Here is a 56,573-nt window from a genome sequence, read left to right on the forward strand (position 1 = left end):
GCCAGTCCGCCAGAGGCAATCTTCCGCGTCATCCGGGAAGCCTTGTTGCTGCACTTCAGGGAGGTAGGGATTGAGCCTGAAAAGGCCGATGCAGCATGAATGTTCCAACCCTTTCCAACCACCTTCCGACCGCCTTCCGACTGCCTAGCCTCACACCCCCCTTATACCCCCTGTGCGTTGGAAGGGGTCGCACGCACTTGGAAGGTGCGGCGACTCCAACGATTAGGACTGATGTGAATTGATGCCCGGACTGAGGGCGGACCAGTACGCGCGCGCACGCGAGGAAAACTTTTAGGAGGACGGCTCAATTTTGAGCCGACTAAATCCTGGCAGCGATTGCGCACGGTCAGCTATCGCCGGAGCGCGCTGATCCTCTCGACCAGCGGTGCGACGCTTTGACTCAGTAAAGCGAGGGAAATTGACGGCCATGTGTGCATAGAGTGTGCATCAAATGGAAATCGACAGAAAGAAAAGTAATATCAGTGCATTGTACGTGATTAAAGATTACGGGGTCTAGCAATCTGATTACAATCGGCGCACACTCGCCTCAACTGATTTGGAGGTGAACCGTTGTCCCAGTTTTCCAACACTCGAGCTGCTGATGCTCAGGCGGCTAAGACCGCCAACGCAAACCTGCAATCGCTGCTCAACGCGATTGCAAACTCGCCGACCGCCTGGGCTCGCCACCCCGAGATCGAAAGCTTCGAGGCGCTTCAGTGGCTGCTGAAGAACACTCAGCTGACGGTCTCGTGGAACGGCACCGCGATCACCACAGCGCAGTTGGGGTCGTGACATGGGTGATTCCATCAACCGCCAACCGACGCCGCCGCAGGACAAGAACCGCGACATCGAGAGCTACATCAACCGCGGACAGCCTGCCCCCCAGCCCAAACTAGACCGCGATATCTCCAGGCAGATCGAGCGGGAAAGCAAGCGCAATGGCTGACCTGAGCTTCCGATACGCCCGCGCCGACCTGCTGCGATCTGCCGCCGAGCGGCGAGGAGTGTCGGTCACCGCCTTCCTGCGGTCGATTGCTGACGCAGCGCTGGCCGCTGATGGCTTTCCGGTAGCTGAGACGCAGTATGCGCTGGTGGTTGACGGCGAGGTGCTGATGCACGGCGATCACCCAGTGATGAGCTACCGGCCGGCCGCTGATGACCGCGGGGAGTGGCTTCCCATTGAGAACGAGGACTCCAGCCCGTTCGATCCAGCCCAGCACTGGCGGCTGAAGCCGTTGCCGCTGCGCGTCGATGGTGAGCGGGTGGTGCGGACCTATCCGGTGGTCTCGAAGTCGCAGGAGCACGCATGAGCGGCGTTGCCTGGTGGTCCCAGTCGGCGGGCACGAATGCCCTGCAAGACCCAACGGTCAACTGGCAAGAAGGTCAGGCCCCCTCATCTGTGAACGACAGTGCTCGCGCCATGATGGCGAGCACGGCGAAGTGGCGAGATGACATTGCCGGCGCGATCGTTACGGCTGGGACTTCGACGGCATACACGGTCTCAAGCAATCAGGGGTTTGACAATCTGACCCGGCTTGCTGGTCAGTTGATCGCCTTTACTCCGCACGCGACGCAGACGGGGACATGCACTCTGAATGTTGATGGGCTTGGCACCAAGCCGTTGCGCTCGGCGCCGAGCGTGGAGCTGCCGGCGGGGACGCTCGTGCAGGGAACACCGTATATCGCGCTCTACAACAACACTGACGGTGCATTCTATCTGCAGGGTCTGTTTGGCAATCCGTACAATATTCCGCTTGGCGGCGGTATGGATTACTGGTTTCCAACCACCCCCAACAGCTCGTTTGTGTTTCCGGTTGGGCAGGCGATCTCGCGGACGACTTACGCGGCATTCTTCGCCGCCGCTGGCACGACCTATGGGACGGGCGATGGCACGACGACGTTCAATCTGCCCGACCTGCGCGGACGGGTGGCTGCTGGCGTTGACAACATGGGTGGCGTTGCGGCTGGTCGCCTGACTTCCACCTATTTCGGCGTTCCACAGTTGGGTCTCGCCAGCGGCTCTGATTCTCGATCGCTCTCAACCGCTAACCTGCCGCCCTACACGCCTTCCGGCTCGGTCACCCCGGCGGGTATCGTTGTGGCCGCCGGATCTACTGCAACAAATTTCACCCCGGCGGGAAGCGGCCCAGCGCTCTACGACACGACAAAATATGCCGCTGCATCTGCGTTCTTCACCGGTGCGGCGCAGGGTGGTTCAAGTCAGGCATTCGGCATCGCGCAGCCGACGATCTGCTGTAACTACATTCTGAGGATCATCTGATGGCCGATCGGTTTCTGGAATCCGATGAGGATTGGCGCAACTTCCTGGACTATCTCCAGGCACGCACGCCGCTCCGCATGCTCAACGGGGTCGAAGCCCGAGAAGTCTTTCGCGAGATTGCGCTGCTTGGATATCGGATCCTCAAGCCTGGTCGGCATCCATCCGGCCTGGATACCACTGCGGAAGCGATCACCACTGTTCGGCCGCGGATGGTGGTCGGCACAGGCCGAACGGGCCGGCAAGAGCCGGTTGTTGAGGCTCCGTATGAAATCGCCAAGTCGTCGCTTCCTGAAATCATGGCCTCCAACGGTAAGAAACGCTGATGTCTGATCTTGAAGCTTCGCGCGATGACAATGGGCAACTTGCGCCTTCGACCGATGGGCTTTTCGGACAGGAGGCCGAATTGGTCGATGCCGGCTATGTGCCGATGCCGGATCCTGAAAAGCAAAAGCAGGATGACGTCGATCTCGACGTTAGCGATGGGGCCGAGGTTCTGACCGGGATCCGGGAGGACGAGGCCCCGATCGAGGAGGTCGCCTATCACGATACGGACGGAAAGCGACTAAACGCCGACATCAACGAAGGCCCCGTTGAGGCCGTCACCGCCGAGCAGGCTGCGGTGGCGCTGACCGCCTATCGAGAGGCCAAGGACGACAATACTGCCCAGTCCATCTCAAAGAGTTTCGCGGATGAGGTTGACGCGCTGCGCGGTGATGCCGTCAGGCAAGGTCTCGATCCGAAGGCAACCGGCATCGAGGTTTCCCCGACCGCGGAAGTACCGGCTGGGGAGGTGGCTAAAGTTGATGCCGATCCGCCAGCGCCTGGCACGGAAGGCATTGATCCTGAGGTGCAGAAGGCGCTGAAGATCCCGGCGGTCAAGGAAGCCCTGGAGCGCGAGTTTGCGCAAGCCGACCAGGTGAAGGCGCAGTTTGGCGAAACCTTGAATGCGGCGCAGCGGCTGGCTCAGGCGACGCTGCTAGAGCTGGCGCCCGGCTTGGCGCATTTGCAGCCGCATGAGATCGAACCGGCGTTGCACCACTTGGCGCAGACCGACCCAGCCCGTGCGCAGGCGATTGCGTCCACCCTCGATCGGGCGCAGCGCATCGAGTTCGCGCAGCAGCAACGTGCCGCCGTCGAGCAGCAAGCCCGACAGCAGCAGTTCGAGGCTCAGCGTCAGCAGCTCAGCCTGCAGGCCGATGAAGCTTTGGGGCCGATGTCGCGGGTCGAAAAGATGCAATTGGCTGATGAGCTTGTCGATTATGTCGGAAAACACGGTGTGAGCCGAGAACAGCTGGTGCAGGAGATGAGCACCAATCTCGCGCTCAACCATCCGGCATTTCAGAAGATGGCGGCCGATGCGATCCGATATCAGCGCATGATGAATGCTCCGAAGGCAGTCGCGAAGCACGATCTTCCGCCTGTTCAGCGTCCTGGCGTCGCGCAGCGATCCAGCCGATCCGAGGTCAGCGCCACCGATATCGAACGTCGCTTCAGCTCGGCGACCGGCGACAAGCAGATCAGGCTCGCCGCGGCCCTTACCGAAGCCCGGCGCAGTGCGAGGAACGGACAATGAGCAACGACTATGATGAGCGCTCTTTCGAGGAGCGCATGCAATCCAATTTCAAGAGCCGCACTGGCGTCGATTGGTCTCCCCAGGCCACTATCGATAACTTTGTGCTCTTCGGGCCTGAACAACGCGCTGATGCGCTGGATCAGATTGACCTGGAAATCTCCAAGACCGATGTCGACGACAATCCGAATGCGCTTGCGACCGCAGCCCAACGGCTGCATCTGAGGCGGGAATTGCAATCGCTGCATCATAAGATGTTGCAGGTCCGGCGATGAGCGTTCCCAGTCCCGTCCAAGCGGCCCTCGCGCGGCAATATCTGGAAGCGCACAATATGTTCGGCCGGTGGGCGACCGTTCGCAAGTTGCCAGTGCTGCCGACATTGCCAGCCCATCTCGCGGATTTCGTCAGCAACTCCTTTCCGGCAGCGAAGCTGGAGGAATTGATCCTGGCGACCGAGGAAGTCTCGCGTCTCCACACTGGTAACGGTCTCGCCGATCCGGTCACGGGGCAGGTTGCCTCTGCATTCCAGGCCATCGCTCCGATCGCGCCGCCGCGGTCCTGGCCGACCGAACACAAGGCGAGCTTTTTGCAGCTGCCATATGGCTTGCAGAAGTATGTCGCAGCCCATGAGGGCAGGCGCGAGAAGGAAATGCGCCGCGCGCAGAGCGAAGCAGCGGCAGTCCGACAAAAACTGAGGGAAGCGGAAAAGATCGATGGCGATAAGCAAAACGTTGCAGCTTGAGGAACGGATACAAGCCATCCGCGCCGAGATCGATGCATTCATTGATGCGAGAGCGGAAGCTGTGGCTAAGACATGCCCAGGCGTGCCTTTGGCAGTGATCCGCAATTCGATCGCTCGCATGGGCTGCCAGTGTTCGACCTATCTTGAATTGAACGCGTCGGAGTTGGCAAAATGACGACCTGGCTTGATGCGATGATGCAGCGAGCTACCGAGTCGTTGCGCGATCATCCGGAGGTGCCTGCTCGACCGCGTGCTATTCCGGCGCAGCCCAAGCCGGAAATCAAACATTGCTGGATGCAGACCCGCCAGCCGGACTACGAGCGTGGCGACGAGGGCAACGTCGAGCCCATCTACTACTCCGTTTCGGATGGCGTGCTGACCATGCATGACGAGAGCGGGAAGCCTAGCGGGAGGCGAACTCTGGTCGATGGAGAGGATCCCCGCTTCGCTGCCATACGCCTGAGACGGGAAGCATTGCAAAGAGAGAATTCCGGATCAGACTTCAATCGGCCGCTGAACTACCCGGGGCCAAGCGTTGCCTGGTGATAGATGAAAAAGCGCGAACAATGGACCGGCTGGTCGAGGCTCGCCTTAGCGGCAACCTATGTTGCCAGCTTCGGAACGTGGATGCGATCTCACGAATAGGCCTAAGAATTGCCAATCGGCCGGACATAGATATTTAGAGCATCAAGGTAATCGTATCCCTGCTTTGTAACCTGAAATATTTGCCGCTTAACTCCTTGGGCTTTGATGAGTTTGTGGCCCTCAAGCTCCTCGATCGCAAAATCATATGCTGCGGTAGTTCTGTGGTCTGCTCCTCCAACTTGCTTTGTGCCTGCCTGGAAGATTTTGCCGCCTATAGCACTCACCACAAGAACTTGGCCGTGGCCTTGAGCGGCTGCCGATAGGATCTCGATAGCTTCTGCAGACAATTCGGGCATTGTCGGCGCAAAATTTGCCGTACCCAGCAATAGAGGATCTGGTGATGAGCTCGCTTTGCTGGCTAGCGTTGGATTCGATGTAAGCTGTATCTGTAGCTGATGTCTGAACTTGTCTTTGAAATCGAGCGGATCCTCATAATCCCAGGTAATGCCCTGTCCCTGGCACCACTTCTTAAAGCTCTTCAGCCGCTCGTATTCGGTGTGATCGATGCTATCCTGCACGACAGGCTGTCGCGAGAAGAAAACCATCGCGGGTTTTCCAGCCTTAAGGTGTTCCTTGATCTCTTCAACCGTTCCGCTCTCAGCTTCCCCTGTGGGCGTTCCGAGGCGTGTCCAAAATATTCCGACCAATAAGTCGCAGAACTTCAGCACCCGATCGTTGATTTGCGCCTGGGCTCTACCGCTGAGGTCGGACGTGGAGTGCGTTTCCCATCGCACCGGTAGCAAGACGCGATTGGTGGTCTGCGCGTAGATCGCGTTCAAAAGGTAGATCACTTCCGTCGCTGCGTTGCGCTCGGCACTGACGTCACTGGGTGACGCAATCATGATCTGAATTACGTTTGCTTGGTATGCCATTCAAGCCTCCGAGTTCGGAAACAGGAGCCGCTCTACGTTGGCCCGGGCGGCGGCTTGTTTTGAAATTGGATATTGCACTTCTTCGCTATCGAAGCCTGCTCAATCGCGACCATCTGTCCCTTCATCTGACCGAGCTCGGCCGCGGTTTGTTTGTCTCCGCCGACGAGGAACGCCGCGGGCCAGAAGACGATGACGGCTGCTGTCGTCGCGATCGTGTCCTTTGTTCGCTGGCTGTCTTGGGCACCGGAAAGCGCCGCCGCACGCGCGGACACGCCCTGCGCCTCGAGCGCGAGCTGTTGGCACGTGTAGGACTGATAGATGACAGGTGAAACATAGTTCGGCGTGATGTCTGCTGCCGACGACGCGCAACCGCCCAGCACGGCGGCGATCGCCACCATTCCCAAATTTCTCATCAAAAAGCCTCCCCAGCCGCTCGCTACTAAGCGCAACCACTGGTGGAGGACAAGCCCGTAGGTCTCCGGATAGCCGAAAGTAGTGGTCCGCGAGTCGGGTGAAGCAGCGCGGCTGACCCAAGCAGCGAGTTTTATTTCAGTTGCCGACCATCTGATCGCCGCGACTCAGGAGCGGCATACCGCGGGGGCTCGACATGGAGCTGAAGCGATGCCGGCAACTCCTCCTGGACTGTCAGACGAGAAAGCTGCGCGAATGTTGGCTGCGCTGCGCGAGGGAAAGACACTCCGACTGTTCGGAGTGCGAAAAGTCCGGCTTGAGGCATACTTTGCAGCTCACCCAGAATACGCGCATGAGGCCCGCCCGTTGATCGCCGCTAATGCTAAAGCCGCGCAATTCCAAAAGGGAATCCACCGGGATAAGACCCATTGCAAGTATGGGCACCCACTGTTTGGTCCAACGGTGTACGTTCGGCGCAACGGAAAGCGCCAATGTTTGGTCTGTGCCAAGCGACGCGACAGCGCTCCTCCGCCTCCGAGTTCGGAACAGTTGCAGCAAGTCACGGCGGCATTAAATGCCGGCAAGCCGCTTCGCCTCATCTGCTTTGGTATGGAGGGGCCCAAGCGGACGGTGCGGCCGATCGTGTCACACATAAAGCTCATCGCTTATCGGAGGCAAAACCCCGAATTCGAGAGGTTTGTTCGATCAGCGATCGCCGGCAACAATAGCAAAGCGCAACTTCAACGCTGGAATTCGGAGCGATCTCGAACTGACCAAATCAGGGCTGAGAACAACGACTATCACAAGATCAAGGAGATGATCCCGCGTCATCTGCCTGACGATATTAGGGACGACATCGCGCAGGCGGTCTTCCTATCCCTGTTTGAAGGAACCATTCAGCGCAATCAGGTGAAGAACCGAGTTCGACAGTTCGTCCAAGATCACAACCGCATGTTCCCGACGAAGTTCGCGAAGTTCGGTGACAGCCCGTTGCTTTCGCTTGACGAGGTAATGTTTGACGACGGGAGCACCACCAGGGGCGACAATGTCAGCCGCGGGCTTTGGGACTAGTTGACCGTCGGAGCGAGGCCTGTGGCCTTTGCGGCTTCATCAATTAAGCGTTGCCCTAGCTGACGGGCGTGCTCGGGCGCGATAGAAAGGGCAAACTCCGTCTCTGCTCCGGGATCGAAAATCAGTCCGACTTGGTTTTGGTCGGTTGTGCCCACTTGCATCGTCTCTGCCCGGAGAAATCGAACCTGATTCCATGTTCCGGGGACATTCACATGGGCGCCTTCTTTTTGCGTCGCGGCAATCCGGCGCCTCGCCTCGCTCGCGATGGTGGGAAAAATTGCGGCCGCGGGTACCGCAACCATAACATCCCGGCGAAGACTATCGCGGCCAATGAACACAACGCACAAAGCGCCGTCTATCATTTGCCAGTTTTGACCCACCACCTTGACGATCTTCGACATCGTAAGCATCCAGCCTAGAGCGACGGCGCAGTGTGCAGCTGCACTGTGGAATGGCAAGTGCCGTGCTGAAGGCGTCCCCAAGAGGGGAATTGTTTTTTAACCAAATCAGTGGTGCAGTGTCCGTGGGTGTGAGAACCCGGACCGAAATAGGCTGGCGATCGATTGGCGTCGATTGCTGCCGAAAGCGCGGTGAGCCTTGGCGGGCTCGCTAGGCGCTACTGGAGCGCCTTGGCGGGCGCGCCGTTCTGGCTTTATGCCGGGGGCGCTGCGCCATGTCCAGAGGGGAAACCCTTAAAAGCGTTGCGACCTGTCTTTCGGCAGGTTCTCACCCCCCGGCTGCCCAGTCTGTCACTGGGCGCGGCTGTGAGAAGCCAAACCGAAAGACTACCCACATGCAAACCCTACTAGAACGGCCAGCGGATTCCGCTGGTGCGATTTTGTCCGGCCTCGCTATCCAACAGCGGGAAACGACTCTCCAGCGCCTCCGCAGACTCAGGAAAGAGGCATCCGCCGAAATCGAGCGGCTGATCGCCTTCCTCGATGCCAGCGACGAATACGTGATGACCGAGCGGGAGTGGGACGATTGCGACCGCGAGGACTGCTTTGAGGACGACGAGCCCTACTTGGGGAGCCTCGATGGCCACCACAGCCAAGAGCGCTGGGCTTCCGGGGGCAGCGACGACCTCGAGCAGGACCTCGCCGAGTCTGGGATCGCCGATCTCGACGGGCTCCTGGAGCAGGTCGGCACCCAGGACTGGCAGCAAGGGGCGATGGCATGAAGATCCAGCCCTGGCATCGGCGGCAGGCCATCAACGTCGCCGCGGCGCTCCCCGAGAATGACGAGGATGCGCTGATCGTGCTCAAGCTCGCTGGGGAGCTGGTGACAAACTTCCTCGCCGAACCGGAGGAGGCTAAGCGGCCGGCGACGATCGTTCTGATCGGGGGCAACGAATGCGCCTGATCGGTTTATTGGTGACGCGATATCGGCTCAGGCTGGCGCGCTGGTCGATCCTGCTCGCTCGCAAGCTGGCGACGATCGGCAGCGGCATGCTGTTCTGATCGTCCCAGAAAATTACGCCGCCGGGCCCGAAATGGTTTGTCCCGGCGGCGCTTGTCTAACTCTGGGACGCTAAAATCCCCAGCTTCAAACGTACTGCACCGTGTATGCCACAGGCTCATGCCCGGCGGCGCATTGACTTGGGTCAAGATCACCGATGGGCCCGCGTGATCTTCGGTCCTAGATGAGTACGCGCTTCGACTGGATCACCATTGCTGGTTTCGCAGCGATTGCGCTGAGCGTGTTGGCGCTCTTCGTCTTGCTCACCTAATCCCCGCCTTTCGGCGACGCCGAAGGCCTTTTAGGGTCTGCGGGAGTTCGGTGACGAGCACGGTGAGCACCCACGCAAGCCCGACGCCAAGCAGGCTGGCCAGATACCCATTGGGCGTCCAGTGCCAGCGTATATTCGACGCGACCACCGCGAAGATCACGAGCGATTGGAACACGAGCCACATGGCGACATCCTATCCCGGATCGCCGAAGCTGTTGACCTTGGCGATCAGCGCGATCGCCGCGGCAATCAGGATCAGCATCGCCAGCGCAACCGTTCCCAGCACCACGAGGGCTATCGTCATTGCCGCACCTACTGTGTGCAGGGTGTGTGCAGGACGATCTTTTGATAGTGGTCTGGAGGCTGGCTTTTCGTCGTAAGTGCTTGATTTAATTTGGTGAGCGCGGAGGGACTCGAACCCTCGACCCCATGATTAAAAGTCACGTGCTCTACCGCCTGAGCTACGCGCTCACTCACCTGAACATCGGACCCGGACACTGGCTTTGCGCCGCTCCGGATCATGCTCCAGCCCGCGCTGTGTAGGGGGCAGGGCCCATCGGGTCAATAGCCGAAGGGCGGTCAATTGTGCACCGTGACGGCGGATTTGCCGTTCCAGCGCCTCGGGTTAGGCCGGTTTCTTGAAGTTAGTCAGCTGTCGTGGCGGATTTCCGAGCCGACCGGCTGCGACGGGGCGGCGACCGAGGGCAGGCTGACCGGGCGCAGCCCGATCAGTTCCGCGGTCCGGATCGCGCTGTTGCGCCAGAATGTGAACTCGTTGATCCGCGAATTCTCCAGGATCGCGATGGAAACCGCGGCGAGGAATGGCAGGCTTTGCAGCACCAGCACGCCGGCGAAGATGTAGATCTCGCGCACCTGCTTGTAGCCGTTGGTGACGATAAGCACGATGGCGCCGATCAGCAGCAGCACGCCGATCACGGCCTCCCAGAACGCCTGGAATTCGATCGACATCCGCGACAGGCCGCCCTTCGAGGTACGGGCGAAGGCGAGATGCTCGGTGATCAGGCCTTGCGCCACCGCGCGCGACACCGTCCACTGCACGCTCATCGCCGCGATCATGGCGCCCAGCATCTGGGCGGCCTTGATGTTCACCCGCAGCCGGTAGAGCACTACGAAGTGCAACAGTGAGACGATGAAGGAGGCGATGATCGGAAGCGTCAGGATCTTGTCGGGGATCGCGATGTCGGCGAAGGCGACGATCGGGACCCAGATCAGATTGAGGATCGCCACCACCACGCCGAGGCTTTCGGCCCCTAACCAGTTGAGCCAGCCGAGCGAGAACTCGCGGCGCTGGTCCGGCGTCAGTCGGCTCGCGCCGGGCAGGAAGCGCCGCCAGTGCTTCTTGACGATCTGGAAGCCGCCATAGGCCCAGCGGTGGCGCTGCTTCTTGAAGGCCTCATAGGTGTCGGGCAGCAGGCCTTCGCCGTAACGCACATTGGTGTAGTGCGTGAGCCAGCCCTGCTGCTGGATCGAAAGGCCGAGATCGGTGTCCTCGCAGATCGTGTCAGAAGACCAGCCGCCGGCCTTGTCCATCGCCGCACGGCGGATCAGGCACATCGTGCCGTGCACGATGATGGCGTTGAACTCGTTGCGCTGGACCATGCCGATGTCGAAGAACCCGGCATATTCGCCGTTCATGATGTAGTGCATCAATGAGCGGTCGCCGTCGCGATGCTCCTGCGGCGCCTGCACCAGGCCGACGCGCGGATCGGCGAAGGCCGGCACCAGGTCCTTGAGCCAGTCCGGATGCACGACATAGTCGGCGTCGATGATGCCGATGATCTCGGCGTCCGCCGCGGTCCGCTCCATGGCAATCCGCAGCGCGCCGGCCTTGAAGCCCTGCACCTTCTCGGCATTGATGAACTTGAAGCGCTCGCCGAGCATCCGGCAGTGATCCTGGATCGGCCGCCAGAAGTCGGGATCGGGCGTGTTGTTGATGATGCAGACGCACTCGAAATTCGGATAGTCGAGCCGCGACACCGCATCGAGCGTCTGCTTCAGCATCTCGACCGGTTCGAAATAGGCCGGGATGTGGATCGAGACTTTCGGAAACGTCACGTTCTCGCCCATCGTGGCCGGTGCGAGGGTCGCGCTCCTGCCGATCAACCGGCGCGGGCCGCGGCCGAACGCCACCGCCGCGATCTCCTCGATCCGCGCCATCGCGATCAGGACCAGCGGAACCAGCAGCACGAGACCGAGGCTGAGCGCGAAGGCCGAACCCCAGACGAAATAGTGCGTGGTCCAGTACGAGAACACGGTCGCAACCCAGGCGCCGACACCGTTGGCCGCGGCCGACAGCAGCAGCGCCTGCATCACGGTCGGCTGGTCCAGCCGCAGGATCGGCAGCGACATGAAGAGGCCGACCAGCACGGCGACCAGCGCAATCTTCCAGTAGTTCAGGTCGGTGACCGGGCCGGTCCAGGCGAACTTCGCCTCGCGGTCGGCATTGAGGATGCCCCAGTAGGGACCGACGCCGCCTTCGAAGAACTTCCACGGCTGATCGATGGCCTCGACGATGTTGTAGTCCATGCCGATGGCTTCGGCGCGCGCGACGAAATTGCGCAGCACGGTGGCCTGCTGGAACGGACCGGGCTCGGCGCTGCGCAGATTGTAGCCCTGGCTCGGCCAGCCGAATTCGGCGATCAGGATGCGCTTGCCGGGAAACGAGTCGCGCAACAGGTTGTAGCGGTCGACCGCCTGATCCACCGCCTGCTTGTCGGTGAAGTTTTCCCAGTACGGCAGTACGTGCGCGGCGATGAAGTCGGACGAATTGGCGAGCTGCGGGTGGTCGCGCCAGATGTTCCAGATTTCACCGGTCGTGACGGGAACGTTGACCGACTTCTTGACGCGCTGGATCACCTTGATCAGCCGGTGCACGTTGCTTTCGGCGATCGCCCATTTGACGGCTTCGGACCGCTTGTCCTCGGGCTGCGTCTCCGCGTCGTGCAGGCGCTGCGCCTCCTCGCGGAGGATGCGCTCGGACTCCTCAGGCGGCACTCCGATCTCCGGAACCGAGCCGAGGTTTTCCAGCGGGACCTGCTCGCCGCGGAACACGGTCTCGTTGCCGACCACGATGCCGATGACGTTGCTGTTGCGCTTGGCCAGGTTGATCGCGGCTTCGAGCTCGCGATTGTTGCGGTTGGCGTCCTTGTCGATCCAGGCGCCGACCGTGACCTTCATGCCGAACTCGGCGGCGACCGGCGGCACCAGCTCGTTGCCTTCGGTCGACGAATAGAGGCGGACCGCTTTGGTGAGCGTCGAGAGCTTTCGCAGATCGGTGCGCACCTTCTCGCTGTCGGCAGCAACATCTGCGACGGAGTGGCCGGACTCGAACGGGGCGTAGGACAGGCTCGGCAACGTGCCACGGAAATCGGGCGCCGACTGCTTCTCCTGGAAGAGACCCCACAGGGCGGCGTGGGCGGCGGTGACAAGCAACAGGACGGCGACGACGGCGCGCATCGCGGTTAAACCATACGGGGCCTGAGATTGAGGACTTAAGCGAACCCGTCCCCTGGGCTCGACCAACATAGCGGCGGAGGGAAAGATATCTCCGCCATCCGATTTAACAACTGGTATGCCGCAATGGCGTTTTAAGGGCGCAAGCCGTTCCAGCCGCGAAAAAAATCGCGGCCGGATCCGATCGCGCCATGCGGCTATTTCGATGCCGGCGCCGGTGTCGCCGACGGTGTCGGCGCAGGCGAGGGCGAGGCGGCCGGCGCGGGCGCGGCATTGCCGGCCGTCGACGGCGCCGGGGTGGGCGCGGCGGCGGCTGCCGCGGCCTGCGGCTGGGCACCCGGGTTGATCCAGCAGGCGTGGATGCGGCCGTCGAGGCTGCCGCGCACCTTGTCGTCGATCTGGGCGCCGAACCGGGTCAGGCAGCGGAAGGCGGCCTGGACGTGGCCGCCGGGGCAGCCGAACCGGTCGTAGAGGTCGAGATGGCGGAACGCAGTGTCGAGGTCGTCGTTCCACATCAGGCGGACCACGCGGCGGCCGAGCCAGACGCATTCCGGATTGCCGGCCGGGCCGTTGATGGCCTGCTGGGCCTCGACGAATTCCTCGACCTTGCGCTGGTTGGCCTCCCGCACGGCGTTGGCATTGGCGTCGGGCTGTCCAGGCTGCTGTTTGGCCTGATCAGGCGGATTCGGCGTACCGCTCTGGGCAAACGCGCCGCCAGCTCCGTTCAAGAGCGCGAGCGCTGTGACGAGGCCCGTTACGGTAAGATGGCGCAAAGCAGTGTTCTTCAACTCAAGCAGCCGTCGACGCATGCATTCCCCGATATGTTCCGGCCCCTGCGGGATCATCCTAACGGCTCGCGTGATGCCGTCCAAATAGGTCTCCAGTGCGGCGGAGACTGTGGCGGAATCCCATGACTGGAATTTGGTATTTTGTCCAGCAAACTCACAACTTTATCGACCCAGCGCAAAACTGTCGCAGGACAACCATGGTATTGACCGATTCCTGGACTTGGCAGACGGGCCGTGACCGGCTAATTCGACGGTCCCCCGGAGGATGGAACCGATTTCGCTTCGTACGCCGCTGGCGCTTCTCCTGATCTCGCTCGCCGTGATTGCATCTGTGTGGTGGTGGCTCGCCACGCCGATTACACTCGCGCGTGCGCCGATCGATCCTGCCGCAAAGCTGCAATGCGTGTCCTACACGCCGTTCCGCGGCGCCCAGACGCCGCTCGATCCGACCACGCAGATTCCGGTCGAGCAGATCGAGCAGGACCTCGCCGATCTCGCCAAGGTCACTGATTGCGTGCGGACCTATTCGATCGAGAACGGCCTCGACCAGGTCCCCAGCGTGGCGGCCAAGGTCGGGCTGAAGGTGATGCAGGGCATCTGGCTCAGCAGCAACCGCTTCAAGAATCTGCAGCAGATCGCGATCGCGGTCCGGCTCGCCAAGGAATATCCCGGTGTCGTCACTTCGCTGATCGTCGGCAACGAGGTGCTGCTGCGCGGCGAGATGACCGCCACCGATCTTGCCGGCAACATCCGCGCGGTGAAGGCGGCGGCGGGCAATCTCCCCGTCACCTACGCCGACGTCTGGGAATACTGGGTGAAGAACCGCGAGATCTATGACGCGGTCGATTTCGTCACCATTCACATCCTGCCGTATTGGGAGGACGTCCCGATCAAGGCGAAGTACGCCGCGGCGCATGTCGACGATATCCGCAAGCGGATGGCGGTGACGTTCCCGGGCAAGGAGATCCTGATCGGCGAGACCGGCTGGCCGAGCGCAGGACGGATGCGGGAGGGCGCCTTGCCGTCGCGCACCAACCAGGCGCGGGTGGTGTCCGAGATCCTCGATCTCGCCAAGCGCGAGGGTTTCCGGGTCAACCTGATCGAGGCCTATGACCAGCCCTGGAAGCGCAAGCTCGAGGGCACGGTCGGCGGCAATTGGGGCCTGTTCGATGCGATCAAGCGGCAGGTGAAGTACCCGCCCGGCGTTGCGATCAGCAACTATCCGGAGTGGAAGCTGCAGATGGCCGGCGGTATGGCGCTGTCGATCGCCACCTTCCTCGCGGCCTGGCTGACGCTGCGGCGCCGGCCCTGGACGCCGCGGCCGTCGGCCTGGATCGCGGTCGCGATTTCGGCGACGACGGCGGGGGCGCTGCTCGGGATCGCCGGCGACAAGATGTACTATGAGAGCTACGGCGTCGGCGGCTGGCTGCATTGGGGCGTGCTGCTCGCTGCCGCGATAGCCTCGCCCTTGTTGACGGCGCATGCGCTGATCGCCGGGCGCTCGCTGCCGACCTTCCTGGAGCTGGTCGGGCCGCGCGACTATCGCGGCAAGGGCGCGATCGGCGCGTTGCTGGCGATCGTGCTGGTCATCACTACGGTGATCGCAGCCGAGACCGCGCTCGGCTTCGCCTTCGATCCGCGCTACCGCGATTTTCCGTACGCTTCGCTGACCATGGCAGTGGTGCCGTTCGCGCTGCTCACCATGTTCAATCGTCCGAAGGAAGGTATCCGCCCGCTGGCAGAATCCGTGTTCGCCGGCCTGCTGGCGATCGCCGCCCTCTACACGATGTTCAACGAGGGCACGATCAACTGGCAGTCGGACTGGACCTGCGTGATGTACCTCCTGCTCGCCGCTACGCTGTGGCGGGCGCGGGCCGCGCAAAACCCAGGATGAACAGCCCGATCGCGAGCCCCGACAGCACGACGTTGTAGAGCACGATCCCGAGCGCGGCTGCGATCAAGCCGACCGTGAGCAGCACGATCGACGGCCGCGTCAGGTTCAGCACCGCAATCACCAGCGCCGTGATCCCGAACACCGAGTTCTTGAACAGCACGGTCGACAGCGCGCGGGCCTTGCACAGCATGGTCTGCGTGCCGGCGTCGCACGCCAATGCAACCGGCGAGAATTCGATCGCGAGATACCGCACGTACAGCGCATAGCCGATGGTGACGAAGCCCACGACCATCAGGAACTGGACCTGATAGGGGGAGAGGCGGAACGGAGGTTTTGTCATCGCGGCACTATGGTCGGGAACGGGGTTTCGGACAAGGCTAGGTCAGAGCAGCGAAATCGGTTGAGAATTTGGCCGCAATCCTTTGCTGGACATGATTATTGGCTGTTCCGCCGGAACATCGAGGAGATTGTCGTCGGCTCCGGCTTCTTTTCCTCGGCAACCGGCTGCGGCGGTGCGACCGTGCGCCTCGGCGCGGCCCGCCGGTGCGGCAAGGCCGGCTTGGCTCCGGCTGGCGGCTCGTTCAGGGCCAACCGCTGGCCGTCATAGATCGCCGTCTCGCAGGTCCGCTGGACCAGGCTGAGGCCGGCGCAAATCCTGGCGGCGGTCCCGGCGTCGTTCAGCGGTCCAGCCACCAGGCGCAACTGCATGCCAAGCCCGTTGCTGTTCTCCTTGATGACGATGATCGGCCGCAGCGCGGCCAGCGGCGCGTTGGCCTTCGACTTCAAGAGGCTGCGCCAGAGCGCGCGCAATCCGTTGACCGAATTTGCGGTGCCGAGATCGATGCCGAACTCGGTGCGCTGGATCTGCGCCTTCGGCGCATCGTCTTCGACGTCGGAGTCCGGATCCGGTGTGATCACGAGCGGCGGGATCGGCGCGGCGTTGACATCATTGGCGGTCGGCGGCTTGGGCGCCTCGGTTGCCTTGCTCGGCGCGGGATCGCGCGATGCCATCAGCGGCTTGTCCGCAGCCGGCGTGGCCACGGGCGCCGGCGTGGCCGCCTTTATTTCGTCGGTACTGGCCGCGGCGGCCGCGGCGCTCATCGGACTGGCAACTGATGGGGCGGAGGCAGAAACAACCGGCGCCGAGCTCTCGGGGGCCGACGGCTTCTCCGCAGCAACCTGCGGCCTGCTCGCGGTGGCCGTCGGCTTCTTGTCGGCCGCTGCGGGCTTCTCGGCCGCAGCAACCGGCTTCTCGACCGGCGCCGGCGCCTTGCTGTCGATGGATGCCACCACCTTGTCGGCCGCGGCCGGCTTGTCCGATGCGGCAGGCGGCGTCGTTGCGACGGCGGCGACGGCGGGTGCAGCCACCGCGGGCGCCGAATTGGCTGAAGCGAGCGGCGTAGCAGGTGTCGCTGCCGGAGTTGGTGGTGCTGCCGGCACGGCTGCCACCGGCTGTCTCGCGATCGTCCCGGTCACGGAGTCGAGCCCCTGTTCCAGCGTGGTGACGCGCGAATACAGCCGGTCGCGGTCGCCATTGAGCGTATCGATCGCGGATGCCAGCCGGCGCGTCTCGTTGTGGCTCTCCTTCGCCAGCGTCTGCAACTGTTGAGCCTGGCGCGCGATATCAGATGCGGCGACCTGGTCGCGCCGCAACGTCAGCGCGGACTGGTTGGCCATCACGGCGATGGCGACGGCGCCGACCGCAGCCACGCCCCACGAGCCGAGCCGCCACAGCATGCGGCGATCGAAAGCATCCTCCTCGGCCAAAAAGCCGGTGGTACTCTCGGTGTCGAAATCCGCCGCCAGATTGTCGGGATCTTTGGCCAAAGCCCGCTTGGCCCTCCTCAAGGCCCGCCGAATCACGAGGCAAAGATTAACAGGAAATGGACCGGGAACTTGAATCTGAGAGGCCACGGAGGCGAATCGGTTTCTTCTGCCGGGGAAAACAATTAAAGACGGCCTCAAAGAAAGCGTTGCGCAGCTGACTGCGCGAACCATCGAGGATGCCGAATGACTGCGCGTACGAGCCTGACAGTGGTGCTTGCGGCCGGAGAGGGCACGCGGATGCGCTCGTCGCTGCCGAAGGTGCTGCACCCGGTGGCCGGGCAGTCGCTGCTGGCGCATGTGCTCGATGCCGCAGCCTCCGGCGAGGGATCGCAGCTTGCGGTCGTGATCGGCCCCGACCACGAGGCGGTCGCCGCCGAGGCCTGCCGGATGCGGCCCGATGCGCAGACCTTCGTGCAGCGCGAGCGGCTCGGCACGGCGCATGCGGTGCTGGCGGCGCGCGAGGCGCTCGCCCGGGGCGCCGACGACCTGCTGGTCGCGTTCGGCGACACGCCGCTGATCTCGGCCGAGACCTTTGCGCGGATGCGCGCGCCGCTGCGCGAAGGCGCCGCGCTTGCGGTGCTCGGCTTCCACGCCGCCGACCCGACCGGCTACGGCCGGCTGGTGACCGAGAACGGCAAGTTGGTTGCGATCCGCGAGCATGCCGATGCCAGCCCCGAGGAGCGCAAGATCACGCTGTGCAATGCCGGCGTGATGGCGTTCGACGGCAGCAAGGCGCTCGCGATCATCGAGAAGATCGGCAATGCCAACGCCAAGGGCGAATATTATCTGACCGATGCCGTCGGCATCGTCAGGGAATTGGGACTGGAGGCCGTCGTGATCGAAACCAGCGAAGATGAAGTGCGCGGCATCAACACCAAGGCACAGCTCGCCGAGGCGGAGGCGGTGATGCAGGCGCGGCTGCGCAAGCAGGCGCTCGAGGCCGGCGTGACCCTGATCGCGCCGGACACTGTCCATCTCGCCGCCGACACCAAATTCGGCAAGGACGTCGTGATCGAGCCGTTCGTGGTGATCGGACCGGGCGTGTCGATCGACGACGGCGCCGTGATCCATTCCTTCTCGCACATCGTCGAGGCCCGTATCGGCAAGAAGGTGTCAGTCGGTCCCTATGCGCGGCTGCGGCCCGGCACCTCGCTCGGCGACGGCGCGCGGATCGGCAATTTCGTCGAGACCAAGGCCGCGACGCTGGAGGCCGGCGTCAAGGTCAACCATCTCTCCTATGTCGGCGACGCCCATGTCGGCGCCAATTCCAATCTCGGTGCCGGCACCATCACCTGCAACTATGACGGCTTCCTCAAGCACAAGACGCTGATCGGCGAGGGCGCCTTCATCGGCACCAACACCTCGCTGGTCGCGCCAGTGACGATCGGCAAGGGCGCCTATATCGGCTCGGGCTCGGTCATCACCAAGGACGTCCCCGACGACGCGATGGCGCTCGAGCGCAGCGAGCAGTCGATCCGCGAAGGCGGCGCCGCCCGCTATCGCGCGGCGAAGCTGAAGGCGAAGGCCGCGAAGGGGAAGTGATCTTCCCTCGACGTGACCCCGAGTTTGCCTCCACGATAGGATGTCGTCCCTGCGAAAGCAGGGACCCATACTCCGCGGCCGACGTTGGAGGCGGGACTCGTCGTTCCAGCATCGCGAAACAATGACCGTCGGTGGTTATGGGTCCCTGCTTTCGCAGGGACGACAGCGAATGTGTTGCACGATATGTGAGCTATCGCGACATCTCGCCCTGCGCGGCGCTGTTCAGGCCGCACTCTTCACCTGGCCCTGCGCGCTGGTGTTCGGCTGAACCGGTCCGAGCAGGATGCGCCGCTGCATCTCGTCAAAGGCGAGATTTGCGTTCTTCTCCCGCGTGACCAGCGACAGCAGGATCGCGACCGCGAACGATAGCGGCATGCTGATGATCGCCGGATTGCGCAGCGACACGAACCACCATTGATGCTCGATCGCCGCCAGCGGCTTGCCGAGAATGTCGACCTGGATGGTCGGCGACAGATAGATCAGCACCAGCGAGCTCAGCGTGCCGACGAGGATGCTCGCCACGGCTGCGGGCGTCGTGAAGCGGCGCCAGGCGATGGCGAGCACCAGCGAGGGGAAGTTGGCGGCGCAGGCGATCGAGAACGCGAGGCCGGCCATGAAGGCGACGTTCTGGCCCTCGAACGCGATGCCGAGAAAGATGGCGAAGATCGAAATCATGACGGTCGCGACGCGCGCGACCTTGAGCTGCTCGGCCTCGGAAGCGCTGCCGTTGCGGATCACATTGGTCCAGACGTCGTGGCAGAGCGTGGCGACGCCCGACAAGGTCAGTCCGGCGACGACGGCGAGCATGGTCGCGAATGCGACCGCACAGATGAAGCCGAAGAAGGCGTTGCCGCCGACCGTGAGCGCGAGCAGCGGCGCTGCCATGTTGCCGCCGCCTCCGGCCTTTGCCACCGCGTCGGCGCCGACCAGCACCATGGCGCCAAAGCCGATGATGAAGACCATGAGATGAAAGACGCCGATCAGGCCGGTGGCATAGAGGATCGACAGCCGCGCGGCCTTGGCATCCTTCACCGTATAGGCCCGCATCAGCACATGCGGCATCGCGGCGGTGCCGAACATCAGGCCGAGCCCGAGCGAGATGGCGTCCCATTGGCCCGAGACCACCTTCGATCCCGGCTGCAGCACCTTGGTGCCGTATTTCTCGGACGCTGCGGCGAACAGCTTGAGCGGGTTCATCTCGAAATGGGTCAACACGAGGAAGGCGAGCAGGATGCCGCCGCCCATCAGCAGCGCAGCCTTCACCACCTGCACCCATGTCGTCGCCAACATGCCTCCGAACAGCACATAGACCAGCATGACGCTGCCGACCACGACGACCGACCAGGTGTAGGGCAGGCCGAACAGCAGCTTGATCAGCGATCCCGTCGCGACCATCTGGGCGATCAGGTAGAACAGGATGACGGCGAGTGTCCCGACGGCGCCGGCGAGGCGCACCGGGCGCTGGCGCAGCCGATAGGCCACGACGTCGGCGAAGGTGAAGCGGCCGACGTTGCGCAACGGTTCGACGATCAGGAACAGGATGATCGGCCAGCCGACCAGCCATCCGATCGAATAGATCATGCCGTCGAAGCCGTTGGAGGTGACGATGCCGGCAATGCCGAGCAGGGCGGCGGCACTCAGGAAATCACCTGCGAGTGCCCAGCCGTTCTGCCACGGCGTGACCTGGCCGCCGGCGGCGAAGAAGTGTTCGGTGGTGCGCGTGCGCCGCGCGGCCCAATAGGTGATCGCCAGTGTCAACGCCATGAAGGCGAAGAAGAACCCGATCGAAAGCGTGCTGCTGCCCATCTTGCTCTGGTCCCTTTAGCGAAGATTGCGGATGCCGGCATCGAACACCCGGTTCGCCCACAGCACGTGGACCAGGCAGAGCGCGAAGGAGGAGATGATGACGAGCGGGCCGAGCACAATGCAGAGCGACAGGCCGGGCACCAGGATGGTGCCGAGCAGCGGCTTGTCGAACGCGAACAGCCCCATGAAGCCGAAATAGATCACGATCATCGCGGCACTGAGCACGAGCGCGACGATCATCCGCTTCTTGGCCAAGGCCCTGACGCTCGGCGCCGGATCGGAATTGCCGGGAATAACCACGTTCATGCTTGCCCCCTCAAAACTTCAGCGCGCGCTACCTTGCGCCAATCGGACGAGCTTCAGCCGGGCTCCGATGGAAGGGAACTATGGATTTTTGCAATCTGCCGTGCGCGGCTGCGGCAGGGCATCGGCCAGCGTGACCTGCATGTCGGGGTCCTGCTTCAGCGTATTCTTCAAAAACGCGCGGACGGCGCGGATGCGCGGGGCAAATTGCAGGTCGCTGTGGACGTTGAGCCAGACCTCGCGAAAAGTGCCGGCGAGGGTGGGCAGCACGGGGATCAGGTCGGGCCGGTCGTTGGTGGCAAAGCTCGGCAGCATGACGATGCCGAGGCCGCCCGACGCGGCGTTCATCTGTGCGATCATGCTGTTGGAGTGGAAGGCGACCTTCGGCTCCTCGATGACGTCGGCGAGCCAGCGTACGGAATCGACCTGGATCAGATCCTCGATATAGGAGACGAACCAATGATCGGCGAGGTCGCGAAGGCTTGCAGGCATGCCGTGATTGTCGAGATAGCTCTGGCTGGCGAATAGCCCGAGCCGAAACTTGCCGATGCGCTCGGAGATCAGGCCCGGACCGGGTGGCCGGAAGAAGGACACGAACAGATCGGCTTCGCGCTTGTGCACATAGACCGTCTGCGCTGATGTGACGAGCTCGACGGCGAGTTGTGGCGCGGTGCGCCGCAGTTTCGCAAAGCGTTGCGCCAGATAGAGCGAGGCGATCCCCTCCATGGTGGCGAGCTGCACGGTCCCGACGAGTTCCTGGGTGTCGCTGGCGCTGGCCTCCTCGCGAATGGCGATCACCGCGCTCTCGACCCGCTCGGCATGACGCAGCAACCGCTCGCCGACTTCGTTGAGCTTGAGCCCGGTGCGGTGGCGTTCGAACACCGCAATCCCGAGAGACGCTTCCATCTGGGCGATCCGCCGGCTCACGGTGGAATGATCCAGCCGCAGCCGCTTTGCTGTCTGACTCAGATTTCCGGCGCGCGCGGCACAGAGAAAGACCCGCAAATCGTCCCAGTTGATCGTATCGAACATGACCTGCCTCCGGATTTACGGCCCCTGTCAGCAAAGCAATTCCCGTTCCAACGCGCGGCGGCTCCGATCCTTTGCAACCGACCTTGCGACAATTCCCATGCATGCCGGGAAGGCAGCGATGATACCGCTTCGCCTCCCTGGTCCTAGCCGGAATTTTCGTCATGCTCCCTCGTTTCAAGGCTGCTGCCGTCCACGCCGCGCCCGTCTTCCTCGACAGCCGGGCGACCACCGAAAAGGCGATCGCCATCATGCGCGAGGCTGCCAGGGCCGGCGCCGAGCTGATCGCGTTTCCCGAAACCTACATTCCCGCCTTTCCGGTCTGGGCCGCGCTGTGGCCGCCGATCGACAATCACGACCTGTTCGTGCGGATGGCGGAGCAGTCCGTGCTGGTGGACGGACCGGAAGTGGCGCGGCTGTGCGCCGAGGCGCGCGGCCTCGGCGTCACCGTCTCGATCGGCATCAGCGAGCGCTCGGCCGTCAGCGTTGGCGGGCTATGGAACTCGAACCTGATGATCGGCGAGACCGGCGATATACTGGTTCATCACCGCAAGCTGGTTCCGACCTTCTATGAGAAGCTGGTGTGGTCGTCGGGCGACGGCGCGGGCCTCAAGGTCGCGGAGACACGGCAGGGCCGGATCGGTGGGTTGATCTGTGGCGAGAACACCAATCCGTTGGCCCGCTTCGCACTGATGGCGCAAGGCGAGCAGGTGCACATCTCGAGCTGGCCGCCGATGTGGCCCACCCGGCGCCCGGCAGGCGGCGGCAATTTCGACAACGTCGCCGCCAACCGCATCCGGGCCAGCGCACATTGCTTCGAAGCCAAGGTATTCGGGATCGTCACCGCCGGCTACATGGACCAGCCGATGCGGGCGTTCCTCATCGAGCGCGACAGAACCATCGCCGACGTGATCGACCAGACGCCGCGTGCGGCGAGCTTCTTCGTCGATCCGACGGGTGGTGTCTTCGGCGATGAATTGCAGGACCAGGAAGGGATCGCCTACGCGGAGATCGACCTCAATCGCTGTGTCGAGCCGAAGCAGTTTCACGACGTGGTCGGCTACTACAACCGCTTCGACATCTTCGGCATGACCGTCGACCGCAGCCGGCTGACCCCGGCACGATTTCGCGATGATGAACAGCCGATGGCGAAAGCTGAGGACGAGGCAATTTTGTCCGTCGACGCTGACGCCGTATCGAATGGGCAGAGGCGCGAATACCGGAGCTGACGAAGAGCTGGACCTCGGACATCGCAGAGACCGGCGCTTTCGATCGGTGCGGAAACGAGCACCGTTGCCAATGCGGAAATGTATGGCTAGCTTTAGTCCAGGTTAGCCCCCAAGCGCTCGTTCGATCGGCCGGACGCTCATGCCCAAATTCCTTCGCATCGGAGTCCATCAGTCGAACGTGTCCGGATACACGTCGAAGGCATGGTGCATTCGACGGGCCGGCTCGACGGTTTTCCTGAAATGGGGCGCCGTGGAGGTTCAGGGCGCTGGAGCCGGACGCAAGGTCTACTGGACGTTTCCACCGCAGGAAAAAACCGTCCGCTGCCGCACGGTGCCGCGTGCCCAGGACTACGCCAAGGCCGCCATCGCGCGACGGCGCAGCCATAGCTATGAACCGCTGACGGGAAATATTGCGAACCGGCGTCGGACCTCCGACCGAGGCTCGGAGCTCAAACAGGCGCTTGCCACGATCCTCTTTGTCGACATCGTCCGATCCACCGAAAAGGCCGCGCGGCTCGGCGACTCGCGCTGGGCGACGGTGATGAATCACTACTACGCCGCCGTTCGCCGGGAGCTGAAGGCCTTGCGCGGCAAGGAGGTCGTCACGACGGGAGACGGTGTGCTGGCGACGTTCCGCGCGCCGGCGGCCGGGATCAGTTGCGCGACCGCGATCGTCAAGGCGGTGCGCACGCTCGGGCTCGAGATCAGGGTGGGATTACACGCGGGCGAATACAAGGTGAGCGGCGCGGAGGTCATCGGTCTCGCGTTTCACATCGGTGCGCGCGTCGCCGCCAAGGCGCGTGCCGGCGAGGTGCTGGTCTCGAGCGCAGTCAAGGACCTGATGCGGGAGTCCGAAATCCGCTTCAAGGATCGCGGCGCGCACCAGCTCAAAGGCGTGCCGGAGCGCTGGCGGCTCTACCGGGTCGAACAATAAGGGCGTCCTGCAGGAGTGGACGCCGTGTTGCGATCAACGCTCTCGAGCACGCCCATCGCCTGGTCGAGCCTGGTGTGCGGCAGCAGGATGCCGAATTCTTCGCCGCCGAGCCGGCCGATCACGTCGGAGCCGCGTAGCGCGCGGAGTCCGCGACCGCCGCCAAGCACCGTGTCGCCGACGGCGTGCCCATAGGTGTCGTTCCGGCGGCGGCACGTTCTCCGAAAGGCGTTAACGGTGGGTTGACGTGATCTGTCGCGTTTGCCGCGGCCATGGTCTGGGCGTGCCGCGACGTTTGGCTTCATGCTAAAGGGATGGGAACCGCGGGTGACAGCTTAATCCGTTTCCCGGTCGGACCGTTGGTCGAGCGCTGCGGGGCATAGCAAATCGGAGGCCGGAGTGACGAAAGCGCTTTGTCGGGGTGTTGGGACACACGCCATCTTCGCGATATTCGCGTGCCTTCTGGTGGGTAACTTGGCGATCGTGTCGATTGCGCGCGGCGATGAAACTTCAAGCGTTGATACACGACGTGTGGCGCTCCGCGAATGGAGCAGCCTTGCCAACGGGCGCACGGACTTTGAAATTTCCGATCCGGCCTTGGTGCCAAGAATGCTTGCACTTGCGGCCGAGCAATCCAGCTGCAAATACAAGGATGACATCGAAAAGCTGCCGGTGCGCGTTATGAAAGTGGCGGGCCACCGTCTCGCGCTCATGTTCTGTCGATCTTCCGTGACGGGATCGGATCGCGCGTTCGACCTCTCCGATGTGAGCAGGCCAAAGCTACTGGAATTTCCCTACATGGCGGCGCAGGGGTTCGGCACGACCGATACTCCGGGCATTATCACATGGAAGGAAGACACTGGCCTGTTTGAGGCCGAAACTTCAACGGACGAGTGCCCCAGCACACGTCTGCGGCACGTCTATCGGCTGGGCGTGACCAATCGCGAAAGCTTTGTCGTGGTTCGTGTCGAGGTCCGCGCGCCAGTGTGTGGCGCGGGTCAAGAATGGACCTCGATCTGGGAGGCGAAACCTTGGCCCGTCCCGGCGAGTGTTCCGTGACGCGCTCTTGCCAAACTGGTTAGCCCCGATTAACCAGCCTTTCGCATCAACCTTGCCGTTTAAGACTGTCGCAATCGGCAATAATTATTGAGTATCTTGCGACCGGCGATTCCCGTTAAGGGACCGTGTCGCCGCTTTGGCAAATTTTCGGCGATTTTGGGGACATTGAACCGCATGTGCGGCATCGTCGGCATTCTTGGACGCGCTCCGGTCGCGGAGCAACTGGTGGATTCGCTCAAGCGGCTGGAGTATCGCGGCTATGATTCCGCAGGTGTCGCCACGCTGGAGAACGGCGGCCTGGCGCGGCGCCGCGCCGAGGGCAAGCTGAAGAATCTCGAGGCCCGGCTCGAGGCCAAGCCGCTCGGCGGCCACACCGGCATCGGCCACACCCGCTGGGCCACCCACGGCCGGCCGACCGAGAACAACGCGCATCCGCACGCCACCGAACGCGTCGCCGTGGTGCATAACGGCATCATCGAGAATTTCCGCGAGCTGCGCGAGCATCTCGAGCACAAGGGCGCCGTGTTCTCGACCGAGACCGACACCGAGGTCGTGGTGCATCTGGTCGACAACCTGCTCAAGGGCGGCGTTGCGCCGGTCGAGGCGGTGAGGGCGGTGCTGTCGCAGTTGCGCGGCGCGTTCGCGCTCGGCTTCATCTTCGCCGGCGAGGACGATCTGATGATCGGCGCCCGCAACGGCCCGCCGCTCGCGGTCGGCCATGGCGAGGGCGAGATGTATCTCGGGTCGGACGCGATCGCGCTCGGGCCGTTCACCGATACGATCAGCTATCTCGAGGACGGCGACTGGGTGGTGCTGACCCGCAAGGGCGCGACGATCTTCGACAAGGACAACGCCATCGTCCATCGCGAGGCGATCAAGCACACCACCGCGACGGCTTTGGTCGACAAGGCGAACTATCGCCACTTCATGGCGAAGGAGATCCACGAGCAGCCCGAAGTGGTCGGGCACACGCTCGCCCGCTACGTCGACATGGCGACCGAGCGTGTCGCCCTGCCGATCAAGCTGCCGTTCGATTTCAAGGATATCCAGCGCATTTCGATCACGGCATGCGGCACCGCGAGCTATGCCGGCTTTGTCGCAAAATACTGGCTGGAGCGGCTGGCACGCGTTCCGGTCGAGCTCGATGTCGCCTCCGAATTCCGCTACCGCGAGGCGCCGTTGCGCAGGGGCGACCTTGCGATCTTCATCTCGCAGTCCGGCGAGACCGCGGACACGCTGGCGGCGCTGCGCTACGCCAAGTCGCAGGGCGCGCACACGCTCTCGGTCGTCAACGTGCCGACCTCGACGATCGCGCGCGAAAGCGAGACCGTGCTGCAGACGCTCGCCGGTCCCGAGATCGGCGTTGCGTCGACCAAGGCGTTCACCTGCCAGCTGATGGTGCTGGCCGCGCTTGCGGTTGCCGCCGGCAAGGCGCGCGGCGAGCTCTCCGATGCCGACGAGGCCAAGCTGGTGCATGGCCTGGTTGAAATCCCGCGCCTGATGTCAGAAGCGCTCACGTCCGAGCTGCAGATCGAGAAGCTGGCGCGCGAGATCTCGAAATCGCGCGACGTGCTCTATCTCGGCCGCGGCACCAGCTATCCGCTGGCGCTGGAAGGCGCGCTGAAGCTGAAGGAGATCTCCTACATCCATGCCGAGGGCTATGCCGCCGGCGAGCTCAAGCACGGTCCGATCGCGCTGATCGACGAGCACATGCCGGTCGTGGTGATCGCGCCCTATGACAAGGTGTTCGAGAAGACCGTGTCCAACATGCAGGAGGTCGCCGCCCGCGGCGGCAAGATCATCCTGATGACCGACGCCAAGGGCGCCGCGGAAGCCACCATCCAGTCGCTGGTGACGATCGTGATGCCGGACATGGGGGCGACCTTCGCGCCGATCGTGTATGCGGTTCCGGTGCAGCTGCTCGCCTACCACACGGCCGTCGTGATGGGCACCGACGTGGATCAGCCCAGGAATCTGGCCAAATCGGTCACGGTCGAATAGCCGCAAGTGACGCTGTCACGCAGCCCTTCAAAAACCTGCTAGAATGGCTTAGCTCAGGGTGCTGCGCACCGAAGTTCGGGACAGGATCATCATCTCGCGCTAGCCTTTTGTTTATGCACGATCTTTTCGGAAATCCGCGGCGCACTTTTCCGGATCATGCTGGTGAGGACGGCCGCTTCGACGATCTGGAACAGCAATGACGTCCAACAAAGTGCCTCCCCACGCGCCAGGTGAACTGCCTCCGGACGCTCCCCGCGGGCTCATGGCGCGGTTCCGCAACTATTTCCTGACCGGCCTGGTGGTGGCCGGGCCGATCGCGATCACCTTCTATCTGACCTGGTGGTTCGTGAACTGGGTCGACAATCTGGTCCGGCCGTTCGTACCGACGGCCTACCGGCCGGAGACCTATCTGCCGTTCGGATTGCCGGGTTCCGGCCTGATCGTCGCCGTCATCGCGTTAACGCTGCTCGGCTTCCTCACCGCCAATCTGATCGGGCGGACCCTGGTCGATCTCGGCGAGCGGTTGCTCGGCCGGATCCCTGCGGTGCGTGCGATCTATCGTGGCCTAAAGCAGGTGTTCGAGACGCTGTTCTCCGGCAACGGATCGAGCTTCCGCCGCGTCGGCCTGGTCGAGTTTCCATCGCCCGGGATGTGGTCGATCGTGCTGATCTCGCAGGCGCCGAGCGCCGAGCTCGCGGCCAGCCTGCCCGGCGAGGAGGAGCACATCTCGGTGTTCCTGCCGTGCGCGCCGAACCCGACCACCGGCTTCTTCTTCTACGTGCCGAGGAGCAAGATCATCGAGATCGAGATGAGCACCGAGGATGCCGCGACCCTGATCATGTCGGCCGGCGTGGTGCAGCCCGGCGCCAACGATCAGAAGCAGCGCGCTGCCGCGCTCGCCGGCATGGCCAACGCCGCGCGCGTCGCCAACCAGGCCTCGCTGCAACCGGCCACTCAGCCTGCGCCGGCAAAGGTGGAGTAGGGGCCCCAACTCCATCCCCGTCATTGCGAGGAGCGAAGCGACGAAGCAATCTATGGCTCCGCATACGTGGAGGGATGGATTGCTTCGCTTCGCTCGCAATGACGGGGCTTTCAGCTAGCCCGCGCCGATCAGCGGCACGGCCTCGTCGCGCTCATACAGATAGAGCAGGCAGCGCAGCGCTTCGCCGCGTTCGCCCTTCAGCTTCGGATCGTCTTTCATGATCCGCAGCGCCTCGTCGCGGGCCTGGGTGATGAGCTGGCCGTGCACCTCGGAGCGCGCGATGCGATAACCGGGCAGGCCGCTCTGGCGGATGCCGAGCACGTCGCCTTCGCCGCGCAGCTTCAGATCTTCCTCAGCGATCCGGAAGCCGTCCGTGGTCTCGCGGATCACTTTCAGCCGCGCCTTCGACATCTCGCCGAGCGGCTCCTTGTACAGCAGAAGGCAGGTTGAGGCTTCCGAGCCGCGGCCGATGCGGCCGCGCAGCTGATGCAGTTGCGCCAACCCAAAGCGTTCGGCGTTCTCGATCACCATGATGGTCGCCGCCGGCACGTCGACGCCGACCTCGACGACGGTGGTTGCGACCAGGAGCCCGATCTCGTGCGCGGCGAACTGCGCCATCACGCGATCCTTTTCGGTGCCCTTCATCTGGCCGTGCACCAGGCCCACACGATCGCCGAACCGCTGCCGCAGGCTCTCGAACCGCTCGGTCGCGTTGGTGAGGTGCTCGGTGCCCTCGGCCTCGGATTCATCGACCAGCGGGCAGATCCAGTAGACCAGCTTGCCGGCCCCAAGCGCGCGGCCGACGCCGTCCATGACATCCTCGATCCGGCTCATCGGCACCGCGCGCGTGTCGATCGGCTGGCGGCCGGCGGGCTTCTCGCGCAGCTCCGAGACGTCCATGTCGCCAAAGTATGTCAGCACCAGCGTACGCGGGATCGGCGTCGCGCTCAGCACCAGCACATCGACGGCCTCGCCCTTGGAGGTCAGCGCGAGGCGTTCGCGCACGCCGAAGCGATGCTGCTCGTCGACCACGGCGAGCGCCAGCGCCTTGTAGATCACGTCGTCCTGGATCAGCGCGTGGGTACCGACCAACAGATCGATCTCGCCGGCTTCGAGCCGCGCCAACAGCTCGCGGCGCTCCTTGCCCTTCTCGCGGCCGGTCAGGATCGCAACCCGCATGCCGGCGCTCTCGGCGAGCGGCGCGATGGTCTTGATGTGCTGGCGCGCCAGGATTTCGGTCGGCGCCATCAGCGCGGCCTGCTTGCCGGCTTCCGCGACGGCAGCGGCCGCCAGCAACGCCACCACGGTCTTGCCGGAACCGACATCGCCCTGCACGAGGCGCAGCATCCGCACCGGCTGGCGCAGGTCCTCGATGATCGCCGCGACCGCCTGCTGCTGCGATTTGGTCAGCGCATAGGGCAGGGCATCGATGATCCGGTTACGGAGATGGCCGTCGCCGGCGTTGCGGACGCCGGCGGGGCGGCGCAGCGTGGCGCGGACCAGCGCCAGCGCGAGCTGGCCGGCGAGCAGTTCGTCGAACGCAAGGCGCGACCAGAACGGGCCGTCGGGCAGGATGTCGGTCAATTCGACCGGAACATGGACGCGGGTCAACGCCTCCCTGATAGGCGGAAACTTGCAGCGGCGCAGCACTTCGGGACTGATCCACTCCGGCATGTCCGGCAGCTTGGTCAGGGCCTGCGCGATGGCGCGGCGGAGCGAGCCGATCGCGAGCCCCTCGGTCAGCGGATAGACCGGATCGATACCGGAGAGCTTTGCAAAGCCGGCCTCATCGACGACGCGATCGGGATGCACGATCTGCGGGATGCCGTCATACATCGCCAGCGTGCCGGAGACGTAGCGCTTCTCGCCGACCGGCAGCAGCTTCTCGACATAGCCGGGCTGAGCGCGGAAGAAGGTCAGCACGACATCGCCGGTGTCGTCGCTGGCATAGACGAGGTAGGGCGCGCGCGAATTGCGCGGCGGCGGCGGACGATGGCGGTCGACGGTGACCTCGAGCGTCACCATGGTTCCGACCGCGGCGTCGCGGATTTTCGGCCGCGCGCGGCGATCGATCACGCTCGCCGGCAAATGCAACAGCAGATCGACCAGCCGCGGCGTCTCGCTGCGGCCCAGCAGATAGCGCAGCAGCTTGTCCTGCTTCGGGCCGACACCCTGGAGGGTCGTGACCTGGGCAAACAGCGGATTGAGCAGACTGGGGCGCATCAGGAGAATCTAGGTCCGTTTCGACACGTCATGCCCGGCCTTGTGCCGGGCATCCACGTCTTTTTTTAAGCGAGCATGATTGCCGGGTCCCGTCTACGCCAAGAGCTGCGAAGGCTTCGACGGGCGCGCAGGCCCGGCAATGACGGCATGCGCCCAAAGCATCTTCCAAAACGCGGCGAAAGAGGGCTGACATCGGCCCCTGCCATCGCTATATCAAGCCCCGCCCGGCACGTCCGGGCTTTTGGCGTTCGATGGATTTGGGACATGACGGGATCGACACGATCGAGCCAGGGGCTCGATGACCGCCGCAAGCGGCTTTTGTTTCGCTGCTGGCATCGCGGCACCCGGGAGATGGACCTGATCCTCGGCCGGTTTGCCGATTCGACCATCGCCGACCTGTCCGATCAGGAGCTGGGCGAGCTCGAGCATCTGATCGAGGTGCCGGACCCCGACCTCTATGCCGCGCTGACCGGCGACAAGGTGCTGGCTGCCGAGCATCAGACCGCGCTGTTTGCCCGCATCAAGGCATTCCGGGTGGCGGATCCCAGCGCATGAAGCAGCCCATGAAATCGCCGGCCGCGATGCTCGCGCCCGGCCGGGTGCTGACCATCGCCAACGTCGCCGAGGGCGCCGAAGGGCTCGTCATCTCCGATCTGGCGCGCGCCATTGCCGCGCAGCCGAAGCGGCCGGCGGTCAGTCTCGCCGTGGTGTGCCGCGACGGCGCGCGAATGCAGCAGCTCGCCCGCGCGCTGGAGTTCTTTGCGCCCGATATCGCCGTCATGCAGGTTCCGGCCTGGGACTGCCAGCCCTATGACCGCGTCTCCCCGCATTCCGGCATTCTGGCGCAGCGGCTCACCGCGCTTGCCAAGCTGTCGCGGCTGGTCGGCTCCGACAAGCCGCTGATCGTGCTGACCACAGTGAACGCGGCCGTGCAGCGGGTGCCGGCGCGCGATCAGGTCGCGGCGCAGGCGCTGTCGGTTGCGCCCGGCAACGTGGTGCCGATGGACTCGGTCGTGGCCTGGCTTGAGCACAATGGCTACTCCCGCTCGTCCACGGTGCGCGAGCCCGGCGAATATGCCGTACGTGGCGGTATCCTCGATCTGTTTCCGGCCGGGCTCGACCAGCCGGTGCGGTTCGACTTCTTCGGCGACTCTCTGGAGTCGATCCGTACCTTCGATGCCGAGACCCAGCGCACGCTGCTCGACATGCGCGGGCTCGACCTCGTGCCGGTGTCCGAATTCCAGCTCACGACCGAAACCATCCGCCGCTTCCGCATGGGCTATGTCGCAGCGTTCGGCGCGCCGGGACGCGACGACCAGCTCTATGAAGCAGTCTCCGAGGGACGGCGCCATCCCGGCATGGAGCACTGGCTGCCGCTGTTCCAGGAGCGGATGGACACGCTGTTCGACTATCTCGACGGCGCAACGATCGCGATCGAGCCGCAGGGCGAGGACGCCGCGCGCGAGCGCTTCACGCAGATTGCCGACTACTATGACGCGCGGCGCGAGGCGCTGGAGCATCCCGGCAGCAGCGCGATCTACAAGCCGCTGCCGCCGGACAAGCTCTATCTGTCCGAGGCGGAATGGACCAGGCTGCTCGGCGAGGCACCGCTGGCCCGGCTGACGCCGTTCGCGGTGCCGGAAGGCTCGCCCGACGCGTTCGACGCCGGCGCGCGGCAGGGGCGCAATTTCGCGCCGGAGCGCGCCGACGGCAATGTCAACGTGTTCGAGGCCGTGGTCGGCCATATCGGCGCGTTGCAGTCGCAGCGCAAGAAGGTGATCGTCGCGCTGTGGAGCGAGGGTTCGCGCGACCGCATGGGCGCGATGTTGCGCGACCACAAGCTGCTCAACACGACCAGCGTCAACACCTGGCGGATCGTGCAGGCGACCCCACGCAACGAGACCATGCTGGCCGTGGTGGGCATGGAGTCCGGCTTCGAGACCGACGAATTCGCCGTCATCAGCGAGCAGGACATACTCGGCGACCGCCTGGTGCGGCCGCGCAAGGCGAGCCGCAAGCTCGACAATTTCATCTCCGAGGTGACGAGCCTTGCGACCGGCGATCTCGTGGTCCACGTCGAGCATGGCATCGGCCGCTTCGTCGGCCTGCAGACGCTGGAAGTCTCCGGCGCGCCACATGACTGTCTCGAGCTGCACTATGCGGCGGAGACCAAGCTGTTCCTGCCGGTCGAGAACATCGAGCTATTGTCGCGCTACGGCTCCGACAGCGCCAATGTCGAGCTCGATCGGCTCGGTGGCGGCGGCTGGCAGGCGCGCAAGGCGAAGCTCAAGAACCGGATCCGCGAGATCGCCGGCGAATTGATCAAGATCGCCGCCGAGCGGCAACTGCACGAGGCGCCGAAATTCCCGCTGCAGCCGCATGTCTATGACGAGTTCTGCGCGCGCTTCCCTTATGAGGAGACCGAGGATCAGTTAGGGGCCATCAATTCGACCCTGAAGGACCTCGAGATCGGCCGCCCGATGGACCGCCTGATCTGCGGCGACGTCGGCTTCGGCAAGACCGAGGTCGCATTGCGCGCGGCGTTCGCCGTGGCGCTGGAAGGTAAGCAGGTCGCGGTCGTGGTCCCGACCACGCTGCTGGCGCGGCAGCACTCCAGGACCTTCACCGAGCGCTTCCGCGGCTTCCCGGTCAACATCGCGCAGGCCTCGCGGCTGGTGTCGACCAAGGAGTTGAACCAGGTCAAGAAGGGGCTCACCGACGGCAACGTCGACATCGTCGTAGGCACCCATGCGCTCCTCGGCAAAGCCATCAAGTTCAAGGATCTCGGCCTCCTGATCGTCGACGAGGAGCAGCACTTCGGCGTCAGCCACAAGGAGCGGCTGAAGCAGCTGCGCGCCCAGGTCCATGTGCTGACGCTGTCGGCCACCCCGATTCCGCGCACGCTGCAACTGGCGCTGACCGGCGTGCGCGAACTCTCGATCATTGCCTCGCCGCCGGTCGATCGTCTTGCGGTGCGCACCTTCGTCGCGCCGCACGACCCCCTGATGATCCGCGAGGCGCTGCTGCGCGAACGCTACCGCGGCGGGCAGGCGTTCTACGTCGTGCCGCGGATCGAGGACCTCGCCGGCGTCAAGGATTTCCTCGACAAGAACGTGCCGGAGATGAAGGTCGCGGTCGCCCACGGCCAGATGCCGCCGACCGTGATCGAGGACATCATGTCCGCGTTCTACGACGGCAAATACGACATCCTGCTCTCGACCACGATCGTCGAGTCCGGTCTCGACATCCCGAACGCCAACACGCTGATCGTGCACCGCGCCGACATGTTCGGTCTCGCCCAGCTCTACCAATTGCGCGGCCGCGTGGGCCGGTCGAAGCTGCGCGCCTATGCGCTGTTCACGTTGCCGGCGCAGCAGAAGATCACGGCGCAGGCGGAGCGGCGGCTGAAGGTGTTGCAGTCGCTGGAGACGCTCGGCGCGGGTTTCCAGCTCGCCTCGCACGACCTCGACATCCGCGGCGCCGGCAATCTGCTCGGCGAGGAGCAGTCCGGCCACATCAAGGAAGTCGGCTTCGAGCTGTACCAGTCGATGCTGGAGGAGGCGATCATCAACCTCAAGGCCGGCGTCGCCGAGCCCGCCGCCGACCGCTGGTCGCCGCAGATCACGATCGGCATGCCGGTCCTGATCCCCGAGGATTACGTCAACGACCTCAGCGTGCGGCTGTCGCTCTATCGCCGCCTCGCCGATCTCGAGACCGATGACGAGATCGACAGTTTCGCCGCCGAGATGCGCGATCGCTTCGGCGTGTTGCCGGACGAGGTCCGCTACTTGTTCAAGGTCGCCGCGATCAAGGCCTACTGCCGCAGGGCCAATGTCGGGAAGGTCGATGCCGGTCCGAAGGGCGCCGTGATCGCGTTCCGCGACAACAGCTTCGCCCATCCGGAGCGGCTGGTGATGTTCATCCGCCAGCACGGCCAGGCCGCCAAGGTGCGGCCGGACATGAAGGTGGTGTTCTTCCAGGACTGGGAGACGCCGGAAGAGCGGCTCGCCGGCACCACCGAGATCCTGCGTCAGCTCGCCAATCTCGCGGAGAGCAAGAAAGCGGCCTGATGAGAGCCACCTGCGTCATTCGCATTTGCCGGTTCCAGTGGACGGCTTCCCGGCCAACTCCCCGACACGGTTGTGGCGCGCCGTCATGACTGCGATCTGATGAGGAGAGGCGGGCATGTCGCCTAACGTCAGAGTGGGGATGGGCGAGACCTCTCGAACATGAGCCGATCCCAGGACGGAAACCTGGAGGGCTGTGATCGGGAGGCCCATCACCTCATAAGTCGGCAGTTCGGCGGCCGCGACAAAATCAGCGCCCGCCAAAATGACGAGCACAACGGCGGCAACGGGCACCAGGCGCTTCATGCTGCATCTTCCTTGGTGGTCAACGGCGAATGCCTCACGCTCAAAGCTCGGCGAACCCGCCATCGACAACCATTTCCGATCCAAGCATGTAGCTGGACGCGTCGCTGGCGAGGAACAGTACCGCAGCAGCGATTTCGTCAGGTTGTCCGAGGCGTCCGATCGGAATCAGTTTGCTGGCGCCCGCGAGATAGTCGCGAAATTGCGTCTCCGTCTGCCCCGGATGTTCCGATTGGCCAACGCCGCGAAGGATCGGCGTCTCGATCAGGCCTGGACTGACCGCGTTGACGCGAATGCGGCGGCCAAGCAATTCCGCGGACAAAGTGCGGGCGAACGAGCGCACCGCCGCCTTCGACGCCGAAAGGATGGCGCGCCCCGGCACGCCGACCTGATTGAGCCAGGCCGTATTCAGAATGATCGAGCCACCCTCGCGCATCACCGGCTCGATCGCCTGGACCGAAAAGAACACCGACTTCACGTTGGTATCCATGAGGCCGTCGTACTGCGCCTCGTCGGTCGTCGCCAAAGGCGTGACATAAGCCACACCGGCGTTCGCGAAGAGGATATCGAGCGCACCGAAGGCCTGCCGCACATCCGAAGCCATCTTGCGAAGGGCGTCGCGGGATAGCACGTCGGTCTGCAGCGTCAGGACGTCGCCGCCGATGATCTGGCGTGCTCGCTCCAGGCCGTCCGGCTCACGGCCGGTCACGGCAACCCTGGCACCATTGCTGCGCAGCAGCTTCGCGGTGGCCAGGCCGATGCCCGAAGTACCACCGGTGACGAGCGCGGTCTTTCCGTTAAGCATGGAGTTCTCCTTCTTTCGCTTGCTTGAGACGATCCACCGCGTCGAGCGCATGGCTGCTGTAGACCAGGGCCGCACCGGCATTGAGATTGATGGCGACGCCCAGCGCTTCCGCGATTTCCTCGTCGCCGATGCCGAGTTTCACGGCCTGGGCGGCATGCGCGGCGATGCAGCCGTCACAGCGTGTCGTCACGGCTACCGCCAGCGCGATCAGTTCGCGCGTCCTGGCGTCAAGATGATTGGTCCTCGCACCGGCGACGCCGAGCAGCGCCGCCCCCTTCAACGTGTCGGGAGTGCGCGACCCGAGCTCCTTGAGGCGCGCATTGACATCGCTGATCTCCTGCTTCCAATCGAGCATCTGGCCTTGTCTCCGATTTATCGTGAACGATCCGCGGCTAGCGTCCGTGGCTGTGACTCATCTTGTCGTGACCGGGGACGGTGAACGTCAGGGTCACCTCCTGTCCGGGGAAGACGTTGTGGTCGGTATCGACCAGCGAGATCTTCACCTTGTGCTGACCGGCGGATAGCCCGGCTATGTCGACGGTGTTGTTGTCACTCGCATCCGCCCACCACCAGGGCAGGTCGTCGACGTTGATGTGCAAATGGCCGACGCGCGGGGATACCTGGCGGGCGCCGGCTCCGAACACTTGTGCAATGCGCAGGTTCTCCACCCGGTACTGCGCCCAGAAGACGCCTTGGGCCAGCCCCTCGGGAAGTGGTGGATCGACGATCAATTTTGGCGCGGGCTCGTTTTCGACCGCGACGTATGGTGAAGCGCCGCGGATATCCCTCGCGCTCTGGGCGAAAGCGCCGGTGGCGAGCACGGTGCCGGCCGCAACCGCAGCCGCGACAAGCGTCTTGATAGAAGTCATGGCATTGTCTCCTTTGACGAGTGCAGGAACGTGGCTTTATTGATTTTGCAAAGCGGTCGAACTAGTCGCGCCCCGCGCGCCACGGCAAGCGGCGCAATTCTTCAGCTAGAGCCTGGACTGCGGGCTCTCCGTGGCGACGTGCCCAAACGGGCAGCCAGTCTTCGTTGTTCAGGAAGAACTTCCAGTCGGTGATGACCGCGGGTCTGATCAACAGGAACGGTACAGGCGATATGAACGGTCGAAAGTGCGGGTTGTGGATCGCGGTATCGGGGTTGCCCTCGTAGAAGGGACCCATTGCCAGCCCGTCGTCCGCATAGGACGGAATGCCGATTTGATTCAGAACGCCGGCAAAGAAGTCCTTGGCCCGAGCCGCCGTCAGATCGGTGAAAACAACGACGATCGATTTGTCGTTCGCTCCGTCGCCATCGACGGGTTGAGCGGCGAGGAGCAGGCGCTTGTAGTCGTCTACGAGCTGGATGATATCCGCTGCGCTCCGGCCGGCGCTTCTCTCGGGAGCGAGCCAAAGCGTCTTCTGTTCCAAAGCCGCTGGCACAAAGGGGCAGACCGGCCCGGCGCGACCGAGATCCTTGTGGGGCCGCGCCATGAAGATCTTGATCCAGTCTCCGACCGCGCGAAGCGCTTGGCGTTCGCCTTCCGCGAGTTCTCTCGTCTTGCCGACCTCCTCAAGATCCTCGACGCGGAAGAGCTTCGTGGTCGGTGCGGCAACTAGCGTCTTGATCGGGGGCACGGCAAGGTCTCCTTTGGCGAGGGTTTCCCGGACCGGGCGCCGCAGCGATCGTGTTCGAGAGCCCGCGAAAGGTGCGACAACCCGGCATCGAAGTCTTTGACGAGACCTTGCTTTTTGCCCGGGATGAGCCTGATTATTCGCTCACGAATGCAAATGGGTTGGTCCGGAGGCCCAGATGATGTTTTGCTTCGGCGAATACGTTCTGGATACCGCGCGACGCGAACTCCGCTGCGGCTCCCAGCTTGTCGCGGTCGAGCCACAGGTGTTCGACCTGTTGGTCTACCTGCTGCAAAGTCGCGATCGCGTCGTCAGCAAGCAAGAACTGATCGATTCGGTGTGGGCGGGTCGCAGCATTTCGGATTCGACCTTTACCAGCCAGATAAACGCCGCCCGAAAGGCGATCGGTGACAACGGTGCGAGCCAGACCTTGATCAAGACCCTGCCGCGCAAAGGCATCCGGTTTGTTGGCAGCGTGGATGTTCGATCAAACGGTGCGGGCCTAGAGGAGGGCGGCGCGCCCCAGGTGCCTTCCGGCGAGCGGACTTACCCGGAACTTCCGAACAAGCCATCGATCGTCGTTATGCCATTCGAGAACCTGTCCGCCGAGAAGGGGACCGATTACCTTGCCGATGGGATCGTGGAAGCGATTACCTCTGCACTTTCGTGCGTGCGGTCATTCTTCGTCATCGCGCGCATGTCCGCCTACGCTTTCAGGGGACGCAACGCAAACGTCTGCGATATTGGCAAGGAGCTGGGTGTTGCATATTTGCTTCAGGGCAGCGTGCAGAAGGTCCGCAAGCAGCTGCGAATTACGGTGCACCTGATAGAAGCGGAGAAATGCGCTCTTGTTTGGAGCTCTCGCTTTGGCGGCGCCGTCAACGACCTATTCGACCTTCAGGACCGGATCTCGGAGCAGGTGACGGCGGCGCTGCAGCCATCGCTTCGTGTTGCCGAGATCGAGCGTTCCCGGCGGAAGCGTCCGCAGGATCTCGGTAGCTACGATTACACGATGAGGGCGATGCCTCATGTCTGGGCGCTTGAAAGGGACGAAAATTTCAAGGCCGTCGGCCTGCTCGAAATGGCGATTGCCGCAGATCCAGACTATGCCGTGGCACTATCGCTTGCTGGCTGGTGTCACGCGCAGCGCCTCGTTTACAATTGGGTAGAGAACATCACCGAAAGCCAGGACAAGGCGCTGTCCTTCGCGGGGCGGGCTGCGGAGCTGAGCAGGGACGACCCTATGGTTCTGGCAATTCTGGGGGCCGTACATTCCTTGGTGCGCAATCATGGAACCGCTCGTGCGCTGCTTGAGCGGGCGTTGGCGCTCGATCCGAATGCGGCATGGGCATGGAGTCGGTTCGGTTGGCTGGAAAACTATGTCGGTCATCCACAGAATGCGATCGCCAATTTCGAACGTGCACTGCGCCTCAGCCCGCTCGATCCGACAAATTTCAATAACTACGTCGGAATGGGGTCGGCAAATGAGATCATGCAGAACTACGACCAAGCCGCGGGTTTATTCCAGCGCGCATTAGAGGAGCGACCGAATGCGACGTGGATTTATCGGCACCTCGCGTCGTCTCTGGGTGGCGCAGGACGACACGAAGATGCGCGCCGCGCCTTCGCGCAGATGATCGAGATATTTCCGGACCTCACGATCACCAAGTTCAAGGAAGCCATGCGCTTTCCTCAAGCAGCTGTCGATCGCATGGCAGAAAACCTCAAGCGGCTGGGGCTTCGCGAATAGCCAGCGTCCCGGACGTCGCGGCGGCCTTCTGTGTGTGGCGCATCACACTTGCCAAACGTCAGCGAACGACGTGTGCCAGCCGGCGCCTTCATGCGGCGAGCTATGTTCATCTCTCGGCGCGACCGAGCGGCGCGAATGATCGTATTGGATCAGGGGTTTTTGACTGGCATCGGCTTTGCCGGTATGATTTGCGTCTCAAATCGGCTTCAGCCGGTACTGCAAGTCGCAAGCAAGCACGATGCATAAATTACATGGCCGGTTGCTTCTCGTCGGGCTTTGGTTTGCATTGACCGTTCTGCCGTTGGAAGCCCTGGCCGGCACGCGTCTCGCGCTGGTGCTCGGCAACAGCCACTATCAAGCCGTTCCCGTCCTCGGTAATCCCGCCAATGACGCAGCCGATGTTGCTACGGCTTTGCGCAGCATCGGCTTTGACGTGATCGAACAGCGCGATGGGACCCGCGACGCCATGGCCAACGCGGTGCGCGATTTTTCCAAGCGCCTGAGCGGTGCCGACGTCGCGTTGTTTTTCTACGCAGGTCACGGCCTGCAGATGAACGGTGAAAACTATCTGGTCCCGGTCGACGCGAAAATCGAAACGCCTGCCGATGTGCGTTTCAACACGATGAACCTGACCGACATCCAACAGGAGATGGAGGGGGCGGGGCGCGCCAACATCATCATTCTCGACGCCTGCCGCAACAATCCCTTTCTCGAAAAGCTCGCGCGCAGCGCCCGTGCTGCGCCTACTCGCGGGCTCGGCCGCATCGACGCGACCGGGCAGGGTTCGCTGATCGTCTATTCAACGCAACCGAACAATGTTGCTCTCGACGGCTCCGGGCGGAATTCGCCATTCACCGCCGCGCTGCTGAAACATATCGCGACACCCGGGATCGAAGTGCGTCAGATGCTTTCCAGGGTTCGCGGAGATGTGCTCGCGGCGACCAGTCAGCAGCAGACACCTTGGGACAGTTCCTCTCTGGTCGGCGACGTCTATCTGGCGGCCGCGCCGCCCCCGGTCGTCACTGCCTCGCCGCCCTCGATGCCGCTGCAACCGGCTGCTCCATCCCAAGTCGCGGCACCGGTGGCCGCTGTCGCGGCGCAGACGCCAGCTGCCGCCGGCAGTCCGGACGGCGAATGCGAGCGCGCCGCCGCGCCGGCGCCGCCATTCGCCAGCCCTGAACAATTGAAAATCGCGAACACGCATGATTACGCCGCCGCGATCCCGATCTGCGAAGCCGCGGTGCGTGCCAATCCCGATCAGCCACGTCTCGAGTTTTTGCTCGGCCTTGCCTACGGCGGAACGAAAAACTATCTGGCGGCGCAACGCTATCTGACCAAGGCCGCCGATGCCGGCTACGCGCCGGCGCAAGGCAAGCTCGGGATGTATTTTGCGACCGGGCGCGGGGTCGTCGAAGACATGCCGCGGGCCTTCGAGCTCTTCAGTAAGGCGGCCGCCGCGGGGCAGCCGGACGCGATCAGCAATCTCGGCGCGATGTATTCCAATGGCTATTTCGTCAAGAAAGACGAGGCAAGGGCGCTCGAGCTCTATCAGAAGGCGATCGAGGCGGGCAATCCGTTCGCGCTCGCCCAGACCGGCCTGATGTATTTCTACGGCAAGGGTACGCCGCGCGACTACGAGACGGCCGCGCAATATTTTCAGCAGGCAGCCGATCTCAACGACGGCTTTTCACTCAAATACCTTGCCGTCATGCAGGAACGCGGATTGCTCGGCGCGCGTGATCCGGCCAAGGCGGCCGAACTGCGGCGCCGGGCGGTTCAGGTCGACCCGGAGAGCCAGGACCCCAAGGTGCCGCGAGAGCTGGACGCGACGACGGTCCGGCCGCGACGCTCGTCCGGCGTCCATTACGTGCGAATCTACCGCTATCGATTCGTCGGCTGCGCCTGGACTTGGTGTTGAGGGGCGTGAACCCAGATCGCGATGCATGACGGTGCGGATGAATCATTTCATTCCAGAAACATTTGCTCTGACCTGGAGGGACAGGCCCAGCTCACCGAGAGCGAGTCGACATGTGAGGCGCGGCACGCCAGTTCCAGAATGTGAACAACGGGCGAGAAACATTGAACTTTCGCGACTTGGACCTTGACGGCCCTTGGGCGACTTGTAAGCTGGATCGTGTTTTTAGTTCAGATTGCGATTTATAATTTTGGATGACGTAGCAAATTGAATCTGGTTCGCGTCCCGCCAGCATTTCAACTGCTTTCCAAAACCCAGCGATCAAGACCCCGCGCCAAGTGAGTTGGTGAGGGCTGGATGGCGTTTGCCTCCTCGGCTGTCGGCGGCCCATCGGCCAGACTCGGCCGCAGAGGCGAATTGCCGGACATATTTTTGGATTTTGAGATCAGTTTTTTGGGGAGGGGTCTATGGGTGTGAATGTTGCCAGCGGCAGCACCGTTTCTGTCTCCGATACGCAAAGCGGCAACACAGTCCAGTACGGCGGCACGCTCTACGTGCTGAACGGCGGCTATATCAGCGACACCGTAAATGCCGGGAGCGTCGTTGTTTCCTCCGGCGCTACGGATATCGGCGACACGACTTCCAGTGGTTCTTCCAATAGTGCCGGGCAGATTTATGTTCTTGGCACACTCGTCAACGCCGTGGTCAACGGTGGTGGAGGTGTGGTTCTCGGCACCACTCCGTCAAACGCAACCGGAACTGGAACGGCGATTGGAACGACCATCAACAGCGGCATAATGGCCGTTTACAGTGGCTCGACCGCAAGCAACACCACGGTCGGCAGCGGCGGGATTAGACTATTCAACGGCTCAACCATCAACACCACCCTCAGTGGCGGCAGCGAACAAATGTGGGGCGGCACCACGATCAGCACCTTGATCGAGAACGGAGGATACGAGTACGTCTCCGATACATACAACAACAACTTCGTAGGCAGCGCACTCGCGTCCAACACCACGATCCAAAGCAGTTCCGAACAGATCGTCGGATTTCTTGGGGGCGGCGTTGCAACCAACACGACAATCGCGGGCGGAACGCAGTGGATCGGCTATGCCGCCTTCGGAAGCGCCGGTCATGGTGTCGCAAGCAATACCACCATCACCAGCGGTGGAATCCAGCTTGTTGCGCCATATAATTATATTGCAACAGGCACAGCCGTCAACACGACGGTCACCGGCAGCGGCAGCATCCAATACGTCGGCAGTGGCCAATACAGCGGAAGCGCAACGGCGATCTCCACCACGCTGATCGCGGGCGGTGAACAGATCGTGTGGGGCGGCGGCCCGTACAGCCCCATTGCCAGCAGCACGGTGATCAGTTCCGGCGGTGCCGAGATCGTTTCATCCGGCGGCATCGCCAGGACCACGGTGATCAGCGCCGGCGGCACCGAGACCGTTATGGCGGGCGGCATCGCCAGCAGCACAGTGATCAGCTCCGGTGGCACCGAAGTCGTTTCGTCCGGCGGCACCGCAAGCGGCATCACGGTCAATAGCGGGGGCACCTTGATTGTGATTGCCGGCGCCACTGTCACGGGCTTGACCAACAACGGCGGCACGGTGATGAGCCAAAGCTCCCCGGTGACCGTGAGCAGCGGATCGTCCTACACCGTTTCGAGCGGCCAGACCGACACCGGTGACACCGTGCTCAATGGCGGTTCGATGTTCGTTGCCTCCGGCGGGACTGCTGTCAGCACCACCGTCAGCAGCGGCGGGCTTCTGACCGTCAGCAACGGCGGCAGCGACACCGGCACGACTGTTTCTTCCGGCGGCACCGAAGCGGTCGCGGGCAGCGATGCCAATGCGGTTGTTGCGAGCGGCGCGACGATGTTTGTCAGCAGCGGCGGCAGCGCCAGCGGAACGCTCGTCTCCGGGGGAACGCTCGACGTGCTGGCTGGCGGATTTGCCACCGGGACGACGGTCTCGGTGGGCGGCACTCTGAATGTCACGGGGACCACATCCAACACGGTCTTGGTGTTGAGCGGTGGCATCGAGAACGTCGCGTCCGGCGGCGTCATCCAGGGCACCATCAGCGGCACGGCCGGTACGGGCACGTTCGTCGCAGCCGGTGCGACGCTCAACGTTCTGGCCGGAGGCTCGGCCAGCATGATCAACGTGTCCGGCACGCTCAACGTGCGGGGCAAGATCACCAGCAATGTCACCATTCAAAGCGGCGGCCACGAAATCGTCTCTGCGGGTGGCTCCGTCACCGGCGTCACTGGTTCGGGGACCGCAATTTCGGGCGTGGTCGACGTTCTCTCCGGAGCTTCGTTCGAATATGCGACCGTCTTCAGTGGCGGTGACCTGAATGTCTCGTCCGGCGCGACGGCGGACCATATCTCCGTCTCGAGCGGCGGCATCTTCAACGTCGGCGGCACGGTCCTGAGCAACGTCGCGGTCTTTGCCGGCGGCATCGAGAACGTGTTCTCCGGAGGTGTGGTTACCGGCGTGACCGGCTCCGGAACCGGCATTTCGGGCGGCACGGTCAACGTGTCGTCGGGAGGCGCGATCGACCACACGACCGTCATCAGTGGCGGCGTGTTGAACGTTCTGTCCGGGGCGACCGCCAACCATGTCGCCGTCTCCAGCGGCGGCGCGTTCAATGTGGCCGGCGCCGTGACCAGCAACGTGGCGGTGTTTGCCGGCGGCAAGGAAGTCGTTTCCTCCGGCGGCTCCACGGGGCCGGTGTCGATCTCCGGCGGCGTGGTCGAGTTGCAGGCGGGAAGCGTCGCGAGCGGCGGCATCACCTTCAGCGGATCCGGCGGGCAGCTCAAGATCGACGGCACGTCTTTGGCTGGCACCACCGTCAGCGGGCTGGTGCTGGGCGACAGCATCGATCTCGCAGGCCTCGGTTTCGTGTCCGGCGGGTCGGCGACCTTGCTTCCGGGCAATGTCCTGCATGTCACGGAGGGGGCTTCCTCGTTCGATGTGCAGCTTGATGCGACGCCTGGCGTGCGGTTCAGCGTCAGCACCGATTCCGGCAGCGGCACGCTGGTCACGACGCGCGCCGATATCGCACCGGTCACGTCAGCTGCCAACGTAACGGCAATCCTCGGCGAGAGTTCGGTGCTGGCCTCCAGCCTGTTCTCCGTCTCGGACGCGGATGGCGATACCATCACCCAATATGCGTTCTGGGATACGCAAGGTAACGGACACTGGACGATCAACGGCGCCACCCAGCCCACCAACGCCGAGATCGATGTTACGGCGGCGAACCTGTCGCAGGTGAGCTACGTGTTCGGTCCAAGCGGCACCGCCGATACGCTGTTCGTTCGGGCCAATGACGGTACGGTCTGGGGCGGCTGGACCCAATTCACCGCAACCGCTTTTGTGGACACTCCACCGACCGTGCATGCCGCCAATGTCGCAGCTGTGCACGGCGAAACGTCGGTTGCCGCATCAAGTCTCTTCACGGTGACCGATCCGGACGGGCAAACGATGACCCAGTTCGCGTTCTGGGACACCGGCGGCAACGGCCACTGGGTGGTGAATGGTGTTACCGAGCTGCCCAACACCGAGATCGACGTGTCGGCGGCGAACCTGTCGCAAGTGAGCTATGTGTTCGGGCCGACAGGGTCGACGCCCGACACGCTTTACGTAAGAGCGAACGACGGAATGCTGTGGGGCGCCTGGACGGCGTTCACCGCAACACCGGGGCCGGATGCGGCGCCGGTGGTGACGGCGCCGAACGTGACGGCAACCCATGGAGAGGCATCGGCGCTCGCCACGAGCCTGTTCTCGACGACGGACGCCGACCACGACACGATCACCCAGTACGCGTTCTGGGACACCGGCGGCAACGGCCACTGGGTGGTCAATGGCGTCGCCCAGTTAGCCAACACCGAGATCGACGTGTCGGCGGCGAACCTGTCGCAGGTCAGCTACGTGTTCGGACCAACCGGCTCGACGCCGGATACGCTGTACGTCAGGGCCAACGACGGCTACCTGTGGGGGTCCTGGACGGCGTTCACGGCAACGCCGGGGCCGGATGCGGCGCCGGTGGTGACGGCGCAGAACGTGACCGCCAATCACGGCGAGACGTCGGCTCTCGCCTCGAGCCTGTTCTCGGTCTCCGATGCCGAGAATGATACGATGACCCAGTATGCTTTCTGGGACACCGGCGGCAGCGGCCACTGGGTGGTGAACGGTGTCGCCCAGGCCGCCAATGTCGAGATCGATGTTTCCGCAGCGAACCTGTCGCAGGTCAGCTACGTGTTCGGCCCCGGCGGCTCGACACCGGATACGCTCTACGTGCGGGCCAACGACGGACAGAAGTGGAGCACCTGGACTGCGTTCACGGCATCGCCGGGGATAGATGATCCTCCGGTGGTGACGGCGCAGAACGTGACCGCCAATCACGGGCAGTTCTCGGCTCTCGCCTCGAGTCTGTTCTCGGTGTCGGACCCTGAGAACGATGCGATCACCCAGTACGCGTTCTGGGACACCGGCGGCAGCGGGCACTGGATGGTGAATGGCGTCGCCCAGGCCGCCAATGTCGAGATCGACGTTGCCGCGGCGAACCTCTCGCAGGTCAGCTACGTGTTCGGTCCCGGCGGCTCGGCGCCCGATACGCTTTACGTGCGGGCGAAGGACGCCGGATCGCCGTGGAGCAGCTGGGCCGCGTTCACGGCATCACCGGGGCCCGACACGGCTCCGGTCGTGACGGCACCGAACGTGACCGCGGTTCATGGCGAGGCGTCGACGCTCGCCTCGAGCCTGTTCTCGGTCACCGACGCCGAGAACGATCCGATCACCCAGTATGCGTTCTGGGACACCGGCGGCAACGGCCACTGGGTGGTGAATGGCGTCGCCCAGGGCGCCAATGTCGAGATCGACGTTGCCGCGACGAACCTCACGCAGGTCAGCTACGTGTTCGGCCCCGGCAACTCGACGCCCGATACGCTCTGGGTGAAGGCCAATGACGGCAGCATGTGGAGCGCCTGGAAGAGCTTCACGGCAACGCCGGGGCCCGACACGGCTCCGGTCGTGACGGCACCGAACGTGACCGCGGTTCATGGCGAGGCGTCGACGCTCGCCTCGAGCCTGTTCTCGGTCACCGACGCCGAGAACGATCCGATCACCCAGTATGCGTTCTGGGACACCGGCGGCAACGGCCACTGGGTGGTGAATGGCGTCGCCCAGGCCGCCAACGTCGAGATCGATGTTGCCGCGGCGAACCTTTCGCAGGTCAGCTACGTGTTCGGGCCCGGCAACTCGACGCCCGATACGCTCTGGGTGAAGGCCAATGACGGCAGCATGTGGAGCGCCTGGCAGAGCTTCACGGCAACACCGGGGCCCGACACGGCTCCGGTCGTGGCCGCATCGAACGTCAGTGGAATTCACGATCATTCGGTGGCGGTCTCGACCTTGTTCTCGACCACGGATGCCGAGAACGATCCGATCACCCAGTACGCGTTCTGGGACACCGGCGGCAATGGCCACTTTGTGGTGAATGGTGTCGCCCAGGCGACCAACGCCGAGATCGATGTTGCCGCGGCGAATCTCTCGCAGGTCAGCTACGTGTTCGGCCCCGGCGGCTCGACACCGGATACGCTCTGGGTGAAAGCCAATGACGGCAGCATGTGGAGCGCCTGGCAGAGCTTCACGGCCACTGCAACTAACCAGGCGCCGACGGTCGCGGTCTCCAACGTCGTGACGGTCTCGGGGCAGACCTTTGCTGCTGCGAACCTCGTCGCCGCGACGGACGCCGATGGCGATGCCATCACGAAATATGCGCTGTGGGATTCCAACACCAACGGGCATTGGAGCGTCAACGGAGCTGTGCAGGCCGCGAATACAGAGATCGACATCACGGCGGCGCAACTTTCCCTGACGACCTATCAGGCAGGCTCGGGCACGGACCAACTCTGGATCCGTGCGTATGACGGCATCGCGTGGGGAACCTGGCTGCCCTTCAACGTGACGGGCGAGAACTCCACCAGTGCCACCATCGCAGCGGGCGCCACCCTGGAACTGACCGGGGCGTCGGGCGCCACCGTCGCATTCCAGGGCTCAACCGGGACGCTGAAGCTCGACAGTTCCGCGAGCTTTAGCGGAACCGTCGCCGGGATGACCGGCTCGGACGCGATCGACTTCGCGAACATCAATTTCGCGAGCGTTCACACGCCGAGCTTCAGCGGAGACTCATCGCACGGAACGCTCACGGTGACGGACGGCACCGTCACGGCGAGCATTGCGTTGCTGGGCAACTACATGGCCTCGACCTTCACGACCTCGAGCGATGGCCATGGCGGGACCCTGGTTGTCGATCCGCCGGCGACGCAGGTCAGCCAGCTTGCGCAGCCACAGCATGCGTGAGGCTTGAGGATGAGGCATGCGGAGCCACCGAGACAAGGCGGCCTCGCCCGGCGGCGAAACCCGCGCAGCGATCGCAGCTACTGACAAGCGGCATAGAGCTTGTTTACGACGCCGCGCGCTCCGCCGCTCCGAACAGGCGCCCGAGCAGCGACATCGCAGAATCGCCCGGCATCAGCGTTGCGACGCTGACGGCGGGCTCGGCCCTGCTGTCGCGGCGGCCGTTCTGGGTGTGGCGCATCACGCTCGCCAATCGCCGCGTGATTGCCTGGGCGTTGCGCAGGTCGGTCCCGGCAAACGCCACGACGAGCGACCGGTCGTCGTGCACGGCGCCGAAATCGGCCTGGCGCATCAGCCGGCTGATGATCCGCGCGCCGTCGAATTGCGCACGTGGCTGCGTGTTGTCGAAGGTGAACCGCGCCACCGAGAGCGCGCCGCCGCGCTCGGCGGTCTGGTAGACGGCGGTCGCGAAGTCGCGCTCGAACGCGGCCTTGGTGAGCAGGCCGGTGCGGGGATCGATCAGGCCCTTGGCGTCGATCGCCTTGAGCATGCGGCCGAGCCGCGCCTCGAAGGCGTGCTGCCGGATCATCGGCAACACCATGTCGCCGACGCGTGTCGGCCCGGCCGTGACGATCTCGAGATTGGGCAGCTCGTAACGCGGCGTCAGCTCGCCGGAGGCGACGATCACGGGCAACGGACGGAAGCGAACATCCTCGGTCAGCACCGTCAGGAACGCATCCATCACCCGTGGGGTGAAGCCCTCGGCCAGCACGATGCCGTCGATGTCACGGTTGGAGAGATGCTTTGCGGCCGCCTCGATGCTCAGCGCGCCGACCACGCCGGCGCGTTCGCCGAGCGCGACCGACAGGGCCGGGTAGGCGCCGCCGCGGCCGATCAGGAGCGCGGTGGCCTCGCCGACCGGATCGATATCGGACATTGCGATCGGCGCCGGCGGCACCAGGCGGCGCATCACGGTCGCATGCAGGGCGCGAACGCGTAAGGACGCGTTGAGCCGGGCGACCAGGCGATCCGGCATGCCCTTGTGCTGGAAGAACGCGATCACGGTGTCGGGCAGGGTGGTCGCGGGATCGACCGCGATCAGCGGCAGATAGGGCGCGCGGGCGGCCGCGCGCTTGGCGAGGCCCGACAGGGTGACGAAGTCGACGCCCTCGGCAGCCGCGATGATCGCGGCCGGCTTGACCTGCTCGATGGCGCGTCCGACTTCGTGCCAGTCGGTGACCACGACCGGAAACAGCTTCGTCTCATCGAGGACCGCGGCAAACGGCGGCTTTGCCGACGCCGATACGATGAGGACCGGACCTTGTTGAGACATTCGAACGCTCGAAACCAATGCTTAAGATCAGCAAACGGCTTCGATGCTAGTGGGCATGGCTTAATGCGGCGTCAACACAATGCTAAGACTAACGCAATGATAAGATTTTAAGGCGTTCCGGTGCCGCTGCGGTCGCGAAATGCTTCGACCATCAACGGGTTAAGCCCAAGTTCTGTGAGGGCGTCGCGGGCCCGCGCATTGTCCTGGGCCCGTCCGGCCAGCCGGTGACCACTCAGGCGGTCGGGCAGCGCCGTCAACAATGCGCCCTGGCCGAGACGGCGCGACCACTCTTGCAGCTCCTGGGCAAGGAAGCGGTAGCCGCCGACCGTCATGACCCCCGACGGCGGGGCGGTGATGTTGACGGCGCCGGTCGCGCGGTCGACCCGCGCGGCATATTCGGTGTCGACGTAATCACGCGGCGGCGGCGCAATCAGACTGTCGCCCGGGGGCGGCGGCGGCGCATAGGCGGCGACCGGCACCATGGGGCCGCGCAGGCCGAGCGTGCCCTTCGGGGTCAGCAGGATTTCGCCGGCGATCGATGCGCCGGGAGCCTCACGCGGCGCGCTATGCGGGCCGGGCTTGATCGGGGCCGGCGATCCATCCTCGGCGTTGCGGCGGGCGCCGAACAGCCCGGCCTCGCCGAACAGATAGACGTCGGTCATGCTCACCCGCCGCGAGGTCCAGTGCGCACTGGAGGCAACCTGCTCCGGCGTCCGCCAGAGGCCGATCGCGTTGCGCAGGGTGGGCAGGCGCTCCGACAGGCCGCACACGTCGAGCCGCAGCGCGAGCTGCGCCGGCGCGATCAGCGTGTCGCAGCTGTGATCGTTGAACTGGGTTTCGAACGCTTCCTCGTCGAACGGGTGATGCATGACGAGCGTTCCGCCCGACAGCAGCCAGCTCACCAGCGACGAACAGATGCCGGCAAACGACATCGGCGCGAATGCCGACATGATGGTCGCGCCCTGTGCCAGGTCGCTCTCCAGCGACATCGCGAGCCCGCCGGCAATCAGGCCGAAATGCGCGCGCGGCACCGGACGAAAACCCTCGCCGGTGACGTCGAAGGAGATCAGCGCCGGCTTGCGGCCGTCCTGGATCATCGGGCGCGCGGTCCGGGAGTCCTGCAGGATCGCGTCGTCGAGCGACGCCATGCCTTCGGGCAGATCGGTGCCGAACCCGCAGACATGGCGGATCGAAAAGGCTTCCGCCGCGGCGTTCATGGCGATGTCGGCGTAGGAGACGCCGTCGATCCTGCCGCAGGTGACGATCGCCCGCGCCGCGGTGCGGTTGAGCACGGACGTCAGCTCGGCTTGCCGCCACAATAGCGGCAACGGCGCCACCACGAGGCCGACCCGATAGGCGGCGAGCACGGTCAGGGCGAATTCGATCGTCGAGGGAAGCTGAACCGCGATCACGGTATTGGCCGGCAATCCGCTCTCGACGAAGTGGGCGGCGATCGCCGAGATCGCGCGGTCGGCCTGAGCATAGGTCAGGCGCTTGCGGGTCTGTCCGGTGATGCGCTGCTTGTTGATCGGGTCGACCAGCGCCAGCGCCTCGGGTTGCCGCGCCAAGCTGCGCTTGAACAGCGTATCGAGCGTGGGCGAGGTGATCGACTGGTTCACAGGTTCAACGTCGGTTGCATCGCTTCGATCAGACCGGTCCATGCCGCGTCGGGTCGCAAATCACTTGGTAGCTCAACTTGGCAGCTCAATTGGATTGCGCGCCGGGCTTCTGCCACCAGGTCTCCGGCAGGTAGCCCGTCAACGCCGTGGCCGAAGGTCGTTCTATCCGATTCCAGCGCGCGATCCATTGCTCTCCCAAGTTAAATAGGGGGATAGCGTAGAAGCCTGACATCAGGGCCCGGTCCAGCGCCCGCACCGCCGAGACGAAGGCCGGCCGCTCCCGCGCCGCGAGCAGCGCGGCGATCGCGGCGTCGATGGCCGGATCCTTGGCGCCCATGTAGTTGCGGGTGCCCGGCACGTCGGCGGCCTGGCTGCCCCAGTAGAACCACTGCTCGTTGCCCGGCGACAGCGACTGGTCCCAGCGAATGGGGATCATGTCGAAGTCATAGGCGACCCGGCGCTGCTCGAACTGCACCGCGTCGACCACCCGGACCGCGGCGTCGATGCCGGCCCGCTTCAGGTCGCGCTGATAGGCGAGGGCGATCCGCTCATGCTCGCGTGTCGTCACCAGGATCTCGATCCGGAGCGGCGTCCCGGTCGAGCGCTGCTTCAACACCGTGCCGTCGAGCGCGTAGCCGGCATCCGACAGCAGCTTGAGCGCGTCGCGAAGGATGGTGCGGTCGCGGCCTGAGCCGTCGGTCTCGGGGAGGCGATAGCGGCCATCGAGAATATCGGGCGCAATATGCGACAGATACGGCTTGAGCAGATCGCGCTCGCGGTCATCGGCCGGGCGGCCATAGGCCGACAAATCCGAGCCGGCGAAATAGCCGCCGGCGCGCGAATAGAGTCCAAAATAGTAATTGCGGTTGATCCAATCGAAATCGAATAGCATCAGCAGCGCCTGGCGCACCCTGACGTCGGCAAACTTCGGTCGCCTGGTGTTGAACACCAGGAATTCGGACGGATCGGGCGTACCGATCTTGATGGTGTCGCGGATCACGTCGCCGTTGTTCGCGGCGGGGAAGTCGTAGCCGTCATGCCAGCGCAGCGGCTCGGGCTCGGTCCTGAAGTCATAGAGGCCGCGCTTGAACGCCTCGAACTGGCCGTTGGCGTCGCGATAGTAATCGAGCCTGATCTCGTCGAAATTCCAGAGCCCGCGGTTCACCGGCAGGTCGCGCCCCCAGTAATCCGGATTGCGGGTGAAGGTCACGCTGCTGCCGGGCTTGACCGCCGTCACGCGGTACGGGCCGGAGCCGATCGGCGGCGCCAGAGTCGTCTCTTCAAACTTGGAGACGTCGGTGGCATGGCGCGGCAGGATCGGCATCAGGCCGAGGATCAGCGGCAATTCGCGGTCCGCAACGCCGCCGAAATCGAACCGCACCGTGAGCGGGTCGAGCACCTCGGCCTTTGCGACTTTCGAATAATACTGGTGATGCAGCGGACGGCCGTGATCGCGCAGCAGGTCGAGCGAGAACACGACGTCGTCGGCCGTGACCTCGTGCCCGTCGGAGAAGCGCGCGCGAGGATCGAGGCGGAATGTCACATAGCTTCTGGCATCGTCGGTCTCGACGCTGCGGGCGAGCAGGCCGTACAGCGTGAAGGGCTCGTCATTGTTCCGCACCAACAGGCTTTCGTAGACATAGCCGCGTTCATAGGCGTAGCCCCGGAGCTGCTGCACGGCGAGACCCCTGACGATCAGGGGATTGAGGCTGTCGAAAGTGCCTTCCCGGGGGCTCAGGACCAGACGGCCGCCTTTGGGGGCGTCAGGATTGGCGTAGGGCAGATGGCTAAAGTCGGCAGGCAGCGCGGGCGCGTCATGCATCGCGATGGCGTGGCTCTCGGTGGCGGCCGCAGGGGCAAGCGCGGTCGTCAGCAAACCCAGGGCCGATGTCAGCACGAGCCAGATGGCAGCCAATGCGGCGCGCCAAACGTGACCGGGAACACGTGCATGAGGCGCCGGATTTGATTCGCGAAACGTCACATCGGGAGGTTTATCACAGGCCGCTGAAACTCGCCGTCACAGGTGCGCAAATGCGCTTGTCGGCATTGATCTTTCCGCGCGCCGCTGTATTGAAGGCGTGCAATTCGAGGGCGGGAACGCCTGTCACGTATCCGCCTCAATTGACTAGGAGACAGCCGCCCAAACGGCTATGTGTCGGCGCCTGCAGCGGTTTCGGGCGCTGCCGTTCAGAAAGGGTTTTCCGCAATGAATTTCCGTATCTTGGCCGCCCCGGTCCGGCCGCATGGGCGAATTGTTGCCCTGATGGCGGCGACGGCATTCTCTGCAGCGCTCCTGGTTCCTGCCGCTTGGGCCCAGCAGCCGGCAGCGCCGGCGCCCGCGGCACCGAAGGCAGCGCCCAAGGCGGCACCCAAGGCAGCTCCGAAGGCGCCGGCTCCGGCAGCCCAGCCGGCGCCCCAGGCACAGGCACCGGCCGCAGGTCAGGCGCCTGCCGCGGCCGGCCAGCAGCCGCCCCAGGATCAGCAGATCCAGCTGATCTACGCCCCCTGGACCAAGTTCTGCCTGAAGGGCCAGGAAGCCAACGCCAAGCAGGTTTGCTTCACCGGCAAGGACGGCCGCATCGAGTCGGGCCAGCCGGTGATTGCCGCCGTGATCATCGAGCCGGAAGGCGAGCCGAAGAAGATCCTGCGCGTCACGCTGCCGCTCGGCATGCAGCTCGTTCACGGCACCCGCATCATCGTCGACGGCAACCCGCCGCAGCAGGCGCCCTATGTGATCTGCTTCCAGAACGGTTGCATGTCCGACTATGAAGCAACCCCCGAGCTGATCGCCAACATGAAGAAGGGCCAGAACCTCGTGGTCCAGGCGATCAACTCGAACGGCGCGCCGCTGACGCTGCCGCTGCCGCTCAACACCGAATTCGCCAAGGCCTATGACGGCCCGCCGACCGATCCGAAGGTGTTCGAGGAAAACTCGAAGAAGCTGCAGGAAGAGTTGCAGAAGCGCGCTGAAGAGCAGCGCAAGAAGCTGGAAGGCGCGGGCGGTGGTGCGGCGCCGGCTCCGGCCAATCCGGCAGCCAAGTAACAACGTCGATCACGCGTTCAAGAAATCGCGAGATCGTCGCAAAGCAAAAGGCGCCCGCAAGGGCGCCTTTTTTGTCATGCGAAACCGACTGGCTGATGGCAGCCTGCCGCGCTGGTGATCGCGCCGATCGTGTGCGATGGTCGCTCAAGGCAAATCGATCGCGCCAAGCCGCATCGTCGTTGCCTTGTCCGGACAAGTCCGGCGTCGAAGCACAATCATAAATCCGTCATGGGAGGCCAGACGAAAGCGCGGCACGCGCGCCTTCGATGCGCAAATGCGCGCGTGGTTCGCTGCGAACCCTGGCCGCTGTGCGGACGCGTGATGGCGCGATGCGACTGGACTTTGCCTGGGTCGCAAGCCCGTCAGCCAATCATGGAAGGCTCCCAATGTCCCAGCGAGTCAACACGCAGCGGCGGGAACCGCTCTCCCGGCCTTCGGAGCCGCCGACCGGGCGTGCTTCGGCCGATGCCGGCGGGCGTCTCAACCAGGACAACGTCCCCGGGAGCTTTCATCCGGGCATCGTTCATCTCGCGCTGGCGATGGGCGGGTTCGCGATCGGCATCGCCGAATTCGCGACCATGAGCCTGCTGCCGTTCTTCGCCCACGACCTGCACATCAGTGAGCCCCAGGCCGGCCACGCGATCAGCGCCTACGCGCTCGGCGTCGTGGTGGGCGCGCCTGTGATCGCCGTGCTGTCGGCGCGCATGGCGCGACGGACGCTGCTGATCGCGCTGATGGGCTTCTTTGCGCTGATGAACGGCCTGTCCGGGCTCGCGCCGGACTATCACACCATGCTGGTGCTGCGCTTCCTCGCCGGGCTGCCGCACGGCGCCTATTTCGGCATCGCCATGCTGGTCGCCGCATCGCTGGTCCCGACGGACAAACGCACCGCGGCCGTCGGCCGCGTGCTGCTCGGCCTCACCATTGCGACGACGATCGGCGTGCCGCTCGCCAACGGCGTGGGGCAGGCGATCGGCTGGCGCTGGGCGTTCGCGATCGTTGCTGGCCTCGCGCTCCTGACCGCCATCCTGGTCCTGATCTTCGCCCCGCGTGACGTCGCCGACAGCAAGGCGAGCCCGTTGCGCGAGCTCTCGGCGCTCGGGCGCAAGCATGTCTGGCTGACGCTTGCGATCGGCGCCATCGGTTTCGGCGGGCTGTTCTCGGTCTACACTTATCTGGCGTCGACCATGCTGGCGGTGACGCACACCTCGCCCGCGCTGGTGCCCGTCACGCTATGCGTGTTCGGCGCCGGCCTCACCGCCGGCAACATCATCGTGCCGCGCTTTGCCGACCGCGCGCTGATGGCAACTGCGGGCGGCCTGCTGCTGTGGTCGGCGGCGACGCTGGCGCTGTATCCGCTGGCGGCGACGAATTTCTGGACGCTGAGCGCCGACGTGTTCCTGATCGGGCTGGGCGGCGCGCTCGCCACCGTGTTGCAGACCCGGCTGATGGATGTCGCGGGCGAAGCGCAGAGCCTCGCCGCCGCGCTCAACCATTCCGCCTTCAACGTCGCCAATGCGCTGGGACCGTGGCTCGGCGGAATGGCCGTCGCAGCCGGCTACGGCTGGACCTCGACCGGTCTCGTTGGCGCCGGACTGGCGCTGGCGGGTTTTGCAGTCTGGGCGATTGCCGCGGCGCTGGCCGCGCGTGAAGGGGTATGAGCAGGCTGCAAGCAGCGCTGTCGTGTCCGTCGCCGGACAGGCGCCGCGCGTCAGTTCAGCGACGGGTTGCGCGGACGGTAGCCGCCCGATTTGTCCTTCACGAAGATCTCCGCCACCTGCGAGTGCCGGATCGGTTCGCCGGAATCGTCGGGCAGCAGGTTCTGCTCGGACACATAGGCGACGTACTCGGTCTCCGAGTTCTCCGCGAGCAGATGATAGAACGGCTGGTCCTTGTGCGGCCGCATCTCCTCGGGGATCGACAGCCACCACTCCTCGGTGTTGTTGAACTCCGGGTCGATATCAAAAATCACGCCCCGGAAGGAGAACACCCGGTGACGGACGATCTGCCCGATCTGAAACTTGGCGGTGCGCGCTTTGATCATGGTTCGTCGATAGACCAACATTGTGGCCGATGCTAGGGGCTAAGCCTCGAATTAACCCACGGTTTACCGATTCCAGCCCTGCAAAAACGACCCGAAATCCGGCCGAGAAACTACTTTCAGAATGATCGATATCCTCAATCTGGCGTTGCCGTATTTCGGCTTGATCTTCATCGGCTACGCATGCGGAAAAGCCAAGGGTTTGCCCGAGAGCGGGCTCGCCTGGATGAATTTCTTCCTGCTTTACGTTTCGTTGCCGGCGCTGCTGTTCGGGATCATGTCGAAGACGCCGTTCGCCGAGCTGAACAACCCGCCATTCCTGATCGCCACCACGCTCGGAACCGTGATCGCGTTCTTCCTGGCGATGGTTGCTGGCAAACTGATCGGCGGGCTGTCGCTGCGCGAGGCGACGCTGGCGGGCCTGTCGGGCGCCTACGGCAATATCGGCTACATGGGGCCTGGCCTCGCGCTCGCCGTGCTCGGCACCAAGGCGGCAGCGCCGACCGCGCTGATCTTCTGCTGCGACAGCATCTTCCTGTTCTCGATCGTGCCGCTCCTGATCGAGCTCACCGACCGCGACCATCCCTCGCTGCTGCATGCGTTGGGGGTGGTGCTGCGGCAGATCGTGCAGAACCCGCTGATCATGTCGGCGGTGTTCGGGGCGCTGGTCGCCGCGTTTCACATCCCGATCCCGGTCGCGCTCGACCGCACCATCCAGTTCCTGCAGAACGCCGCCGCGCCGACGGCGCTGTTCGTGCTCGGCATCACCGTGGCGCTGCGGCCGTTCGAGCGGGTGCCGTGGGAGGTGCCGGGCGTGGTCGCGATCAAGCTTCTGATCCATCCGCTGCTGGCCTTCGGACTGATGCTGCTGTTCGGTCCGTTCGCGCAGCCCTGGGCTGCGACCGCGGTGTTGATGGCCTCGCTGCCGCCGGCGCTCAACGTGTTCGTGATCGCGCGGCAGAACGACACCTGGATCGAGCCGGCATCGGTCGCGGTGCTGATCGGCACCTTCGCCTCGGTGGTCACGCTGACCAGCGTGATGTGGTTCATCCAGAGCGGACGCTTGGTGTTTCCGTAAGACGCGTAGGGGCTACCGCCGCCAGGACGGCGCGAGGCCCTCGCGCATTGCCAGCCGCCGCAGTGGGCCGAAGGCGCCGAGCAGATGCAGGCCGGCGGCACGCGCCGTCTGCACGCCGAGGAAATCGCTGAGCAGCGACCGGTTGGCGATGTCGATCGCCCAGGTCCGGCTGGCAACATCGAGCCGCCGTGCCGCCTGGTAGCGCGACAGCACGTTCGGCGCGCC

52 protein-coding genes and 1 tRNA gene (2 of these 53 running past the window's edge) are annotated in these 56,573 nt (G+C 64.0%); 29 read left to right on the forward strand and 24 right to left on the reverse strand.

Features of this window, described 5'->3' with window-relative positions; translation table 11 throughout:
• The 11 genes from ACOIX3_RS19945 to ACOIX3_RS19995 form a co-directional block, all read left to right on the forward strand.
• A protein-coding gene (locus ACOIX3_RS19945; RefSeq protein ID WP_420971514.1) for a hypothetical protein crosses the window boundary here: on the forward strand, window positions 1-99 show its end. 732 nt of this gene lie to the left of the window's left edge; 99 of the gene's 831 nt are visible here — the last part of the coding sequence; the start codon falls outside the window, past its left edge; the stop codon is at window positions 97-99.
• A gap of 471 nt (window positions 100-570) precedes the next feature.
• A complete protein-coding gene (locus ACOIX3_RS19950) occupies window positions 571-792 on the forward strand; it encodes a hypothetical protein (RefSeq protein WP_420971515.1) in 222 nt (73 codons plus the stop codon).
• A 1-nt stretch (window position 793) separates the two neighbouring features.
• The gene (locus ACOIX3_RS19955) at window positions 794-946 is read left to right on the forward strand and encodes a hypothetical protein (protein WP_420971516.1); all 153 of its coding nucleotides are present in this window, start codon (window positions 794-796) and stop codon (window positions 944-946) included.
• Window positions 939-1,310, forward strand: coding sequence for a hypothetical protein (locus ACOIX3_RS19960; protein WP_420971517.1), 372 nt, complete (start codon window positions 939-941; stop codon window positions 1,308-1,310). The genes ACOIX3_RS19955 and ACOIX3_RS19960 overlap by 8 nt, the downstream gene beginning before the upstream one ends.
• On the forward strand, window positions 1,307-2,281 hold the full coding sequence (locus tag ACOIX3_RS19965) for a tail fiber protein (RefSeq protein WP_420971518.1): 975 nt from the start codon (window positions 1,307-1,309) through the stop codon (window positions 2,279-2,281). The genes ACOIX3_RS19960 and ACOIX3_RS19965 overlap by 4 nt, the downstream gene beginning before the upstream one ends.
• A complete protein-coding gene (locus ACOIX3_RS19970) occupies window positions 2,281-2,604 on the forward strand; it encodes a hypothetical protein (RefSeq protein WP_420971519.1) in 324 nt (107 codons plus the stop codon). The genes ACOIX3_RS19965 and ACOIX3_RS19970 overlap by 1 nt, the downstream gene beginning before the upstream one ends.
• Window positions 2,604-3,854 carry a hypothetical protein gene (locus ACOIX3_RS19975; RefSeq protein WP_420971521.1) on the forward strand — a complete coding sequence of 417 codons (1,251 nt, stop codon included), beginning with the start codon at window positions 2,604-2,606 and terminating at the stop codon, window positions 3,852-3,854. Before ACOIX3_RS19970 ends, ACOIX3_RS19975 begins: the two co-directional genes overlap by 1 nt.
• Window positions 3,851-4,126, forward strand: a complete 276-nt coding sequence (locus ACOIX3_RS19980; RefSeq protein ID WP_420971522.1) for a hypothetical protein — start codon at window positions 3,851-3,853, stop codon at window positions 4,124-4,126. Before ACOIX3_RS19975 ends, ACOIX3_RS19980 begins: the two co-directional genes overlap by 4 nt.
• Window positions 4,123-4,593: a hypothetical protein gene (locus tag ACOIX3_RS19985; protein WP_420971523.1), complete on the forward strand. Its 471-nt coding sequence runs from the start codon at window positions 4,123-4,125 to the stop codon at window positions 4,591-4,593. The genes ACOIX3_RS19980 and ACOIX3_RS19985 overlap by 4 nt, the downstream gene beginning before the upstream one ends.
• Complete coding sequence (locus ACOIX3_RS19990; protein ID WP_420971524.1) at window positions 4,565-4,768, forward strand: hypothetical protein; 204 nt, start codon at window positions 4,565-4,567, stop codon at window positions 4,766-4,768. Before ACOIX3_RS19985 ends, ACOIX3_RS19990 begins: the two co-directional genes overlap by 29 nt.
• A complete protein-coding gene (locus ACOIX3_RS19995) occupies window positions 4,765-5,139 on the forward strand; it encodes a hypothetical protein (RefSeq protein ID WP_420971525.1) in 375 nt (124 codons plus the stop codon). The genes ACOIX3_RS19990 and ACOIX3_RS19995 overlap by 4 nt, the downstream gene beginning before the upstream one ends.
• A 101-nt stretch (window positions 5,140-5,240) precedes the next feature.
• Here the strand turns inward: ACOIX3_RS19995 and ACOIX3_RS20000 are convergent, their stop codons facing one another.
• Both ACOIX3_RS20000 and ACOIX3_RS20005 read right to left on the reverse strand, forming a co-directional pair.
• A complete protein-coding gene (locus tag ACOIX3_RS20000; protein WP_420971526.1) occupies window positions 5,241-6,110 on the reverse strand; it encodes a hypothetical protein in 870 nt (289 codons plus the stop codon).
• Between the two features lie 32 nt (window positions 6,111-6,142).
• Complete coding sequence (locus tag ACOIX3_RS20005; protein ID WP_420971527.1) at window positions 6,143-6,508, reverse strand: hypothetical protein; 366 nt, start codon at window positions 6,506-6,508, stop codon at window positions 6,143-6,145.
• A gap of 97 nt (window positions 6,509-6,605) precedes the next feature.
• Between ACOIX3_RS20005 and ACOIX3_RS20010 the strand changes: the two genes are divergently transcribed.
• Window positions 6,606-7,592, forward strand: a complete 987-nt coding sequence (locus ACOIX3_RS20010) for a hypothetical protein (protein WP_420971528.1) — start codon at window positions 6,606-6,608, stop codon at window positions 7,590-7,592.
• Here ACOIX3_RS20010 and ACOIX3_RS20015 read toward each other — a convergent pair.
• Window positions 7,589-7,993, reverse strand: coding sequence for a hypothetical protein (locus tag ACOIX3_RS20015; RefSeq protein WP_420971529.1), 405 nt, complete (start codon window positions 7,991-7,993; stop codon window positions 7,589-7,591). The two genes, ACOIX3_RS20010 and ACOIX3_RS20015, sit on opposite strands and share 4 nt — an antisense overlap.
• A 437-nt stretch (window positions 7,994-8,430) precedes the next feature.
• Here ACOIX3_RS20015 and ACOIX3_RS20020 point away from each other — a divergent pair, with 437 nt between their 5' ends.
• Window positions 8,431-8,772 (forward strand): hypothetical protein, encoded by a 342-nt coding sequence (locus tag ACOIX3_RS20020; protein WP_420971530.1) that lies wholly within the window; start codon window positions 8,431-8,433, stop codon window positions 8,770-8,772.
• Window positions 8,769-8,954, forward strand: coding sequence for a hypothetical protein (locus ACOIX3_RS20025; protein WP_420971531.1), 186 nt, complete (start codon window positions 8,769-8,771; stop codon window positions 8,952-8,954). Before ACOIX3_RS20020 ends, ACOIX3_RS20025 begins: the two co-directional genes overlap by 4 nt.
• Before the next feature lie 359 nt (window positions 8,955-9,313).
• Here the strand turns inward: ACOIX3_RS20025 and ACOIX3_RS20030 are convergent, their stop codons facing one another.
• From ACOIX3_RS20030 to ACOIX3_RS20045, 4 genes are all read right to left on the reverse strand, one after another.
• Window positions 9,314-9,505 carry a hypothetical protein gene (locus ACOIX3_RS20030; RefSeq protein WP_420971532.1) on the reverse strand — a complete coding sequence of 64 codons (192 nt, stop codon included), beginning with the start codon at window positions 9,503-9,505 and terminating at the stop codon, window positions 9,314-9,316.
• A gap of 211 nt (window positions 9,506-9,716) precedes the next feature.
• Window positions 9,717-9,792: transfer RNA gene (locus ACOIX3_RS20035), tRNA-Lys, on the reverse strand.
• A gap of 177 nt (window positions 9,793-9,969) precedes the next feature.
• Window positions 9,970-12,798: a glycosyltransferase gene (locus tag ACOIX3_RS20040; RefSeq protein ID WP_420971533.1), complete on the reverse strand. Its 2,829-nt coding sequence runs from the start codon at window positions 12,796-12,798 to the stop codon at window positions 9,970-9,972.
• Window positions 12,799-12,992: 194 nt separating this feature from the next.
• On the reverse strand, window positions 12,993-13,604 hold the full coding sequence (locus ACOIX3_RS20045) for a beta-1-3, beta-1-6-glucan biosynthesis protein (protein WP_420971534.1): 612 nt from the start codon (window positions 13,602-13,604) through the stop codon (window positions 12,993-12,995).
• Between the two features lie 244 nt (window positions 13,605-13,848).
• Here ACOIX3_RS20045 and ACOIX3_RS20050 point away from each other — a divergent pair, with 244 nt between their 5' ends.
• Window positions 13,849-15,477: a beta-(1-6) glucans synthase gene (locus tag ACOIX3_RS20050; protein ID WP_420971535.1), complete on the forward strand. Its 1,629-nt coding sequence runs from the start codon at window positions 13,849-13,851 to the stop codon at window positions 15,475-15,477.
• Here the strand turns inward: ACOIX3_RS20050 and ACOIX3_RS20055 are convergent.
• Window positions 15,437-15,817, reverse strand: a complete 381-nt coding sequence (locus ACOIX3_RS20055; protein ID WP_420971536.1) for a hypothetical protein — start codon at window positions 15,815-15,817, stop codon at window positions 15,437-15,439. The genes ACOIX3_RS20050 and ACOIX3_RS20055 overlap by 41 nt on opposite strands.
• A 95-nt stretch (window positions 15,818-15,912) precedes the next feature.
• The gene (locus ACOIX3_RS20060; protein ID WP_420971537.1) at window positions 15,913-17,304 is read right to left on the reverse strand and encodes a hypothetical protein; all 1,392 of its coding nucleotides are present in this window, start codon (window positions 17,302-17,304) and stop codon (window positions 15,913-15,915) included.
• A 183-nt stretch (window positions 17,305-17,487) separates the two neighbouring features.
• Between ACOIX3_RS20060 and glmU the strand changes: the two genes are divergently transcribed.
• Window positions 17,488-18,846 carry a bifunctional UDP-N-acetylglucosamine diphosphorylase/glucosamine-1-phosphate N-acetyltransferase GlmU gene (gene glmU / locus ACOIX3_RS20065; protein ID WP_420971538.1) on the forward strand — a complete coding sequence of 453 codons (1,359 nt, stop codon included), beginning with the start codon at window positions 17,488-17,490 and terminating at the stop codon, window positions 18,844-18,846.
• 222 nt (window positions 18,847-19,068) lie between these two features.
• Here glmU and ACOIX3_RS20070 read toward each other — a convergent pair whose 3' ends face one another.
• The 3 genes from ACOIX3_RS20070 to ACOIX3_RS20080 all read right to left on the reverse strand — a co-directional run bounded on the left by ACOIX3_RS20070 (window position 19,069) and on the right by ACOIX3_RS20080 (window position 21,987).
• Window positions 19,069-20,652 (reverse strand): cation acetate symporter, encoded by a 1,584-nt coding sequence (locus ACOIX3_RS20070; RefSeq protein ID WP_420971539.1) that lies wholly within the window; start codon window positions 20,650-20,652, stop codon window positions 19,069-19,071.
• A gap of 15 nt (window positions 20,653-20,667) precedes the next feature.
• A complete protein-coding gene (locus ACOIX3_RS20075; protein WP_420971540.1) occupies window positions 20,668-20,958 on the reverse strand; it encodes a DUF485 domain-containing protein in 291 nt (96 codons plus the stop codon).
• Window positions 20,959-21,036: 78 nt separating this feature from the next.
• A complete protein-coding gene (locus tag ACOIX3_RS20080; protein WP_420971541.1) occupies window positions 21,037-21,987 on the reverse strand; it encodes a LysR family transcriptional regulator in 951 nt (316 codons plus the stop codon).
• Between the two features lie 161 nt (window positions 21,988-22,148).
• Here ACOIX3_RS20080 and ACOIX3_RS20085 point away from each other — a divergent pair, with 161 nt between their 5' ends.
• Both ACOIX3_RS20085 and ACOIX3_RS20090 read left to right on the forward strand, forming a co-directional pair.
• Window positions 22,149-23,213, forward strand: coding sequence for a carbon-nitrogen hydrolase family protein (locus tag ACOIX3_RS20085; protein WP_420971542.1), 1,065 nt, complete (start codon window positions 22,149-22,151; stop codon window positions 23,211-23,213).
• 139 nt (window positions 23,214-23,352) lie between these two features.
• The gene (locus tag ACOIX3_RS20090) at window positions 23,353-24,147 is read left to right on the forward strand and encodes an adenylate/guanylate cyclase domain-containing protein (RefSeq protein WP_420971543.1); all 795 of its coding nucleotides are present in this window, start codon (window positions 23,353-23,355) and stop codon (window positions 24,145-24,147) included.
• On the opposite strand, the gene ACOIX3_RS20095 is transcribed toward ACOIX3_RS20090, so the two are convergent.
• Window positions 24,129-24,449, reverse strand: coding sequence for a GGDEF domain-containing protein (locus tag ACOIX3_RS20095; RefSeq protein WP_420971544.1), 321 nt, complete (start codon window positions 24,447-24,449; stop codon window positions 24,129-24,131). The genes ACOIX3_RS20090 and ACOIX3_RS20095 overlap by 19 nt on opposite strands.
• Before the next feature lie 94 nt (window positions 24,450-24,543).
• Between ACOIX3_RS20095 and ACOIX3_RS20100 the strand changes: the two genes are divergently transcribed.
• The 3 genes from ACOIX3_RS20100 to ACOIX3_RS20110 all read left to right on the forward strand — a co-directional run bounded on the left by ACOIX3_RS20100 (window position 24,544) and on the right by ACOIX3_RS20110 (window position 28,186).
• A complete protein-coding gene (locus ACOIX3_RS20100) occupies window positions 24,544-25,203 on the forward strand; it encodes a hypothetical protein (RefSeq protein ID WP_420971545.1) in 660 nt (219 codons plus the stop codon).
• 174 nt (window positions 25,204-25,377) lie between these two features.
• Window positions 25,378-27,204 (forward strand): glutamine--fructose-6-phosphate transaminase (isomerizing), encoded by a 1,827-nt coding sequence (gene glmS, locus ACOIX3_RS20105; RefSeq protein ID WP_420971546.1) that lies wholly within the window; start codon window positions 25,378-25,380, stop codon window positions 27,202-27,204.
• Window positions 27,205-27,400: 196 nt separating this feature from the next.
• Window positions 27,401-28,186, forward strand: a complete 786-nt coding sequence (locus tag ACOIX3_RS20110; RefSeq protein WP_092114412.1) for a DUF502 domain-containing protein — start codon at window positions 27,401-27,403, stop codon at window positions 28,184-28,186.
• Between the two features lie 114 nt (window positions 28,187-28,300).
• On the opposite strand, the gene recG is transcribed toward ACOIX3_RS20110, so the two are convergent.
• Window positions 28,301-30,409, reverse strand: a complete 2,109-nt coding sequence (gene recG / locus ACOIX3_RS20115) for an ATP-dependent DNA helicase RecG (RefSeq protein ID WP_420971547.1) — start codon at window positions 30,407-30,409, stop codon at window positions 28,301-28,303.
• Window positions 30,410-30,673: 264 nt separating this feature from the next.
• On the opposite strand from recG, the gene ACOIX3_RS20120 reads away from it, so the two are divergent.
• Window positions 30,674-30,964 (forward strand): succinate dehydrogenase assembly factor 2, encoded by a 291-nt coding sequence (locus tag ACOIX3_RS20120; RefSeq protein ID WP_194454353.1) that lies wholly within the window; start codon window positions 30,674-30,676, stop codon window positions 30,962-30,964.
• The gene (gene mfd / locus ACOIX3_RS20125; protein WP_420971548.1) at window positions 30,961-34,479 is read left to right on the forward strand and encodes a transcription-repair coupling factor; all 3,519 of its coding nucleotides are present in this window, start codon (window positions 30,961-30,963) and stop codon (window positions 34,477-34,479) included. The genes ACOIX3_RS20120 and mfd overlap by 4 nt, the downstream gene beginning before the upstream one ends.
• Window positions 34,480-34,494: 15 nt before the next feature.
• On the opposite strand, the gene ACOIX3_RS20130 is transcribed toward mfd, so the two are convergent.
• From ACOIX3_RS20130 to ACOIX3_RS20150, 5 genes are all read right to left on the reverse strand, one after another.
• Window positions 34,495-34,782 carry a hypothetical protein gene (locus ACOIX3_RS20130; RefSeq protein WP_420971549.1) on the reverse strand — a complete coding sequence of 96 codons (288 nt, stop codon included), beginning with the start codon at window positions 34,780-34,782 and terminating at the stop codon, window positions 34,495-34,497.
• Between the two features lie 40 nt (window positions 34,783-34,822).
• Window positions 34,823-35,584, reverse strand: a complete 762-nt coding sequence (locus ACOIX3_RS20135; protein ID WP_420971550.1) for an SDR family oxidoreductase — start codon at window positions 35,582-35,584, stop codon at window positions 34,823-34,825.
• On the reverse strand, window positions 35,577-35,939 hold the full coding sequence (locus tag ACOIX3_RS20140) for a carboxymuconolactone decarboxylase family protein (protein WP_420971551.1): 363 nt from the start codon (window positions 35,937-35,939) through the stop codon (window positions 35,577-35,579). The genes ACOIX3_RS20135 and ACOIX3_RS20140 overlap by 8 nt, the downstream gene beginning before the upstream one ends.
• A gap of 37 nt (window positions 35,940-35,976) precedes the next feature.
• Entirely contained in the window at window positions 35,977-36,453 is a 477-nt protein-coding gene (locus ACOIX3_RS20145) for a DUF6130 family protein (protein WP_420971552.1), read from the reverse strand.
• Between the two features lie 61 nt (window positions 36,454-36,514).
• Complete coding sequence (locus ACOIX3_RS20150) at window positions 36,515-37,201, reverse strand: DUF6875 domain-containing protein (RefSeq protein WP_420971553.1); 687 nt, start codon at window positions 37,199-37,201, stop codon at window positions 36,515-36,517.
• A 175-nt stretch (window positions 37,202-37,376) separates the two neighbouring features.
• Between ACOIX3_RS20150 and ACOIX3_RS20155 the strand changes: the two genes are divergently transcribed.
• The 3 genes from ACOIX3_RS20155 (at window position 37,377) to ACOIX3_RS20165 (ending at window position 47,237) form a co-directional block, all read left to right on the forward strand.
• A complete protein-coding gene (locus tag ACOIX3_RS20155) occupies window positions 37,377-38,948 on the forward strand; it encodes a winged helix-turn-helix domain-containing tetratricopeptide repeat protein (RefSeq protein WP_420971554.1) in 1,572 nt (523 codons plus the stop codon).
• A gap of 259 nt (window positions 38,949-39,207) precedes the next feature.
• A complete protein-coding gene (locus ACOIX3_RS20160; RefSeq protein ID WP_420971555.1) occupies window positions 39,208-40,866 on the forward strand; it encodes a caspase family protein in 1,659 nt (552 codons plus the stop codon).
• Between the two features lie 464 nt (window positions 40,867-41,330).
• Window positions 41,331-47,237, forward strand: coding sequence for an AIDA repeat-containing protein (locus ACOIX3_RS20165; RefSeq protein WP_420971556.1), 5,907 nt, complete (start codon window positions 41,331-41,333; stop codon window positions 47,235-47,237).
• Between the two features lie 103 nt (window positions 47,238-47,340).
• On the opposite strand, the gene ACOIX3_RS20170 is transcribed toward ACOIX3_RS20165, so the two are convergent.
• From ACOIX3_RS20170 to ACOIX3_RS20180, 3 genes are all read right to left on the reverse strand, one after another.
• A complete protein-coding gene (locus tag ACOIX3_RS20170; protein WP_420971557.1) occupies window positions 47,341-48,567 on the reverse strand; it encodes a GGDEF domain-containing protein in 1,227 nt (408 codons plus the stop codon).
• A 107-nt stretch (window positions 48,568-48,674) separates the two neighbouring features.
• Window positions 48,675-50,186, reverse strand: coding sequence for an AMP-binding protein (locus ACOIX3_RS20175; RefSeq protein ID WP_420971558.1), 1,512 nt, complete (start codon window positions 50,184-50,186; stop codon window positions 48,675-48,677).
• An 85-nt stretch (window positions 50,187-50,271) separates the two neighbouring features.
• Complete coding sequence (locus ACOIX3_RS20180; RefSeq protein ID WP_420971762.1) at window positions 50,272-52,008, reverse strand: extracellular solute-binding protein; 1,737 nt, start codon at window positions 52,006-52,008, stop codon at window positions 50,272-50,274.
• A gap of 384 nt (window positions 52,009-52,392) precedes the next feature.
• On the opposite strand from ACOIX3_RS20180, the gene ACOIX3_RS20185 reads away from it, so the two are divergent.
• On the forward strand, window positions 52,393-53,229 hold the full coding sequence (locus ACOIX3_RS20185) for an invasion associated locus B family protein (RefSeq protein ID WP_420971559.1): 837 nt from the start codon (window positions 52,393-52,395) through the stop codon (window positions 53,227-53,229).
• A gap of 386 nt (window positions 53,230-53,615) precedes the next feature.
• Complete coding sequence (locus ACOIX3_RS20190; RefSeq protein ID WP_420971560.1) at window positions 53,616-54,890, forward strand: MFS transporter; 1,275 nt, start codon at window positions 53,616-53,618, stop codon at window positions 54,888-54,890.
• 50 nt (window positions 54,891-54,940) lie between these two features.
• On the opposite strand, the gene hspQ is transcribed toward ACOIX3_RS20190, so the two are convergent.
• Window positions 54,941-55,273, reverse strand: coding sequence for a heat shock protein HspQ (gene hspQ / locus ACOIX3_RS20195; protein ID WP_229169915.1), 333 nt, complete (start codon window positions 55,271-55,273; stop codon window positions 54,941-54,943).
• 121 nt (window positions 55,274-55,394) lie between these two features.
• Between hspQ and ACOIX3_RS20200 the strand changes: the two genes are divergently transcribed.
• Window positions 55,395-56,348 (forward strand): AEC family transporter, encoded by a 954-nt coding sequence (locus ACOIX3_RS20200; RefSeq protein ID WP_420971561.1) that lies wholly within the window; start codon window positions 55,395-55,397, stop codon window positions 56,346-56,348.
• 12 nt (window positions 56,349-56,360) lie between these two features.
• Here the strand turns inward: ACOIX3_RS20200 and ACOIX3_RS20205 are convergent, their stop codons facing one another.
• A protein-coding gene (locus ACOIX3_RS20205; RefSeq protein WP_420971562.1) for a UbiH/UbiF family hydroxylase crosses the window boundary here: on the reverse strand, window positions 56,361-56,573 show its 3' portion. The gene runs 972 nt beyond the window's last position; the window shows 213 of its 1,185 coding nt (coding positions 973-1,185); its start codon lies beyond the right edge, outside the window; it ends in the stop codon at window positions 56,361-56,363.

The sequence above is a fragment of the Bradyrhizobium sp. B120 genome (genome assembly GCF_049075665.1).
Classification (GTDB): Bacteria; Pseudomonadota; Alphaproteobacteria; order Rhizobiales; family Xanthobacteraceae; genus Bradyrhizobium.

Coding starts and splice junctions, on each gene's coding strand:
- ACOIX3_RS19990 (WP_420971524.1), top strand. CDS start 4,565: ATGGCGATAAGCAAAACGTTGCAGCTTGAGGAACGGATACAAGCCATC.
- ACOIX3_RS20090 (WP_420971543.1), top strand. CDS start 23,353: ATGCCCAAATTCCTTCGCATCGGAGTCCATCAGTCGAACGTGTCCGGA.
- ACOIX3_RS20120 (WP_194454353.1), top strand. CDS start 30,674: ATGACGGGATCGACACGATCGAGCCAGGGGCTCGATGACCGCCGCAAG.
- ACOIX3_RS20130 (WP_420971549.1), bottom strand. CDS start 34,782: ATGAAGCGCCTGGTGCCCGTTGCCGCCGTTGTGCTCGTCATTTTGGCG.
- ACOIX3_RS19980 (WP_420971522.1), top strand. CDS start 3,851: ATGAGCAACGACTATGATGAGCGCTCTTTCGAGGAGCGCATGCAATCC.
- ACOIX3_RS20045 (WP_420971534.1), bottom strand. CDS start 13,604: ATGCGTCGACGGCTGCTTGAGTTGAAGAACACTGCTTTGCGCCATCTT.
- glmU (WP_420971538.1), top strand. CDS start 17,488: ATGACTGCGCGTACGAGCCTGACAGTGGTGCTTGCGGCCGGAGAGGGC.
- ACOIX3_RS20030 (WP_420971532.1), bottom strand. CDS start 9,505: ATGTGGCTCGTGTTCCAATCGCTCGTGATCTTCGCGGTGGTCGCGTCG.
- ACOIX3_RS20155 (WP_420971554.1), top strand. CDS start 37,377: ATGATGTTTTGCTTCGGCGAATACGTTCTGGATACCGCGCGACGCGAA.
- ACOIX3_RS20015 (WP_420971529.1), bottom strand. CDS start 7,993: ATGTCGAAGATCGTCAAGGTGGTGGGTCAAAACTGGCAAATGATAGAC.
- ACOIX3_RS19960 (WP_420971517.1), top strand. CDS start 939: ATGGCTGACCTGAGCTTCCGATACGCCCGCGCCGACCTGCTGCGATCT.
- ACOIX3_RS20145 (WP_420971552.1), bottom strand. CDS start 36,453: ATGACTTCTATCAAGACGCTTGTCGCGGCTGCGGTTGCGGCCGGCACC.
- ACOIX3_RS20005 (WP_420971527.1), bottom strand. CDS start 6,508: ATGGTGGCGATCGCCGCCGTGCTGGGCGGTTGCGCGTCGTCGGCAGCA.
- ACOIX3_RS20165 (WP_420971556.1), top strand. CDS start 41,331: ATGGGTGTGAATGTTGCCAGCGGCAGCACCGTTTCTGTCTCCGATACG.
- ACOIX3_RS20075 (WP_420971540.1), bottom strand. CDS start 20,958: ATGAACGTGGTTATTCCCGGCAATTCCGATCCGGCGCCGAGCGTCAGG.
- ACOIX3_RS20080 (WP_420971541.1), bottom strand. CDS start 21,987: ATGTTCGATACGATCAACTGGGACGATTTGCGGGTCTTTCTCTGTGCC.
- ACOIX3_RS20110 (WP_092114412.1), top strand. CDS start 27,401: ATGACGTCCAACAAAGTGCCTCCCCACGCGCCAGGTGAACTGCCTCCG.
- ACOIX3_RS20000 (WP_420971526.1), bottom strand. CDS start 6,110: ATGGCATACCAAGCAAACGTAATTCAGATCATGATTGCGTCACCCAGT.
- ACOIX3_RS20095 (WP_420971544.1), bottom strand. CDS start 24,449: ATGAAGCCAAACGTCGCGGCACGCCCAGACCATGGCCGCGGCAAACGC.
- recG (WP_420971547.1), bottom strand. CDS start 30,409: ATGCGCCCCAGTCTGCTCAATCCGCTGTTTGCCCAGGTCACGACCCTC.
- ACOIX3_RS20085 (WP_420971542.1), top strand. CDS start 22,149: ATGCTCCCTCGTTTCAAGGCTGCTGCCGTCCACGCCGCGCCCGTCTTC.
- glmS (WP_420971546.1), top strand. CDS start 25,378: ATGTGCGGCATCGTCGGCATTCTTGGACGCGCTCCGGTCGCGGAGCAA.
- ACOIX3_RS19995 (WP_420971525.1), top strand. CDS start 4,765: ATGACGACCTGGCTTGATGCGATGATGCAGCGAGCTACCGAGTCGTTG.
- ACOIX3_RS20135 (WP_420971550.1), bottom strand. CDS start 35,584: ATGCTTAACGGAAAGACCGCGCTCGTCACCGGTGGTACTTCGGGCATC.
- ACOIX3_RS20025 (WP_420971531.1), top strand. CDS start 8,769: ATGAAGATCCAGCCCTGGCATCGGCGGCAGGCCATCAACGTCGCCGCG.
- ACOIX3_RS20050 (WP_420971535.1), top strand. CDS start 13,849: ATGGAACCGATTTCGCTTCGTACGCCGCTGGCGCTTCTCCTGATCTCG.
- ACOIX3_RS20190 (WP_420971560.1), top strand. CDS start 53,616: ATGTCCCAGCGAGTCAACACGCAGCGGCGGGAACCGCTCTCCCGGCCT.
- ACOIX3_RS20170 (WP_420971557.1), bottom strand. CDS start 48,567: ATGTCTCAACAAGGTCCGGTCCTCATCGTATCGGCGTCGGCAAAGCCG.
- ACOIX3_RS19985 (WP_420971523.1), top strand. CDS start 4,123: ATGAGCGTTCCCAGTCCCGTCCAAGCGGCCCTCGCGCGGCAATATCTG.
- ACOIX3_RS20140 (WP_420971551.1), bottom strand. CDS start 35,939: ATGCTCGATTGGAAGCAGGAGATCAGCGATGTCAATGCGCGCCTCAAG.
- hspQ (WP_229169915.1), bottom strand. CDS start 55,273: ATGATCAAAGCGCGCACCGCCAAGTTTCAGATCGGGCAGATCGTCCGT.
- ACOIX3_RS19965 (WP_420971518.1), top strand. CDS start 1,307: ATGAGCGGCGTTGCCTGGTGGTCCCAGTCGGCGGGCACGAATGCCCTG.
- ACOIX3_RS20185 (WP_420971559.1), top strand. CDS start 52,393: ATGAATTTCCGTATCTTGGCCGCCCCGGTCCGGCCGCATGGGCGAATT.
- mfd (WP_420971548.1), top strand. CDS start 30,961: ATGAAGCAGCCCATGAAATCGCCGGCCGCGATGCTCGCGCCCGGCCGG.
- ACOIX3_RS19975 (WP_420971521.1), top strand. CDS start 2,604: ATGTCTGATCTTGAAGCTTCGCGCGATGACAATGGGCAACTTGCGCCT.
- ACOIX3_RS19970 (WP_420971519.1), top strand. CDS start 2,281: ATGGCCGATCGGTTTCTGGAATCCGATGAGGATTGGCGCAACTTCCTG.
- ACOIX3_RS19955 (WP_420971516.1), top strand. CDS start 794: ATGGGTGATTCCATCAACCGCCAACCGACGCCGCCGCAGGACAAGAAC.
- ACOIX3_RS20070 (WP_420971539.1), bottom strand. CDS start 20,652: ATGGGCAGCAGCACGCTTTCGATCGGGTTCTTCTTCGCCTTCATGGCG.
- ACOIX3_RS20040 (WP_420971533.1), bottom strand. CDS start 12,798: ATGCGCGCCGTCGTCGCCGTCCTGTTGCTTGTCACCGCCGCCCACGCC.
- ACOIX3_RS20055 (WP_420971536.1), bottom strand. CDS start 15,817: ATGACAAAACCTCCGTTCCGCCTCTCCCCCTATCAGGTCCAGTTCCTG.
- ACOIX3_RS20180 (WP_420971762.1), bottom strand. CDS start 52,008: ATGCATGACGCGCCCGCGCTGCCTGCCGACTTTAGCCATCTGCCCTAC.
- ACOIX3_RS20200 (WP_420971561.1), top strand. CDS start 55,395: ATGATCGATATCCTCAATCTGGCGTTGCCGTATTTCGGCTTGATCTTC.